The organism is Pseudoalteromonas sp. MSK9-3 (genome assembly GCF_003590335.1).
In the GTDB taxonomy this organism is placed as follows: Bacteria; Pseudomonadota; Gammaproteobacteria; order Enterobacterales; family Alteromonadaceae; genus Pseudoalteromonas.
The window spans coordinates 57,672-115,342 of sequence record NZ_MIET01000035.1; the positions used below are offsets into that span (position 1 = coordinate 57,672).

At 41.0% G+C, this 57,671-nt stretch carries 44 protein-coding genes (2 of these 44 cut by a window edge); 26 read left to right on the top strand and 18 right to left on the bottom strand.

The genetic code is table 11. The annotated features are described in order from the left end of the window. Together BGP78_RS16905 and udk are read right to left on the bottom strand one after the other, a co-directional pair. Positions 1 to 488 carry the 5' portion of a NupC/NupG family nucleoside CNT transporter gene (locus BGP78_RS16905; protein WP_119862480.1) on the bottom strand. The gene continues 736 nt to the left of window position 1, outside the view, so 488 of the gene's 1,224 nt are visible here — the first part of the coding sequence; the start codon lies at positions 486 to 488; the stop codon falls past the left edge of the window. 16 nt (positions 489 to 504) lie between these two features. After that, on the bottom strand, positions 505 to 1,134 hold the full coding sequence (udk, locus tag BGP78_RS16910) for a uridine kinase (RefSeq protein ID WP_119862481.1): 630 nt from the start codon (positions 1,132 to 1,134) through the stop codon (positions 505 to 507). 304 nt (positions 1,135 to 1,438) lie between these two features. Here udk and BGP78_RS16915 point away from each other — a divergent pair, with 304 nt between their 5' ends. The 6 genes from BGP78_RS16915 (at position 1,439) to BGP78_RS16940 (ending at position 6,445) form a co-directional block, all read left to right on the top strand. After that, on the top strand, positions 1,439 to 2,653 hold the full coding sequence (locus tag BGP78_RS16915; RefSeq protein ID WP_119862482.1) for a phosphopentomutase: 1,215 nt from the start codon (positions 1,439 to 1,441) through the stop codon (positions 2,651 to 2,653). A 15-nt stretch (positions 2,654 to 2,668) separates the two neighbouring features. Further along, complete coding sequence (deoD, locus tag BGP78_RS16920) at positions 2,669 to 3,370, top strand: purine-nucleoside phosphorylase (RefSeq protein ID WP_010365727.1); 702 nt, start codon at positions 2,669 to 2,671, stop codon at positions 3,368 to 3,370. 431 nt (positions 3,371 to 3,801) lie between these two features. Beyond that, positions 3,802 to 4,785: a hypothetical protein gene (locus tag BGP78_RS16925; protein ID WP_119862483.1), complete on the top strand. Its 984-nt coding sequence runs from the start codon at positions 3,802 to 3,804 to the stop codon at positions 4,783 to 4,785. A gap of 57 nt (positions 4,786 to 4,842) precedes the next feature. Beyond that, complete coding sequence (locus BGP78_RS16930; RefSeq protein WP_119862484.1) at positions 4,843 to 5,583, top strand: ferredoxin--NADP reductase; 741 nt, start codon at positions 4,843 to 4,845, stop codon at positions 5,581 to 5,583. Positions 5,584 to 5,643: 60 nt separating this feature from the next. Next, positions 5,644 to 6,102, top strand: coding sequence for a nuclear transport factor 2 family protein (locus BGP78_RS16935; RefSeq protein ID WP_119862485.1), 459 nt, complete (start codon positions 5,644 to 5,646; stop codon positions 6,100 to 6,102). A 19-nt stretch (positions 6,103 to 6,121) separates the two neighbouring features. Further along, positions 6,122 to 6,445: a hypothetical protein gene (locus BGP78_RS16940; RefSeq protein ID WP_171044425.1), complete on the top strand. Its 324-nt coding sequence runs from the start codon at positions 6,122 to 6,124 to the stop codon at positions 6,443 to 6,445. A 126-nt stretch (positions 6,446 to 6,571) separates the two neighbouring features. On the opposite strand, the gene BGP78_RS16945 is transcribed toward BGP78_RS16940, so the two are convergent. Then, on the bottom strand, positions 6,572 to 7,435 hold the full coding sequence (locus BGP78_RS16945) for a TPR end-of-group domain-containing protein (RefSeq protein ID WP_119862487.1): 864 nt from the start codon (positions 7,433 to 7,435) through the stop codon (positions 6,572 to 6,574). Between the two features lie 146 nt (positions 7,436 to 7,581). On the opposite strand from BGP78_RS16945, the gene BGP78_RS16950 reads away from it, so the two are divergent. Next, positions 7,582 to 8,301 carry an ABC transporter substrate-binding protein gene (locus BGP78_RS16950; RefSeq protein WP_119862542.1) on the top strand — a complete coding sequence of 240 codons (720 nt, stop codon included), beginning with the start codon at positions 7,582 to 7,584 and terminating at the stop codon, positions 8,299 to 8,301. 70 nt (positions 8,302 to 8,371) lie between these two features. On the opposite strand, the gene BGP78_RS16955 is transcribed toward BGP78_RS16950, so the two are convergent. The 3 genes from BGP78_RS16955 to BGP78_RS16965 all read right to left on the bottom strand — a co-directional run bounded on the left by BGP78_RS16955 (position 8,372) and on the right by BGP78_RS16965 (position 11,390). Next, a complete protein-coding gene (locus BGP78_RS16955; RefSeq protein ID WP_119862488.1) occupies positions 8,372 to 9,280 on the bottom strand; it encodes a histone deacetylase in 909 nt (302 codons plus the stop codon). A 668-nt stretch (positions 9,281 to 9,948) separates the two neighbouring features. After that, a complete protein-coding gene (locus BGP78_RS16960) occupies positions 9,949 to 10,617 on the bottom strand; it encodes a cupin domain-containing protein (protein WP_119862489.1) in 669 nt (222 codons plus the stop codon). A gap of 8 nt (positions 10,618 to 10,625) precedes the next feature. Next, the gene (locus BGP78_RS16965) at positions 10,626 to 11,390 is read right to left on the bottom strand and encodes an SDR family NAD(P)-dependent oxidoreductase (protein ID WP_119862490.1); all 765 of its coding nucleotides are present in this window, start codon (positions 11,388 to 11,390) and stop codon (positions 10,626 to 10,628) included. 119 nt (positions 11,391 to 11,509) lie between these two features. On the opposite strand from BGP78_RS16965, the gene BGP78_RS16970 reads away from it, so the two are divergent. Both BGP78_RS16970 and BGP78_RS16975 read left to right on the top strand, forming a co-directional pair. Then, positions 11,510 to 11,851, top strand: coding sequence for a helix-turn-helix domain-containing protein (locus BGP78_RS16970; protein WP_119862491.1), 342 nt, complete (start codon positions 11,510 to 11,512; stop codon positions 11,849 to 11,851). Positions 11,852 to 12,037: 186 nt separating this feature from the next. Next, positions 12,038 to 13,990, top strand: coding sequence for an alpha-amylase family protein (locus BGP78_RS16975; RefSeq protein WP_182912313.1), 1,953 nt, complete (start codon positions 12,038 to 12,040; stop codon positions 13,988 to 13,990). Positions 13,991 to 14,044: 54 nt separating this feature from the next. Here BGP78_RS16975 and BGP78_RS16980 read toward each other — a convergent pair whose 3' ends face one another. Then, a complete protein-coding gene (locus BGP78_RS16980) occupies positions 14,045 to 15,058 on the bottom strand; it encodes a tetratricopeptide repeat protein (protein WP_182912309.1) in 1,014 nt (337 codons plus the stop codon). A gap of 155 nt (positions 15,059 to 15,213) precedes the next feature. Between BGP78_RS16980 and BGP78_RS16985 the strand changes: the two genes are divergently transcribed. From BGP78_RS16985 to BGP78_RS17000, 4 genes are all read left to right on the top strand, one after another. Then, the gene (locus BGP78_RS16985) at positions 15,214 to 15,801 is read left to right on the top strand and encodes a GNAT family N-acetyltransferase (RefSeq protein ID WP_119862494.1); all 588 of its coding nucleotides are present in this window, start codon (positions 15,214 to 15,216) and stop codon (positions 15,799 to 15,801) included. Positions 15,802 to 15,932: 131 nt separating this feature from the next. Beyond that, on the top strand, positions 15,933 to 16,952 hold the full coding sequence (locus tag BGP78_RS16990) for a S41 family peptidase (RefSeq protein WP_119862495.1): 1,020 nt from the start codon (positions 15,933 to 15,935) through the stop codon (positions 16,950 to 16,952). Between the two features lie 51 nt (positions 16,953 to 17,003). Then, the gene (locus BGP78_RS16995; RefSeq protein ID WP_259386359.1) at positions 17,004 to 17,591 is read left to right on the top strand and encodes a LysE family translocator; all 588 of its coding nucleotides are present in this window, start codon (positions 17,004 to 17,006) and stop codon (positions 17,589 to 17,591) included. Between the two features lie 133 nt (positions 17,592 to 17,724). Beyond that, entirely contained in the window at positions 17,725 to 17,976 is a 252-nt protein-coding gene (locus BGP78_RS17000; protein WP_119862497.1) for a DUF2999 family protein, read from the top strand. 355 nt (positions 17,977 to 18,331) lie between these two features. Here BGP78_RS17000 and BGP78_RS17005 read toward each other — a convergent pair whose 3' ends face one another. The 3 genes from BGP78_RS17005 to BGP78_RS17015 all read right to left on the bottom strand — a co-directional run bounded on the left by BGP78_RS17005 (position 18,332) and on the right by BGP78_RS17015 (position 30,201). Further along, the gene (locus BGP78_RS17005) at positions 18,332 to 19,657 is read right to left on the bottom strand and encodes an IS4 family transposase (RefSeq protein WP_119862498.1); all 1,326 of its coding nucleotides are present in this window, start codon (positions 19,655 to 19,657) and stop codon (positions 18,332 to 18,334) included. A gap of 145 nt (positions 19,658 to 19,802) precedes the next feature. Then, on the bottom strand, positions 19,803 to 28,634 hold the full coding sequence (locus BGP78_RS17010; RefSeq protein WP_182912310.1) for a tandem-95 repeat protein: 8,832 nt from the start codon (positions 28,632 to 28,634) through the stop codon (positions 19,803 to 19,805). A 205-nt stretch (positions 28,635 to 28,839) separates the two neighbouring features. Next, positions 28,840 to 30,201: a hypothetical protein gene (locus tag BGP78_RS17015; RefSeq protein WP_119862500.1), complete on the bottom strand. Its 1,362-nt coding sequence runs from the start codon at positions 30,199 to 30,201 to the stop codon at positions 28,840 to 28,842. 290 nt (positions 30,202 to 30,491) lie between these two features. On the opposite strand from BGP78_RS17015, the gene BGP78_RS17020 reads away from it, so the two are divergent. The 4 genes from BGP78_RS17020 (at position 30,492) to BGP78_RS17035 (ending at position 34,595) form a co-directional block, all read left to right on the top strand. Next, positions 30,492 to 31,148: a GNAT family N-acetyltransferase gene (locus tag BGP78_RS17020; RefSeq protein ID WP_119862501.1), complete on the top strand. Its 657-nt coding sequence runs from the start codon at positions 30,492 to 30,494 to the stop codon at positions 31,146 to 31,148. 106 nt (positions 31,149 to 31,254) lie between these two features. Then, positions 31,255 to 32,103, top strand: coding sequence for a DUF417 family protein (locus BGP78_RS17025; protein WP_119862502.1), 849 nt, complete (start codon positions 31,255 to 31,257; stop codon positions 32,101 to 32,103). 237 nt (positions 32,104 to 32,340) lie between these two features. Continuing rightward, positions 32,341 to 33,768, top strand: coding sequence for a sodium:alanine symporter family protein (locus BGP78_RS17030; protein ID WP_119862503.1), 1,428 nt, complete (start codon positions 32,341 to 32,343; stop codon positions 33,766 to 33,768). Positions 33,769 to 33,923: 155 nt separating this feature from the next. Next, positions 33,924 to 34,595 (top strand): type 1 glutamine amidotransferase domain-containing protein, encoded by a 672-nt coding sequence (locus tag BGP78_RS17035; protein ID WP_119862543.1) that lies wholly within the window; start codon positions 33,924 to 33,926, stop codon positions 34,593 to 34,595. A 69-nt stretch (positions 34,596 to 34,664) separates the two neighbouring features. Here BGP78_RS17035 and BGP78_RS17040 read toward each other — a convergent pair whose 3' ends face one another. Beyond that, positions 34,665 to 35,078, bottom strand: coding sequence for a VOC family protein (locus BGP78_RS17040; RefSeq protein ID WP_119862504.1), 414 nt, complete (start codon positions 35,076 to 35,078; stop codon positions 34,665 to 34,667). A 598-nt stretch (positions 35,079 to 35,676) separates the two neighbouring features. Here BGP78_RS17040 and BGP78_RS17045 point away from each other — a divergent pair. Beyond that, entirely contained in the window at positions 35,677 to 36,348 is a 672-nt protein-coding gene (locus BGP78_RS17045) for a glutathione S-transferase family protein (protein WP_119862505.1), read from the top strand. Between the two features lie 96 nt (positions 36,349 to 36,444). Further along, the gene (gene ltaE, locus BGP78_RS17050; protein ID WP_119862506.1) at positions 36,445 to 37,458 is read left to right on the top strand and encodes a low-specificity L-threonine aldolase; all 1,014 of its coding nucleotides are present in this window, start codon (positions 36,445 to 36,447) and stop codon (positions 37,456 to 37,458) included. Between the two features lie 98 nt (positions 37,459 to 37,556). On the opposite strand, the gene BGP78_RS17055 is transcribed toward ltaE, so the two are convergent. Both BGP78_RS17055 and BGP78_RS17060 read right to left on the bottom strand, forming a co-directional pair. Then, positions 37,557 to 39,761, bottom strand: coding sequence for an immune inhibitor A domain-containing protein (locus tag BGP78_RS17055; RefSeq protein WP_147386087.1), 2,205 nt, complete (start codon positions 39,759 to 39,761; stop codon positions 37,557 to 37,559). Positions 39,762 to 40,019: 258 nt separating this feature from the next. Further along, entirely contained in the window at positions 40,020 to 40,496 is a 477-nt protein-coding gene (locus tag BGP78_RS17060) for a nuclear transport factor 2 family protein (RefSeq protein WP_119862508.1), read from the bottom strand. Between the two features lie 239 nt (positions 40,497 to 40,735). Here BGP78_RS17060 and BGP78_RS17065 point away from each other — a divergent pair, with 239 nt between their 5' ends. The 4 genes from BGP78_RS17065 to BGP78_RS17085 all read left to right on the top strand — a co-directional run bounded on the left by BGP78_RS17065 (position 40,736) and on the right by BGP78_RS17085 (position 47,372). Further along, positions 40,736 to 42,907 (top strand): S9 family peptidase, encoded by a 2,172-nt coding sequence (locus BGP78_RS17065; RefSeq protein WP_119862509.1) that lies wholly within the window; start codon positions 40,736 to 40,738, stop codon positions 42,905 to 42,907. A gap of 352 nt (positions 42,908 to 43,259) precedes the next feature. Then, positions 43,260 to 43,775, top strand: coding sequence for a hypothetical protein (locus BGP78_RS17070; RefSeq protein WP_119862510.1), 516 nt, complete (start codon positions 43,260 to 43,262; stop codon positions 43,773 to 43,775). Positions 43,776 to 43,901: 126 nt separating this feature from the next. Then, entirely contained in the window at positions 43,902 to 45,092 is a 1,191-nt protein-coding gene (locus BGP78_RS17075) for an alkaline phosphatase family protein (protein ID WP_119862511.1), read from the top strand. Between the two features lie 699 nt (positions 45,093 to 45,791). Continuing rightward, complete coding sequence (locus BGP78_RS17085) at positions 45,792 to 47,372, top strand: sensor domain-containing diguanylate cyclase (protein ID WP_119862513.1); 1,581 nt, start codon at positions 45,792 to 45,794, stop codon at positions 47,370 to 47,372. Between the two features lie 45 nt (positions 47,373 to 47,417). Here BGP78_RS17085 and BGP78_RS17090 read toward each other — a convergent pair whose 3' ends face one another. Continuing rightward, on the bottom strand, positions 47,418 to 47,831 hold the full coding sequence (locus tag BGP78_RS17090; protein WP_119862514.1) for a hypothetical protein: 414 nt from the start codon (positions 47,829 to 47,831) through the stop codon (positions 47,418 to 47,420). Between the two features lie 230 nt (positions 47,832 to 48,061). Between BGP78_RS17090 and BGP78_RS17095 the strand changes: the two genes are divergently transcribed. Then, positions 48,062 to 49,471 carry a YfcC family protein gene (locus BGP78_RS17095; RefSeq protein ID WP_119862515.1) on the top strand — a complete coding sequence of 470 codons (1,410 nt, stop codon included), beginning with the start codon at positions 48,062 to 48,064 and terminating at the stop codon, positions 49,469 to 49,471. Between the two features lie 320 nt (positions 49,472 to 49,791). Next, on the top strand, positions 49,792 to 52,344 hold the full coding sequence (locus tag BGP78_RS17100; protein ID WP_119862516.1) for a bifunctional diguanylate cyclase/phosphodiesterase: 2,553 nt from the start codon (positions 49,792 to 49,794) through the stop codon (positions 52,342 to 52,344). Here BGP78_RS17100 and BGP78_RS17105 read toward each other — a convergent pair. The 3 genes from BGP78_RS17105 to hemH all read right to left on the bottom strand — a co-directional run bounded on the left by BGP78_RS17105 (position 52,328) and on the right by hemH (position 55,273). Further along, a complete protein-coding gene (locus BGP78_RS17105) occupies positions 52,328 to 52,969 on the bottom strand; it encodes a response regulator transcription factor (protein ID WP_119862517.1) in 642 nt (213 codons plus the stop codon). The genes BGP78_RS17100 and BGP78_RS17105 overlap by 17 nt on opposite strands. Beyond that, positions 52,938 to 54,056: a sensor histidine kinase gene (locus tag BGP78_RS17110; RefSeq protein ID WP_119862518.1), complete on the bottom strand. Its 1,119-nt coding sequence runs from the start codon at positions 54,054 to 54,056 to the stop codon at positions 52,938 to 52,940. The genes BGP78_RS17105 and BGP78_RS17110 overlap by 32 nt, the downstream gene beginning before the upstream one ends. Positions 54,057 to 54,253: 197 nt before the next feature. Then, the gene (gene hemH, locus BGP78_RS17115) at positions 54,254 to 55,273 is read right to left on the bottom strand and encodes a ferrochelatase (protein ID WP_119862519.1); all 1,020 of its coding nucleotides are present in this window, start codon (positions 55,271 to 55,273) and stop codon (positions 54,254 to 54,256) included. A gap of 337 nt (positions 55,274 to 55,610) precedes the next feature. Here hemH and BGP78_RS17120 point away from each other — a divergent pair, with 337 nt between their 5' ends. After that, positions 55,611 to 57,161 (top strand): PAS domain-containing methyl-accepting chemotaxis protein, encoded by a 1,551-nt coding sequence (locus BGP78_RS17120; RefSeq protein ID WP_119862520.1) that lies wholly within the window; start codon positions 55,611 to 55,613, stop codon positions 57,159 to 57,161. Here the strand turns inward: BGP78_RS17120 and BGP78_RS17125 are convergent. Continuing rightward, positions 57,158 to 57,671, bottom strand: the 3' portion of a protein-coding gene (locus BGP78_RS17125; protein ID WP_119862521.1) for an HD domain-containing phosphohydrolase. 809 nt of this gene lie beyond the right edge of the window; 514 of the gene's 1,323 nt are visible here — the last part of the coding sequence; the start codon falls outside the window, past its right edge — the gene reads right to left on this strand; the stop codon is at positions 57,158 to 57,160. The two genes, BGP78_RS17120 and BGP78_RS17125, sit on opposite strands and share 4 nt — an antisense overlap.

Below are 57,671 nucleotides of genomic sequence, written 5' to 3' on the forward strand. Positions count from 1 at the left end.
GTCATTGTAGGTATGAAAGGCTTTACAATCAGTGGCGCTTCAGTTTGTCCAACGAAAATGTTAGCAGTTGCTGATAACGACTCCGGACGCGATGTTTTCAGCAGCTTTTGCATCCCACCACCGAGTATTTTAATCATCCACTCCATGATGCCAATGTGATACAACACAGCGACTAAAGCAGAGAAGAAAACAATCACGGGCAATACTTGCACGGCAAATATAAAACCAAGCGCTTCTTTATCGGCTAAAGAGCCAAATAAAAAACCAATACCATCGTTAGCGTAACCAATGACAGCCGATACACCAGAAGATATACTGGCCAACACGTTTTTGCCTGCTTCTACAAACAGGATAAAGCCACCAATCAGTACTTGCATCGCAAAAGCAATACTGACTGTTCTTTTATTTATAGCACTTCGGTCAGTTGAAAAACCGTATGCTACGCTTAGCAGCATAAACATGCCGACCAAGCTCATTATTGTTGTCATGCCAGAAAGTCCCGTTTTATTCTTGCAGTAAATATTTTATTTTACTTTTAATTATATCAATCGCAACGCGATTCATACCGCCACGGGTCACTACCAAGTCAGCATTGTGCTTTGACGGCTCAATAAACTGATAAAACATAGGTCTTACCGTAGCTTGGTATTGTTCAACCACTGACGGTAAGCTTCTACCGCGCTGCTCGATATCTCGTTGCATTCGGCGCAGTAAACAGATATCTAATGGTGTGTCTATAAACACCTTGATATCGAATTCTTCACTAAGTGCTGAATCGCTAAGTAGCAATATACCTTCAATAATTAATATTTTTGCCGGTATTACTGTACGCGTTTCGCTGCTACGTGTGTGTTGAGCATAGTCATAAGTAGGGACTTCAATGGTTTTCCCTTGCCTTAACTGCTCTAAATGCTGTCGTAGTAAATCATGTTCAAACGCATCCGGATGGTCATAATTTGTTTGCGTTCTATGTTCAAACGGAAGATGCGATTGATCTTTATAATATGCATCTTCTTCTATAATGGCGATAGCACCTGTTTCAAGCTCATTTACTAGCTCATTATAAATTGTTTGTGTAAAGAGAGATTTGCCAGAAGCAGAGGCTCCAGCAATAGCTATAATTGTTCGTGTCACTAAAGTTCACACCCAGCTGTCGTTAACGTTGGAAGATCACAATAGCAAAAAAGACACGATTAATCTCTTTTGCTTCGCTTAGGTTGCAAATTTAGCGACTTTGACGCTGACAAAACAGGACTTTTGTCCTGTGAGACAAAACAAGATTTTTCACGTGGCGGGTGAATTTTGTTATGCTTTTATTACAGCGGACTTATGTCCTGTAAATTATTGCAGTGCAACAATAAAGTAGCAATCTCTGAGAGCGTGACAGGACTAATGACGCATAAAAGAAAACTCAGATAGTTTATTAAAGAGGTGATTTATGGCAAGAGCAATCATACTAATGGCAGATAGCCTCGGCGTGGGTGCTGCACCGGATGCAGAAAAGTTTGGCGATGTAGGTTCCAATACACTTGCTCACCTTTTAGAAGCGTATAAAGCAGACACAGGTAATGCACTTCCTATACCTAATTTGACGAAGCTAGGTTTAGTCGACGCATGTGAATCAGCAGGTAAAAAAGCCTGTCAGGTTGCAGAGCGCCAACCACCAGAAGCCGCTTGGGGTTATGCCAAAGAGCTTTCTAGTGGTAAAGACACTCCTTCGGGTCACTGGGAGATGGCAGGTGTGCCTGTTTTATTTGATTGGGGCTATTTTCCAAACACGACACCGTGTTTCCCCCAAGCGTTTATCGATGAACTATGTAAGCGAGCAGGTATCCCAGGCATATTGGGAAATTGCTACGCGTCAGGTACGACTATTTTAGAGCAACTGGGTGAAGAGCATGTAAAAACAGGCATGCCAATTTGTTACACCTCAGTTGACAGCGTTTTTCAAATAGCCGCTCATGAGCAATCGTTTGGCCTTGACAAGCTTTATCAAGTATGTGACATCGCACGGGCACTGCTTGATGAAATGAATATAGGACGAGTAATTGCGCGGCCGTTTATAGGCACTTCGAGTGCCGACTTTATTCGAACGGGTAATCGTAGAGATTACTCTGTATTACCTCCAGCACCAACGTTGCTAGATAAGTTGGCTGAAGACGGTGGTGAGGTGATAAGTATTGGTAAAATAGCCGATATTTATGCGCATCAAGGCATTACACAAAAGCATAAAGCACCAGGACTGATGAATTTATTAGATAAAACATCAGAGGTGATGGATGAAGCACCAGATCATAGTTTGATCTTTACGAACTTAGTCGATTTCGACGAGAAGTTTGGCCATCGACGTAAACCCGTTGGTTATGCTGAGGCACTTAAGCAGTTTGATGACTATTTGCCAACTATACTAGGTAAGCTAGGTGCGAATGATTTACTGATCATTACCGCTGATCATGGTTGTGATCCGACAGCGCCAGGTACTGATCATACGCGAGAGTACGTGCCAGTATTGGCATATACACCGGGTATGAAAAATACTCCCTTGGGAGAAAGACAAAGTTTTGCAGACATAGGTCAAACCCTTGCCCAGTGGTTTAATTTATCTGCGCTTGAGTATGGTGAAGGTTTTATTTCTTCACTTAACAAAGCATAAAGAAGGAAATAGGTGATGAGCACTCCTCATATTAACGCAAACAGTGGTGATTTTGCTGAAACGGTATTAATGCCTGGTGATCCACTACGCGCTAAATACATTGCAGAGCATTTTTTAGAAGATGCACGTCAGGTAACTGGTGTACGTAACATGTTTGGTTTTACAGGTACATATAATGGTAAACCTGTGAGCATCATGGGCTCTGGTATGGGGATCCCATCAATGTCTATTTATGCTCGTGAACTGATTGTGAGCTATGGCGTTAAGAACCTGATCCGTATCGGTACTTGTGGTGGTATTAGTCAAGATATCAAAATACGTGATGTCATCTTTGCACAAGGTGCAAGCACAGATTCGAATGTTAATCGTGCACGTGTACGTGGCTATGATTTTGCAGCGATTGCTGATTTTGGGTTACTTGAAAACGGTATCAATTCAGCACGTAAACTTGGTATTGAAGCAAAAGTAGGTAACGTATTTACGACTGATACGTTTTATCAAGCGGATGATACGTTTTATAAAGAATTAGATAAGCTTGGCATTATGGCTGTTGATATGGAAACCGCTGGCATGTACGGCGTAGCTGCTGAATATGGTGCTAAAGCCATGGCTTTGTTTACTGTTAGCGACCATGTTATTACAGGTGAAGCAACGCCTGCTGAAGAACGTCAAAGCACCTTTAATGAAATGGTCAAAATTGCATTAGAATCAATTTAAAGAATTATGTTTACTGAAGTGATTCAGTAAACAAACCAGTTCCTTGGTAACGTAATCGCAGAGTTTTGGAGACACGCCTAAAACAAAGCGAATCACACCCAAAAAACCGCACCTAGTGCGGTTTTTTTTTACTTTCACAGAGCGATAAATCTCATGAATGACATGATTTGCCGTTGAATTTGTAATAATTTATATAAACATTTGACGTTATAAAGATAGCAGTGACAATTGGGTGTTCGCTTTAAACCGATTATTGGTATTTTTAAGTCAGCCCAGTGGGTTTTGTGCTTATCAACTAGTATCGGCAGCATATTTGAACACTGGAGTTATCATGTATTTCAGCCGTACGCTACGTCACCTCGTTACTTTATTCATTTTCTGTTCATTCGTGTCTATTATTGTCTTATCACTAAAAGTTTAGAGTGGTAGGCATGTCGGTATCTTTTTTACTGTTATCTTCTTGGTTAATGTTGCCTATATCAATTACAGAGTTAAGTAATTTCAAAGGGTTATCGGTAAATAAGCCGAAGCAAGCGTTAGTTGAATACCCAATCTTAGTTAATCGTTACCAAAACGACACGACAAAACAAGTGGCGATGTTGCATTTTCATGCGCTGTCTGCGGCTACAAGAGCCCGAGATTGGCCTGCTTTTTTGAACATTCTCGATGAAATTTTTTCTGAGAAATTAAAAGTATATTTTGATGAAGAAAGGTTACAGATCCTATCTAAAATTGGGGTTGCTTATCGATTAAACGGCCAACTCGAACAGGCAAAAAAACATTACCAATGTGCTTTTGAGTTTGCGGATAATAATATTGAGCTTGCACAGTTAAAAGTGAATCAGGCGATTGTTTTTCGCTTGCTAGAGCAGCCAGCGTTGGCTTTCCAACTATTAGAAAGTGTAGATATAGACAAGTTGTCTGAGCGAGTTAAAGCTGGTTATTGGGTGGTGCGTGGCAATATTAAGCAATCTATTGGACATTTTGAAGAAGCACTTGAAAGCTTTGAACGAGCCCATAGGCTGTATTTAAATGTAGATAATAGAAGTGCTGAAGCGGGCGTCACAGGCAATATATTAAGCACAGCATTGGCTGCTAATAAGCTAGAGGTGTTTAGTCAGTATCGAGCTGACTTTAATTCTAAAGCCAGTGAATACTATCCACAATTATCAGATTATTTAGAATGGTTAGATATTATTGCTTATTCATATAAAGCTCAAAGCCTTAGCACAGCAAACCATGCGTGGCTTAAAAAACATGTAGACATTTTTGTCGAGCGAGGTTTTGGGGATTCTATTTATGCACACTTACAACGTGTGGGAGCGGCACAATTGTACCCTGCTGGTAAAACGATGAAATTTAGCGCTTACAAATTGCCAGAAAAGCTTGGCTCACCTTGGTGTGGACAGCTTTGACTTTATACGCATTTCTGCCATGGTTAAAAGTATCATAATAAAGATGCGAGTAGCATTATGGCACAATGGGTTTCGGGTAAAATTGTAGAGTTTAATTGGTGGACACCAAGCCTTTTTAGCATCAAGGTAGCAGCGGATATAAAACCATTTGTGGCAGGGCAATTTACAAAATTGGCACTGAACATTGATGGTAAGCGTGTTGCTAGAGCTTATTCTTTTGTTAACGCGCCACAAGACCCTTTGCTTGAATTTTACTTAATAGAAGTCCCTGATGGGCGATTATCGTCGCATTTAGCCACGTTAGATGTGGGAGATAGTGTTGATATAGAAGCTGATGCGCATGGTTTTTTTACACTAAATGAAGTGCCTAAGGCGGATGTATTATGGATGCTCAGTACAGGCACTGCAATAGGGCCCTTTCTGTCGATGTTAGCAGAAGGAAAAGTATGGGAGCAGTTCAAGCGTGTTATTTTGGTACATGGAGTCAGGCATAATACCGACTTAACGTATCAGGATAGTATTCATGCCACGGCCGCACTGTTCAAACAGTTTACTTATATACCGCTCGTAACAAGAGAACACCCCGAACATGGATTACGAGGCCGTGTTACTGACTTAATTGACTCAGGGGCATTACAAGCACATTGTAAAATGAACCAATTCCCTGATAATAGTCATTTTATGATTTGCGGTAACCCGCAAATGGTAAAAGACACAACGCAGCTTTTATTAGCACAAGGTTTTACTCGACACAGAAGAGCAGAACCTGGCCATATAACCGTCGAACAGTACTGGTGAGCTTTAAAATTAACGATATGTCTGTTATGTTAACGTGAATTTGTACCCTACTTGGTTATCATGAAATATATTATTCTTCTTTTTGTTATTCTTACGTCTTTTTTATGCAGTGCAAACCCCGCGTTAGAAAATGCCGTTAACCCAACCGATGTGGTGACGACGGAACAAGAACGACTGGCGTCACAAGTTGTTGATGAGTTGATCTTGGCCTACAATAACAGAGATATTGAAGCGTTTCTTTCATTGTACGCTGAGGATGTTGAGTTTTATATGTATCCACAGACGTTGATGTTTACTGGCAAAAAGAAGTTGATTGAACGCTATGGACTAATGTTTAAGAAAACAAAATGTTTAAAGTCAACGTCATTAAAGCGCATTACACATGGGAATATTGTTATTGATCATGAATCGTCGCAGGTGTGCTTTAAGGATAAAAATACTGTTGATAAATATTCTGAGTTTGTAACAAGTTACCAGATTGATGGTGGAAAAATACGTAAAGTTGTATTTTTCAGATAACTTTTAAAAGATTAGGCACATTTTTATGAGTCAAGATAAGAGATTACACTTGTTGTATCGAGTTGAACCTGGATGCTTAGGGCCAACCGGTATTGACTTTGTTGAGGGCTTTTGCGAATTTGCTCAAAAGAAAATAAAAGCGCCTGTTTATGCTCAGTTTGGTTTTGTGCCTCGATACGATAAGGCGTTACCTGAAAGAGAGTATACCATTGGTAATAAAAACCTCTCAGATACACAAGTCATCGCGTTTTTAGATAAGTTTGATAAAGAAAAGAGTGATTTTGAAGATCAGATCGACGAATTGCTTTCACATGCGATCGACGCGTATTTAAACCGACTTTAAATATGTGACTGAAAGACGGCAATACCAAATGTGTATTGCCTCAGTTTATTTGAAATACACTCCCGCTTGCTCGGTTAAAATGACATACATATAGGGATCAATAGTATCAATGCATGTTACTTTAGATCATGTACTCAAATTCTTAAAGTTGTCGTTGTCGTGCAAACTTGTGAAAGCTGCTTCATTTAATAATTCGTTTTTCAGATGAGGAGCATACTCAAGTGCCATGCGGATGTCAGCGAGTGCATCAGTATGCTGATGGAGCATAGCGAATGCACAAGCCCTTTGCCAAAATGCGTACCCATAGTCATTATCTAATTCAATCGCCTGATTACAAAGCTGAATAGCAATACCTGTTTGACCTAGTTCCAAGAGCGCGTCTGCTTTATAGGCGATGGCTTCTACTTCATCTGGTTTACGTTTGAGTATTTCATCATATATCTCTATTTTAGAGTTCATATCACTTTCAAGATTTGCGCGCATCCATAGCGAATGGACTTCGTTGGTTATAGTGATTTTTTTATGGTTATTTAATATTTCTTCTGAACGTTCTTTTAGTTTAGATTCAAGTACTTGCAAACGCTGTTCGTATTCATCGGTAATATCGCCTACACGACGATTTACAATATCTTCTACTTTACTTTTTATGTCTCTAAGAGAGTTCCATCCTACTAGCATTAAAATAGACGCTGTGGCAGTGATAATAAACAGAATATTGTTAACAGTATCAGTGGTGTAAGTGAGTGCACGGTCGGCCGCATCGAGCTGAGTATGCGTGATTTGTTTAGTGACATCTTCACGTAATTGTTGCTGATCTTGACGGACCGCTTTGAGTTCATCCAGTATATAGCGTTCAATGAGTGGTTGATAAAGTGGGCTTTTAACATGCTCAACAGCGTGGGTGGCTGAGGTATTAGGATCTGTTGGCTGCTGTGCTAAAGCGCTATAACTAAATAATAAAAGAGTAATAAAAAGGAGTGTGTATTTCATAATGACCAAGATCTAAAAACGCAATGAATGCATGGTGCATCAGTTATCGATAAAATGCAAAGGACATTGCAGAACGATGTTTTGATTTTGCTTTAATGCGCATTAAAGCTCATAATTCAGAGTACGTGAGTACAGGTGTAGGGTTAATGCGAGTAATCGTCTTTATTGGGCTTTGTTGTTTTTATGCTAATGCCGAGGAACCACAGTTGCAAGTGGTTACTGAAGAGTGGGTGCCTTATAATTTTACTAATAATAAAGGTGAAATTGATGGCCGGGCAACAAAAAAAGTGCGTGAAATATTGGCCGATGCCAGCATCAGTTACGATATTCAAAGCTACCCATGGGCAAGATCCATGAAACTGGCACAAACTGATCCTAACACCATGATATATTCTATATACCGCACGCCTGAACGCGAAAAGCTATTTCAATGGGCCTGCCCGTTATTACAGCCCGTCAAAGAGTACTTATTTAAATTAAAAACCAGAAAAGACATTAATTTAACGACTTTAGATGATGCTAAGCAATATTTGGTGTCCGTGGTGCGAGGTAGTGTATCAAATGAATTTTTAATAAAAAATGGCTTTGAAAATGGCACTAATATTGATATCACCGCAGACCCCAGTTCTAGCCCGAGAAAGCTGTTAGCAGGTTATACAGATTTGATAATGACCACAGAGTATACCGCTTTTGAAAGTTTGAAAGCACTTAACGTTGCATTCGATAAGATTGAGATTGCACTAGAAGTTACTAATACCAATGACAATAAAGCGTGTGTCGCTTTTAGTCATACTACAGATAAAGCGTTAGTTGATAAAGTGAGAGCGGCGTTGAAGCGACATAACTTACGCCATATTGGACCTTAATGACGCATCTAGCTGTGCGCTTATATATGGCGTTAGAGTGAGTACAGTGATGTTAGCGCAAATGATTTATTCATATAAGCGCCGCTTGCTCAACAATAATGGCATGCCTTTGAGCCAGCCTTTTATGGTCTCGGTCATAGCCACCACCAATCACGGTTGCAACGGGAACCCCTGCACTTTGACAGGTATTAAGTACTAAAGCATCACGCTTTTCAATACCTTGCCAAGTAATATCAAGCTTACCGAGCCCATCGTGTTCCCATACATCTACGCCAGCATCATAGAGCACTAGATCTGGGTTAAGATCGGCAATGAGTCCCTCTAAGGTATTTTTTACGATGTCTAAATATCGCGTGTCGGATAGATTGTTTGCCAATCCAATATCTAAATCACTGTCGTGCTTACGAAAAGGAAAGTTCTTTTCACAGTGCACTGAACAGGTGAAAACATAGGGATCATGCTTTAACATTGCCGCAGTGCCATCGCCTTGATGTACGTCTAAATCGAAGATTAGGACATTATTGACGTGCTTATTTTTCACGAGCGTGGTTGCAGTAAAAGCGAGATCATTCACCATGCAAAAGCCAGATCCAAAATCATAATGTGCGTGATGTGTCCCTCCTGCTAAATGGCATGCTATGCCATGCTCTAATGCCAGTTCTGCTGTTTTTAAAGTACCCAGCGGCGCGGTGAAAGTTCTTGCCATGAGCGCTTCTGACCAAGGTAAGCCAATTCTACGCATTACTTTATCAGACAGCTGATTGTGCCAAAGATCCCATAGGTAGGATTCACAGTGAACTAATTCTAAGTCGCTAGGTGTCCCCAGTTCAGGCTGATATAGGTTATTTGTGATCAGACCCTGTTGTTGTACATAGTGATATAAGTTAGCAAATTTACTCATAACAAAGCGGTGTTTTGGGTCGAAACTAAATGAGTAGTTTGGATGATAAACGAGTGGTAAATTTGGATTTATAGTCATGATTTATGTATTAAAGGCCGTTAATTTTATTTTAATCAGTACTAATCGGATTAGCAGATTGATCATGGATTTAGATTAAATAATAGATGGCAGGTTACAGTGTGCGATCTTAGCTATATAACCTCAGCTCTGGATAAGCGAATTTGCCCAATAAAGCTATTTTTCACACTCTCGGTGTTGCTTTCATTTGTAATAGCCCGCTATTGCTGCATAAAAGCGCCTTGATATTGAGTAAAATATCATCATTGGATTGTAGTTAAGTTTGTTTTCAAAACATTTTCTATTCCAAAACCTTTATCCAAACCTGAGGTTATATAGTAACTTTTTTTGATGTGGTGTACGAGGCTACAATAAGGCATGCCCCTATAATTTTTTTACGGCATAGATATATAGACAATGGGGAACATCATAGCTGGGAGTTGATCTGAGTAATGATCAGTCGAAGAACAAGATAGTCAGTGATAAATTTATCTATTAAGTTGGCCTTCTCACTGCGCTAACGTGACAGCGCAGTGAGGGGCGCGTCGTTCAAGATGGGTACTTATATAGTACTCATTAAGAAAATATAACGTAAAAAACTGCAAGGCAATGGCGCTAAATTAAGCGATTAACTCAGGCAAGCGCTACTGAGGTAAGCACTATTCAGGTAAGTACTATTCAGGTAAGTACTATTCAGGTAAATGCCCTGTTTTTACCAAAATGATGGTGTTTTCATCTACAAAAGGGTGATGTGTACTTAAGTGTGGGTTGCGTAACCATGTGCCTTGTGGATAGTGACCATATTCATCTTTAAATACACCACTTAACACCAAAATTTCTTCACCACCATAATGGCGATGTGGCACGAAAGCTTCTCCTTTTGGCCACTTAACTAATGCCGTGTGCTCCGTGCCAAAAGAATGCAATGGCATAACGCGCAGACCCCCTTGCCCTGCTAACCACTGCGCGCTGTGGGTGTTAATGCGCACAGACTGTGAGTCTGACCTTGAGAATTGATTGAGCTTAACAAAAAGTGTACAGCCAGTATCGCTAAAAGGGGTATGTTTGCTGCCCGGCGGATTTCGAATATAACTGCCAGCAGGGTAGTCACCCTGTTCATCAGAAAAGATGCCGTCTAGTACAAAAATCTCTTCCCCAAGAGGGTGAGTGTGCTCAGAGAACGCTGATCCAGGTGCATATCGAACAATGCTGGTTGCATGACCAGACTCTGCACCTTCCCTTGCTAGTGGTTTTCGCTCAACGCCAGTGAGTGGGCTGGGCAACCAAGGCTGAGCAGGTGTATCAATTTGTACTCGTTGTGCAAAGTCGACATTTAATTTTTGTATTGTTGAAGTCATGCTGTCACCTAGTTTCTGCCAGCCATTACACCACCATCCACATTGAGTATAGTCCCTGTTACCCAACTGCTTTGTTCACTGAGCAAGTAAATAATGCTATTTGCAACATCGTTTGATGTACCAATACGGCCCAATGGGTGAAATTGGTCAAAGCTTGCCAGTGCACCATCCACTTCTTTTGGGTCAATAAAGTGGTTATAAATTGGAGTATTAACAACCGCAGGCGCGACCGCATTCACTCGAATGTTATGTTCGGCGAGTTCCATCGCCAAATGTTGTGTTAAAGCGTGTAACCCTGCTTTTGCCATTGAGTAGGCTGAAGATGGTGTGGCTTTTATTGCTTGATGAGCCCACATGGATCCGATGTTAACAATTGCTCCTTGTTGCGCTATTTTCATACGTTTAACTGCTGCTTGCGTTATGAAAAATAAACTTTTATTGAGTGCCATGTATTTTTCATAATCGTCGAAAGAGTGCTCAGTAAAGGGCATGGGGCTAAAATAGCCTGCGGCGTTCACCAGATAAGATATTGCCTCTGTTTTTGAAGTTATATAATCTTCAATACGTTGCCTGTCAGTGTCTTTGTAGAGGTCAGCCTGTATTCCTTGTACCAATGAGGAGTCTAACTGGGTAATGGCATTATTTAGTTTTACGGGATCTTTACCAATTATGACGACGGGTACGTTATATTCAATGAGTTGCTTAGCAGTAGCAAGGCCAATACCACTGCTTCCACCAACGACCATAGCGTATCCTGAATGAGAAAGTAACATAATAACTCCTGATTAATTAAACGCGACAACCGCGCTGCTTCGACGATAGAATACGGTTTAGTCCGAGTTATAAACAGTAAGCACAATTTGGTTAGGTAGGTACCTAGTGGTATATATTTATGATAAATAAAGATAAAAAAATTGAACGAATTATTGGCCCCGCACAATCAGCCCGAATGGTCGAGACCATTGTGGGCTGTAAATGGTCTTTGACGGTCTATCAATTACTGGCACAAGGGGTTAATCGCCCGGGAGAAATGGTGAGAGTCACTGAGGGGTTATCTACCAAAGTATTGAATCAGTGCCTAAAGCGTAATATTGAATTTGGCTTGTTAGAAAAGTTGAGTTACCCAGAGATCCCGCCTCGTGTTGAATACACCATTACCGAACTCGGATATAAGTTGTTGTCGATACTTGACTCGTTAACTCAGTTACAAGAAGAAATTAATAAATCAAAATAGTGTATATATCCTATTGCATACGTATTCAATAGGATATAAATAATTCATGCTCTACATTGTTATCGGTTTGTAAATAAACATTCGACAACAAAAGAGCCAATTATGACAACATTACTCAGAACACGATTACCTCAGAATATTCGATCAAGGGCGGCAAAGTATCTCTTTGTTAGTGGTGCAACACTAATGAATCTTTCGGGTGCTGTCGCAGCCCAACCGACAACATTTGTGCATTTATTTGAATGGTCTTGGCCTGACATAGCCCATGAGTGCGAGGCATTTTTAGGACCCAATGGATACGCCGCGGTACAGGTTTCACCGCCCAATGAACATATTGTGGGCGATACCTGGTGGACGCGCTATCAACCAGTCAGTTATCAACTACAAAGCCGTGGAGGAAATGAACAGCAATTTAAAGACATGGTACAGCGTTGTAAACAGGCGGGTGTTGATATTTATGTTGATGCGGTGATCAATCACATGGCAGCAGGAAGCGGGCAGGGCTTTGCAGGGTCAACGTTTTCTTATAAGCATTTCCCTATGTACAGTGAGCAAGACTTTCATAGCACCTGTGCAATTAACGGATCAGACTACGGCAATAATGCATGGCGCGTACAGCATTGTGAATTAGTGGGGTTAGCCGACCTTGATACGGATTCAACGTATGTACAATCTCAACTGTCAGGGTATTTAAATCGTTTAGTTGATACGGGAGTAGCTGGGTTTAGGCTAGATGCGAGTAAGCATATGCCGGCATCTGATATTGCCTCTGTCTTAGCGAATGTAACAGGGACTCCTTTGGTATTTCAAGAAGTTATTGACCAAGGCTTTGAAGCCGTCGGCGCGAGTGAGTACTTCAACAATGGTTTGGTAACTGAGTTCAAATATACCACAAAGCTTGGAGAGACGTTTAAAAGTGGCAAGTTGGCATGGCTAAGTAATTTTGGTGAGCCATGGGGCTTGATGCCAAGCGATAAAGCAGTGGTGTTTATCGATAATCACGATAATCAAAGAGGACATGGAGGGGCGGGCAATGTCGTAACGTATGCAGATGGCCGGCTGTATGACTTAGCCAATGTATTTATGCTTACTTTTCCATATGGCTATCCGAAAGTGATGTCGAGTTTTGAGTTTAATGGTGATACTGATGCGGGGGCACCTAATGTCCCAGTTCATCATAACGGCCAACTGAATTGTACTGCACAGCTATGGCAATGCGAGCATCGAAACCCCTATATTGCAGGAGCTGTGGCGTTTAGGAATAACACCGTGGGTGCTTGGCGGGTAAATCATTGGTGGGATAATGGTGCTAACCAAATTGCTTTTTCTCGCGGGAGTGAAGGCTTTGTCGTGATTAATCGAGAAAGCGATACGTTACGAGCAGTTTTGCAAACAGGCCTTGAGCCAGGTATTTATTGTGATACGTTAACGGGCAAACTCAGTGATGATAAGTCTATTTGCACAGGGGAGCAATTACGAGTAGGTGACAATGGTTTCGCTGAGGTTGCCGTGGCGCCTATGAGTGCACTGGTTGTTCATCATCAGACTAAATTAGAACAGGATCAAACTCCTACTACTAAGCAGCGGACTGTCATATTTATTCAAGCAAACACGTCATCAGGGCAAGATCTGTTTATTCGAGGGGGTATCGATCATAATTATGGGCGTGAGCTGGGCAGAGAGTGTGACGTCGACCCTTTTGCTTGCGCGCTGAGGATGACACACAATAACCTTAATAATCCTACGACGAAAAACTGGAAAGCAGGGGATAGTCATTTAGATTGGAGCGGTGTTCAGGCTGAACAGGGGGCTGGTGCACAAGGAACTCCTCTTGATTGGACGACAAATGACTGGCCACGCAGTTGGAGTGCTGAGCGTACAGTCGCCAAAGACGGTTTTGGTGTTAGCCCTTTAAATACGTTTGGCGCGCATTATTGGATGTTAGATGTACAACTAGACTGTGAGCAAGCTGTAAATGGCTGGTTTGAGGTAAAAGCATTCATAAAAAATGGTCAAGGGTGGGAAAATGACATCACACAAGCTCAAGCGCCTTACCCGAGTAATAATCATTTTGCACGATGCGGTAAGATAAATATATTTGAGTTTGGAAAAAATTCAGCACAGTACGAAAGCTTTTAAAATTGTGCACCATCGGCATAACGAATTTGTTATGCCGATCCAGGCTATAAAAAGCTATTTGGGTTCATTTTGGCATAATTGGATGAGTAAAGCGTCCGGCACTATTTTGGTCGGGTGTGCGTACATGTTTTGTTGCATAAAGGGGCGGACATGTCGAGTGACCCAGGGTATATCAATAATTTTCACATATTTTTTTAGTGACTCTTCTAAGCCATATGAGTAGAGAAATGTACTTCTTTCTAACGCGTAAGCAACGCGATTAAATTGAACTTGGCTTGGTAACATCTTGGCTTGAACGACTGATTCCATGATTACATAGTGGTAAAAATAGTGATAGTTTTCGACTTTTAGGTCGAAGATGTTTTGTTTTACAGAGTTATGATAACGCCAAAATTGTTGATATTTACCTTGTAAAATAAGGCTATCTAATAAATTTAGTCCTGACCTAACAGCGTTTTCTGAGGTACCTTTTAAACTGTCATCTCTAAATAGTTTAATAAATTGCCGTTGCGCGAGTTGGTAGTTACCAGCATCTAAATTGAGCGTTGCTTTTTTTTGTTGTATGCGGCGTTTGGCTTTCTCGTCGGTGGCAAGGTGCTGTGCTTGTTTTAGTGAATTAGCCGCGTCATCATATAACCCTAATTTACGCTGCGACGAATACATGTTTAGCAGCAATCTAACACGTTCTTTTTGATTGTCAGCGGCATAGCTCATGGCACATTGATAAGCCGAAATCGCTTTTTCATACACTTCATTCTTTCTGTATAAAATGCCTAAGCCATTCAAGACGTTAGCTTGGCGTGTATTCGATACCTTATCCCAGCGTTTATCAATGAGTAATAACCCTGACGCTACCGCTGTTATGGGATCATTAATTTTGACTGAGGTACTAAATATGTTGGTATGTAATTCAAAAGCCCCTGCACTGACGGGCAGGTGTTTATATTTTTGAAATTGCTTTGCAGTAAAGTGCGGATCACTGGCTGCGAGCTTATTAAACTCTTTGGGATTAGGGAACTCTGCAGCGGAGGTCAAAACAGCTATAAAATACAACGATGATATGAGCAACGCTAAACACTCCCAATAAAACTTGATTTTATTTTATTGTGCATTAGTAAATAAACACCCCAATTATGTTTTTATTAAACATATCTTAAAAAGGTAGTGGGCACTTTGGTAGTATGCAGTATGATTTTTGCAACATTATGAATAGAGTATAGATTATGTGGATAAAAAACCAAGCATTGGATGGTAAGTACGTCAGATTAGAGCCTCTCGTGATGCAACATGTTAGTGCCTTACAAGAAGCTGCAAAAGATGGTGAATATTGGCGGCTTTGGTACGCCAGTGTCCCAAAGCCTGATGATATTTCAGACTATGTGGCAAAGGCAATAGAGCAAGCTAAACAGGGCGAGGTCGCTTATGCGGTGATTGACAAACGCACGGATACCGTCGTGGGAACCACCCGTTACTATAATGTTGACGGACCTAACAAGCGGGCAGCGATTGGGTACACTTGGTATGCAAATTCAGTGCGCCGTAGCCCCATCAATACAGAATCTAAACTATTGTTGCTAAGCAACTTATTTGAAAGTTGCGATGCTGTTGCGGTTGAGTTCAATACCCATTTCTTTAATCAAACTTCAAGAGCTGCCATAGAGCGTTTAGGCGCGAAATTAGATGGTATATTGCGAGCGCATAAAATTATGAAAGATGGCTCTTTACGAGACACAGCGGTGTATTCAATCATTGCCAGTGAGTGGCCTGCGGTTCGAAATAACCTTGAATTTAAGCTGTATGAACGGGCGTAATATAAACACGTATTCAAGTTAGGGTCTTCGAAAATGTATTTAAACAGGTCATTTATTGAATACAAATAGGGAACTTACTGACATAGACAAAGTCTATTCTAAAAGTTAAGGACTAACAGATTGAGGATTGAATGAAAGCAGGTCTATTATCTCTTGTTTTACTATCATTTTTATTAGCAACACCTGCGCGCGCAAACGAAGTTGAAAAGCAGCAATTGCTGCGCAAATTAAAGCAACAGATCACCCAATTGTATGTGATGCAAAATAGCATCCCTAAAATTATTGACGGCTTGTCTCAGTTTGAAAACTCTCAAGCGTTCAAACAAGCAAAAGATGTATCAGCGCTATTGCCTGTATTAAATGAAACATTGGCTGAATTCGACAAGCATCTTAGTGTTTCAAAGAGTGAATCTCAGTCGGGTAAACACAGTAGAACAGCGAAGCCTTACGAGTCTTGGTTTACCAAGCTTGAACGTAAAAACTTTGGATTCAATCACGTTGAAATATTACCTGGAAATGTAGGAATATTGGCTTTTTGGGGCTTTTCTAATGTGACAGAGCAGAGTAAACAAAAAGTACAAGCGCTTATGACACTGTTAGACGGTGTTGATAGTTTGATCATTGACTTACGAGAGAACGGTGGCGGTGATGCGGCGATGGTTCAGCTTATTAGTAGTTACTTTTTAGATAAACCGACTCATTTAAATAGTTTTTACTCGCGCGATACCGGCAAAACAAGCGAGTACTGGACGGTGCCAATTGAAGGTGAAAAGCACGCTACATTACCGATTTATATTCTAACCAGTAATGCGACATTTTCTGCCGCTGAGGAGTTTACATACAACTTTAAGCATTTACAAAGAGCCACCATTATAGGCGAAAAAACCAAAGGGGGAGCGAACCCCTGGCGTTTTGTAAATCTTACTGACACTTTACGCGTTGCTATGCCGGTATCTATGGCCATCAACCCCGTCACTGAGACTAATTGGGAAGGGGTCGGTGTTAAGCCTCATCATAATATTTCCGCGGATAGCGCTTTATCGTATGCACATCAAATGGCATTGCAAGAGCTAGCAAAAACTAAAAGCAATGTTCATGAATTACATGATATAAACTCTGCGTTAAGTGATGTGCAAGCTGTACTTAAATAAAGGTGAATTATCTTTCCATTTGAGGTGTTTTTAGCATTTACAGTGGCTTGTATGGTACTTGTTTGCTCTCCTGGGCCTGATAATTTACTGGCTATCGGCAGAGGTCTGAGCCAAGGGAAGCGTGCAGCCTTGGTGTCTGGTTCTGCATCGGGGACTGGTATTTTGTTTCATGTATTGGCAGCGACGCTCGGGCTAACGGTTTTATTGCAAACTTCAACGCTTGCATTTTACATCGTTAAAACAATCGGTGCTGCGTATTTGATCTGGCTTGGGGTTAAGGTGCTACGCAGTAAAGGGTTGTTCACGCTTAACCCTGTTGCTCGCCAACCATTGAGCGCTATATTTTTAACTGGGTTTTTATCAGCAGCGCTTAACCCTAAACCTGGGTTATTTGTTTTGGCATTTATCCCACAGTTTGTTAACCCTGAGCTAGGTTCAGTTACCACTCAAATGGTTGGTTATGGGGTATGGTTTGCTTTTTTGACTGCACTTGGGTTTACGTTTATGGGACTTTTTGCATCTCGGTTAAGTTGCTGCTGGTTACACGCAAAGCCCCGTTTTGTGCTTAAGCTAAATATTGGCGCTGGATTGACCTTTATTTCATCGGGTTTGGCTGTGGCGTTGATGCCACAAAAGTGACTCTTTGTGTATTGGCTCTTGAATTAGCGGCATTTATCACTATTTATAGCTTACGATACAGCGAGTAACTTAGGAACTTGCAAAATTAGTGATAAGCTTTGGCTTATATCCTCATTTTATAAAAGGTAGTTTAATGAACCCAATTCTTGCGATTTTAAAAGAACACAATATCAGTGATACTCAGATAAGCGAGCTATTTCAAACGCTAACTGAAAACCCTTTAATGGCTATGGGTGTCGTGTCACAGCTAGGGATCCCACAAGACAAATTGCAACAACTTATGGGCCTAGTCATGCAAAACCCTGCACTTATTAAAGAGGCTGTGGAAGAGCTCGGCTTAGACTTTTCAAAAGTAGAAGAAGCAAAAGCCAAGCTAAAGCAATAAATCCTGCCTTAAAAGCTGTGAGTCATTGTCAGTTAAATGACTTTGACTTATAGCTGTCTATTATCTCTATTTTAGATTTCTTGTTTCAGCCAAATGACCAGCTAGCCGCAGTAAATCCACCGTTAAGTGTTGCAGCATGATATTGAGCACCCTCATATTGTTTACAGGTGATAACGAAATTTAACCATTAGACAAGATACATTCCTCTGGATACCGCTTTGACCGTTTCTTGCGATGACATAGTGTGCAGGGTTAAATAGAAGTATTGCCGCTTAAAGTGCTAAGCATAAGTACACTGGGTGTATCACTAGAGCCTCACTGAGTATAAAAAAGCCAGCAAGTTGCTTAATGCCAGTCAGTTAACAACTGACTGGCATTTTTTATTGGGATATTTACTGGGTTTTGGTTTAATGCACCTCGGATACGAGCGTTCCCGCTTTATCGGTAATATGTGATGTTCGACTTGAGCTTGTAATTGCTCAATTGACTTGGGGATCCGTCCAGCATTCTCTATAAACATCGTTTGAATTAAGTTAATAATACTTATTGCACACGTCGTAAAGCTAAGGTGTTTCGCATATATCCCTGGCTTTGTCTGCGCCATTTTCACCATCTGATATCTGAGCAAGTTATAGCTAAGTAATACGCCCCACAGCTCTTGCATTATCATGTCTGGTTTTTTGCTACGTAGCGTAAAGTGGCTATTTAACAAGGTTTGCTTCATCTCTCTATAGCCAAGTTCGATTTCCCACCTATCACTGTATAAGTCTATTATTTCAGCTTTAGGGAAACGCATCTGGTCGGTCAGTGAAGTGAGAATATTCACCTCTTTCCCCTTAATCATTTTTGTGACAAGTCTCACTTCAATATCATTGGGTAAGTCAGCAAACTTCTTTCTCGCTTGTGCTGTCGTTTTTAGCTTGATGAGTTTGTCTTGACGACCTAACGAGCGAACGACTTCATACTGAGTTCCTTTTCTCATAGGTTGGAGCCAGTGACGATTTTTCCCTGCATGATGCCAGCGATTGAGTAAGCCTAGAGAATAAAAGCCTCTATCAAATAACGTCAGTGAATTATCGGGGGTTACATCGATTAGGTCTTCAGCAAGTACCATCTCACTTGAACGACAGCTATCAAAGGCACTTCCCATTAATAAATGGCTGGTGAGCTCCATTAAGCAAACCATACGTACTTGAGGGTAAGCTGTATCGCCGTGTTGATTCTTCCATGTAGAGAACGCCTGATGATTTTCAGTTGTATCAGGTGTACGCCAAATGACACCATCAACGCCTAATAGTGATAAACCACACCATGTTGGGTGGTTGGCATCAGCATTCCACATTTTCTGACTTTGTTGGAAAACCTCTTTAACGGCATCCGCACCAAGGCGCTGCCTCGCTTGCACAACCGCACTTGGTGCAACGAGTTCTCTTTTTCCGGGTAACGCTAAGCCGAGTTTACTGACGATGCTCCACAGCGGGTCTTCACGGTAAAGCGACATACAAATAACCGTCCAAACCGCCATTTCAACAGGAAGTCTCCTGCGTCTTATCGTAGCGACACCCGCAGTTTCAGCGCATTGCTTGATGAAATCTGGGCATAGGAAATCACTCAGTTGACCTAAGCCTTCTGAGTTAGGGGCATAGCCATTGGCAAGAGAAAGTGCTGTCGTTAATTGCAAAAGAAAAGACTCCTGAATAAATTCAGAAGCCTTTATAAACTAACCAGTAGATCGGTCAATGGATCATCAAATATTTCTTATCTGATCGGCATTAAGCAAGTTGCTGGCTTTTTAAATGACGTTTTTGTCATGACTTATTTAATGTTTAAACTTTATATTTGTAGCGTCTAGTAACGCCTCCTAGAATAAGAATTAACATGAATAAGCCAAATGTACCGGATGATTTTTTAGCTGGTGTCGGGGTTGGTGTTGGCGTCACAGCGTTAGAGCTATCTAGTGTAACTGTTACGGCAACTTGACCCACATCACTCGCGCCATCACTGTCAGAGATTGTATATTGAATTGTGGCAATACCAGAGAAACCAACATCTGGCGTATAGCGTAAGGTGTTGTTACCAGTAATGCTCACACTTCCCTCATCAACCGTCGCTTCGATGATGTTTAGCACATCGCCATCACTGTCTTGGTCATTAGAGAGCACGTCAATGTCGAGCGTTTGCGTATCAAGTGTAGCTGCTGCATCATTTACCGCTTGTGGCGCTGTATTGGCCGTAATGGTAATAGCAGCATGACCACTTGCTGACCCACCTTGTGTATCGGCAACCATGTAAGTTAACTGTGCAGTGCCAGATAAATTCTCTGGAGCTGTGAAGTACACAAGGCCACCCTCAAGCTCTGTGGTACCGATGTCAGACGTCGCGTTCACAACAGACAGAGTATCTCCGTCAGCATCTGTGTCATTGTGTAATACATTAAGTTGTATACGATTACCTGCTTTAACTGTGAAGGTGTCGTCTATCGTTACAGGTAGAGTATTTCCGTTTAACACAATGGCCATACCACTTGGGTCTACAACTGTTTTGTTAGCAATACCATCATCATCGTTAGGGCCGCCATCAACGATTTGCAGCTTAATACACCAGTCTCCCGCATTAAGTCCATCACGCCATTGACTGCTATTTGCTGCTGGACAATAACCAGACTCGCCCTGCGCTGACATTACTGTGTTTCCGCCACCTAGTGAGAAGTTAACCCATTCGCCATTTTTGTACTTACGATAAACAGCATTTAAAGGTACCTGCTCATACTGAGGCAATACGATAGTAAAGGTATCTCCAGCATTCATTAACCCTGAGGCAATAAAGTCATAAAGACCGCCCACGTTTTGCGCTGTATCGTCACTTGGTAATTCAGAGCTTAGCAATTGCGCGCCACCTGAACTATTTTGTGCCACAGACGTGCCTTTACGTAACGATGTACCTGCTTGAGCTTCAATCAAATGACCTGTCGAGTTACCTGCACTACCTTGTAACACGTTAGGTTGTGAAATTGCATCTTGATAGTCAGGGATCCCGTCACCATCAGAGTCGGCATAGCCTTCTTCATTGTCGGGGATCAAATCACCATCGCTGTCTTGTGATGTTAATGCTGCCAGTTGTGCAATAACCTCAATATAGACTTCTTGAGACGCAGTAAGTGCTGGGGTTGCATTATCGGTCACGCTAGCAGTAATACTATAAATGCCCGCGGGTAACTGAGCTGGCGAGAAGGTAAATTCTGTATCTGTTGCACTGGTATTGCTTATGCGCGGATCTGCACTTGTCCATGACACTTGCAATTGATCATTACTGTTCGCATCAGACACAGTAGCTAAGAGTGAAACCTCACCTTGGTCAGCCGCGACGAGCGTGCGGTTTTCACCTTGTTGCGTGATTGTGGTGGTGATCTGCGGGGCGATATTGCCTTCTTCTATAGATATTGTGGCTATATTGCTTGATGTATCAACATTCACTTCATTGCTAAGTGTAATAATGATTGCCTCGCTTTCTTCTTGCTGAGCGTCTTGGAACACCTCGAATGTGATCGAGCCAGACCGGCCTGAGGTAATAATGACCTCACCACTTTCTAAAGTGTGATCTGCGGCAATCGCAGAGCCAGATACTGTATACGGTATGGTTACCGGATAGCTAGGTGCATCACCATTTAGCTGAACAGTGACGGTGTTACTGCTACCTTCACTGACAGTAAAACCTTGATCTATCGATATTAGTGGGTTCACCGTTACCGTATGAGATGCCATAGCCGTGCGTTCTTGGCTGTCTTGGGTTTGCCAATAAACAAGGTGGTTGCCTGGCGCAAATATACGGGTGTTGTCGACCAGTGATACAGCAAGCGTATTGCCTTGACTGTCGGTCGCGGTAGCTACGCCGAGTTCAACTTTTGTGAATAAGCCTGTTGCATTCACAGAAATATCAGCCGGTGCGGTGATTTCTGGCAGGCCTGTTTGCAGTGAGGTAATACTTAACACGGCATGTGATGCACTGCGTGCTTGCTCAGGATCTGCAATTACATAGTCAATCGTCACCGTGGTAGAAGCTAGGGTTGGTGCTTGATATACCAGTTGATTGTTTTCAACCGTCACGCTACCAATAGATGCTTGTGCACCAACAATGGTAAGTGGTTGCTCATCGAGGTCAGTATCGTTACTTAACACATCAAGTACGTAGCGATTGGCATCGTTGCCGTCAAATGTGAATGTATCAGGGTTTGCCTGTGGCATATCGTTCACAGAGACAACATTAATTGCAATACGGGTTTCAGAGGATTGCTCAGTACCATCATCAACGATGTAGGTAAGTGCATCGGCTCCGTGGTAGTTGGTATTAGGTGTATATGTGAGGATATTGCCTTGCACAGACGCAGTACCAGCGTTTGGTTGAGTAACAATTTCTATACTTAACGTATCACCATCGATATCGTTAATCGTGGGGATAAAGCTCGTTGTCCCATCTTCTTGTACAGATATGGTTTGTGCTTGTGCGCGTGGCGGTGTATTGGTAAAACTCACCTCAATGGCAAAGGCTGGCAAAGAAGCGGTTAGCTCTTGGTCACTGACTGTAATAACTATGTTGTTACTAATACCTACATCGCCGCGAGCAGGGGTTCCTGATAAAGTACCTGTTGTGCTGTCAAAATTAGCCCATGTCGGTTTATTGGCTATTGTGTAGCTGAACTGGGTGCTATCAATATCGGTTACACTTGGTGTAAAGGTATAAGTATTGCCCTGACGTACAGTGGTCGCAGGTGTACCTGCGATATTTGGCGCATCATTGACGTTATTCACTTGAATATCCGCAACAGCCGTTTGTGATGTGAGCGAACCATCATTTGCTTGATAACCAAAACTATCTGTACCAGTAAAGTCATCATTTGGCGTGTAGTTTACTTGTCCACCGGACAATGTTGCAGTGCCATTGCTTGGTTGATTGGTAATAATAAAGCTGACGTTGTCACCATCAATATCACTGCCATTTAGCGTCATGGATACTGAAGTTTCTTCCTCTGTTGTTGCTGACACATTTTGTGCATTGGGTGCATCATTTACTGCCGTGACTGTGATTGCTACTTGTGCCGTTTCCGAGTCTAATTCTCCGTCATTGGCGATAAATGCAATACTGTCAGTACCATTAAAGTTTGCTGTTGGTGTATATGACCAAACCACACCGCTTACTGGTGTGAGTACCCCATTACTAGGCGGTGTGCTAATTTTGTAAGTTAGCGCCGACTTTTCAATGTCTGTTCCTGTTAGTGTAATGTCGATACGACCGTCTTCGGCCACTGTCGTTGCACTTGGTGTTGCGACTGGGGCATCATTCACTGCTTCAACTGTTACCAACACCTCTGCTTTATTTGAAATGGCGCCAGCGATATCTTTTACTGTATAAGTAAAACTGTCAGTGCCTGAGAAGTTTTCATTGGGTGTGTAGGTCGCGGTCCCGGCCTCAGATATGCTCACTGTACCATATTCAGCTACATCGACCAGCGTGACACTGTCGGCATCTAACTTATCATTTGCATCTACGTCAGTATCATTGCCTAAAATGTTAATTTCAAATGACCCGTCCTCTTGAACTGTTGCAGTGTTGTTTTCAGCCATGGGTGCGTCATTAACTGGTTTAATAGTCACATTCACGGTAGCTGGTACTGATGCTAATGCTTCACTGTCTGTTAGTACATAGGTAAAGGCCAGTTCTCCAACGGCATCTCTAGCGGGTGCTATATATAGCTGCCCATCGGCATTAACGGTAACACTAGCAAGGTCAAACACGCCTTCCCCTTTGCCTTGGTCTTCAAGGGTAATGTTTGCCCCGTTAAAACCTTGGTCTTCAACATCAGAGTCATTATGTAATATGTCTAACGTCAATGAGGTATCTTCATCGGTTTGTGCACTATCATTTTCAACAATTGGTCGGTCATTAATTGCACCAATATTGATGCTCATTGTCGCTTCGTTAGACACTTCCCCGTTGCTGTCGGCAATGGTGTACTTAAAGGTGTCGGTCGCTACCACATTAAGATCAGGTATGTAAGTTAATGTGCCATCAGCTTGATTTCGGGTCACTAAACCATGTATCGGCTCAGAGGTAAGTTTAATGTCACCTGTTGGATTAGTGTCTTCGATGTCGCTTGCTTGGTTGCGAATATCATCTATCGAGATGACTAAGTCTGTATCTTCATCCGTCATTTTAGAGATGTTGACTGCTTTTGGTGCATCGTTCACAGCGGAAACTGCAATATTGACCGTGGCAGGTTCAGAGGTTAATGGGGTTGAATCAGACACTGTGTAAGTAAATGAATCAGGGCCATTAGCGTGTTCATTTGGCGTGTAGGTGGCAATACCATTGGTGATAGACACTGAGCCAAATTTAGGCTCTGTAACAAGTATGGCAGAAGCCGCGACAAGCTTTTGTTCTGCATCAGTATCATTGCCAATGAGTGAAAATGTAACTGGCGTATCTTCTTGCGTGCTCGCCTCATCATTTTTTGCTATGGGCGCATCATCAACAGGGTTAATCGTGAGTGTCACGGTTTCAATTGTGGACGGGTGGTTTGTACTATCTTTTACAAAGTAAGTGAAAGTATCTTTTATTGTTTCTGAACCATCGTGTTGGTATGTGAAGGCGCCATTACTTTTCAACAGCAATGTGCCGTGCTCTACATTATCCATTAAGTGAGCAGTTAATATATCACCAGAATCAATATCATCATCTGTCGCAGTACTGAGCAGCCCATGTTTTTCTTCAATAGCGAGTATTTCTTCTTCATTTAATGTAAAACTGAATGTTTTAGCTGAGGGGAAGTCAGGGCTGTTTGTTATTTTTATACTAAATGGCGCTAAGCTCACTGAAGGGCTATCTGCTATATTGTCATTGACACTGATGATGATGTTTTCGGTGAGTCCAACGTGTTGATCTAATGGTGTGCCTGTAATGGCTCCGTTTGAGGTGTCAAAGTCAGCCCACTCAGGTTTATTGATGATTGAAAACGTATGATCGTCTCCAACATCTGGGTCAGTTAATGTTGGGAGAAAGTGGTACATATTGTCTTCTGTGACTTCTGTCGTTGGAGTACCAGTAAGCGTTGGAGCATCGTTGACGTTTGTTACCTCTATAGCAAAAGCAGGCAGTGTTGCTTTTTCACCAGCTTTATCGAGCACACTGATAATAATATTTGCAGTGCTACCAACATGCTCATTGAGTGGGGTGCCACTTAATGTGCCTGACTCAGTATTAAAGGTCGCCCATTCAGGCGCAGATTGAATAGCAAATGTGTGTGAGTCATCGACATCAATATCGCTAAGTGTGGGTGTAAAAGTATATGGACTATCTTGAGCCACACTTGACGGCGGAGTACCTGTTAACTGTGGTGCGTCATTGATGTTTGATACTGCAATACTAAAGGTTGGTAAAGTCGCTTTTTCACCGGCTTTATCTGTCACACTCATGATAATATTTTCAGTACTACCTACATGCTTGTTTGTTGGTGTGCCGCTAAGCAAGCCTGATGCGGTATTAAAGGTTGCCCACACTGGTGAGTTTTCAATAGAAAAAGTGTGTGAGTCATCCAAATCTACATCAGTAAGTGACGGTGTGAAGCTATATAGCACATCTTCATTGACTGAGGCGGCTGGCGTACCTGCTAATGCGGGAGCATCATTGACGTTAATAACTTCTATTGAAAATGGAGTTAGCGCAGTATACCCAGTGCCGTCAAACACCTTAATTGCAATATTTGTGTATGTATTTACATCATCATTGCTCGGTGTTCCTGCTAGCTGACCTGTTGAGGCATTAAAGCTTAGCCAAGAAGGCATGTTATTAATCGTGAAGCTTAAGACATCGTTATCAACATCGCTGGCTGTAGGCGTAAAGTCATACAGTTGATCTTGTTTTACATTGGTTGCTGGTGAGCCAGAAATTAATGGTAAATCTTGAACATTGGCAACGTTGATATTAACGGTGGCTGGTGTTGACCATGAAGTTTGGTCAAATGCCGCGTAGGTAAAGCTATCAGCACCTGAGAAGTTCAAGTTGCCAGTATAAGTTACCACATCATTAATAATTGTCAGGTTACCACTTTTTGGCACAGAAATAATTTTGTAAGTTAAAGGAGATTGCTCAATGTCGCTTGCTGTTAACGTTATGGCTATTGGTTGCTCTTCAATAGCCTCGACTTTTTTAGAGTCTGCGCTTGGTACGTCATTTACTGCCTCAATGAGTACATTGACGGTGGCGGGTTGTGAGGTATTACCACCACTATCAGTGACCATATAGGTAAATGAAAACGCGCCACTAGCATTAGGTGTTGGGTTAACCGAGAGGTTGCCCGCAGGAGTGACGGTTACATTCGCAAGCGGATATATGCCAGTGCCTTGGCCTTGATCTTCAAGGGTGATGTTTTCGGCTGTAAACGTTTCATCTTCAATATCAGAGTCGTTTTCTAAAATATTGAGTTCTTTAATCGCATCTTCAAGTGTGGTTAACGTATCGTTTTGGGCAATGGGTGTATCATTAACGGCCTCGATATCGAATGTGATAATGCCGGGCTCGGATACGGCACCAAAGTTATCTGTTACTGTGAATGAAAGTGTATCAATACCGGTTTCATTGGCTCTTGGCGTGTAAACAATAGACTCATCTTGTAAGTTAAAGCTCATAGCGCCTTTTGTCGGCGAACTGATAATACTAATAGCACCTGCGGGTACACCGTCTTCTGCGTCGGAGGTCAAAGTACGTAATGGAACTGACGTCGATATACCATCCTCGAGTAACTTAGTTGTATGTGGGGCAATAATGGGAAAATCGTTATTGAAGTTGACATCTATATTTACTGAGCCGAGAATCTTCTTGCCACTTGGGGGAGGGCTGATAGAATATTGAAAATGGTCTTTACCATAAAAGTTTGGCTTAGGTGTATATAGTACTTTGCCATTTTCAATAACTACGACACCGTTTTCGGGCTGGAATTCAATTTCTAGTGAATCTCTAATGAGGTTTGTATCTGTATTTTCATCATTTTTAAGCACATCTATAATTGTCGGTACGTCTTCTTCAAGAAATACATCATCTGACATGGTCACTACATTATCACTGTCTTTAAAAGCGTTTATTGTTGCTGTGAATATGGGTGAGGACTTAGATTCGCTTATAAAAGCAAATTGAAAAGATGCGGTAGTTTGAACATTAGAACCGTAGTAGGAATAGTTAAATGAACCGTCAGATTGCAAAGTCAGCAGAGAGTCAAGAGAGTCGACTACTTGATTGAAGTAGACAATCTTAAACTTGTGTCTTTCATCTTCACTTATATCAAAAAAATCATAAAGGTTACCCTCTTCATATGGGGTGGCTATAAAAGTAAGCGCTTTTGATTGGTTGAGGTGTAGCTGGTTTGGACTGTTTTCGTGAACGTATAGTCCTTCAACAGGTGTTTTATAAGTACTATAACCATCTGTTGCTGAAACTGTGAATTTAGGTACTGTGCCGCTAAATGAAGGTGGTGGGGTGCCTGTTATTCTGCCTGTATCTGAGTTGATGGTAAACCATAAGGGGGCATCTATAAGGCGATATGTAAAGTCAGTCTCATAGGAGGTGCCTGTATTAGTGATGTCGATATTAAAAGGTAGCCCACTATAACTTGATGTGGGCAAAATAGACGTTGAAAAAAATCGATTAATGTTTTTTATCGTGATATTAAAAGGCTCTAATGAGTATGTTTTTTTACCATTGGTCATGGAAATAGTGATAGGCTCAGTTGTGCCAATATCATTCTTCGTAGGGTGTCCCATCAATTGGCCTGTATTGGTATCAAAGGACGCCCATGAAGGCTTATTTCTTATATAGTATTTATAGGTATATTGATCATGGTTACGATGTATCACTTTTGGCAAAAAGGCGTATGAGTTATGTAGATAAATTACAGTGGAAGGCTCTCCTGCAAAATAAGGGTCTTCACCCACGCTAATTGTCACTTCAGTTGATTCTTTGGGATTTTCATACCAATCTAAAGTGGTAATACTAACTATATATTCACCTGAAGAGATATCGTGACTATTAATAAGTTCTAGTTGGTTGTTTGCTGTAATTCTAAATAGGTCATTATTAAAGATACCTGGCGTTAATGTATGCTTTAAGCTATCTGAATCAATCGTTAAAAATGTTGAAGAACCTATTGGTATATAGTTGCTACTTAGCCGTAATGGTTGAGGTTCACTGTGATCAATAGGGCTAGGAGGAATAAAGGATATGTTTTCCCAGCCAGTTCCATGCCATTTAGCCGTAAATGTTTGTTTTGGAGATTGACTAGAAAGGTTATTTGTAAAAGTGTATGTTTCACCAGCGTGAAGCTTCTCGGGGATATCTCCATCGATGTTAAATTGATTTACTAGATCTCCGGTGATTCGGTGATATGAGATATATGAAATAGGGTCATTTAGTTCTGCTGAGTGACAGCTAAGCCCAGAACCTGGGGTATATGTTGTTTCTTCGACGCGTTCACATTCGAGCGCTTGGACTTGAAAGCACCCAAATAGTAATGAGAAAAAGATAGGGGGGTTCTTGAGTATACGAGGTTGTACACATTTTTTGGTAGTTATAAGAGTAAATAGAGCTGCTATCCACCCTCGTCGTTTTATAGTCATAATAGTCCTTTCTATTACTTCACTGTGTACTGGGTGATTAAAGCAGTACTCCATGGTGTTAAATCAAAAATGGTGAGTGCAATGCACTAAATTCGTTACACTTTTTATTATTTAGTCGCAAAAAGGCATAACAACTTTAATGAAGTAAGTTGCCATGCCAAGCAGGCTTTGTAAGCGTTCGTTCGCTTAATAGGTTTTAGCGTTACTAATTCGCTGTAATGTTTAAAAAGGCTGACTGTGCGAGTAAGTCTCTTATTTCATTGCTGGATAGCGGTTCGGTTCTGAGCCTTTGTAGCGTGGCAAAATCACCGTTAAATTGGTGAGCGGCGAGTGTTACGCTCAGTGACGGGTTACTGAGTTGTGCGGTACTTTCATTAAGGTAGTTACCAAATGATAAATCGGCAGCAATGTTTGCTTGGGTTTTGCCCCTGATAGCCCAGCTGACATTGCCATTAAACTGGTCTTGCCACCTTAGGGTAACCGTGACTTCATTTATTCTTTGATCAGCATTACCAAAGTCATATGTTACAGATTGTGAGGCGTCATTAAATGAGTTACCAAATTCAGTAAATGCTGCGGCCAGCTCATAAGAGCCTTGAATGTGGGAAAGTGTGTTATAGGAGCCAGTATCATCAATTGTATTAGTGACAAATGATGCAATCGTCACAGATATGCCCGCTTGAGATGAGGTTTGCTCTAAATATGAGGTAATGTAACTCTGTTCAACAATATCCGGGAAAATATACAGTGGCGTATCGGAGAATCGTGCGTATCGAGATTGCTCTCGTGATAAAAGCTCTGAAGTGCTGGCTGATATAATAACGTATTCGTTAGTTTGAGCGTGTTGCGCTGTATTTACTGCGACCCCAGCTGTAGGGAAGTCGGCATCGGTTAAGACAATATTCTTGGGATCAGTGAGTGAAAACAGCCCGCCGCGCACATCTCCAGTATTTTCATTTTTAATAAATAAAAGCTTTTCTTGGAGAGCGTTGGCACATAGCGCTAAGGTGCTCGGGTTGTTTGCTAAAACGACATTGTCAGAAAACCCCGTGACGGTGTAACCCGGATTTGTGACTGCCAGTTCACTAAAATCAAAATTCACAGCGTTACAGCTACAGCTTTGATAACCTTTGAAGGTCACAGTGCCCAATGCTAGGTCACTCGAAATATCGTCCACATTATTGATAGTAATGATTTCAGTTTGCTTTTGGTTACGGTTATCTTTTTGCGTCGCAATGATTGAGATATAGTGAGTGTTGTCAGGTACATCATGTTGAAACTGACCGTCTTGCTTAATTATTGGCGCTTCGATCGCCAGGCCTTGTCGGTCATGAAAAATTAAGCTACTTGCGATAGGCGCAATACCGCAGTCATTTTCAATAACAGAAGTAAAACTGATGTCGTATTCAGAAACAGGCGTGGGTGGCGGTGTAACTGTGTTGGTTGGTGGGGGCGTGCCAGCCGATGTATCCGTGGTGGTTACATTATCATTACTACTTGATGAACCGCCACAGGCAGTTAATAAACAGGCAGTACTTATTGCACACACAAGTGGGAGCACTTTCATTTCATATCCTTTGAAAAAGTTAAATTCCATTATAACGGCACAGATTGTACCCCAAATGTCCTATTTCATTCAATAGTAGTAAGGTGTTGTCTTAAGTGAATTAATACATGTTTATCTAATGATTTTACGTGAGGTGAAAATGAAAAAATGCATTTATGCATTTATCTTGTTGCGGGAATTCTTCATTAGTTAACCAAAGATTGAAGCTAAAACTGCATTGATGAGGCTGAGTCCATAGTCCTTCCACATTTGGGCTTTATGATGATTAAAAATCACCAGAGTAATTCGCTATGACACAGCATACATTCGACGTATTGACAGGCAATGAAATTACCGAGGCAATTGATGAAATTGCACGGCTAAGGATCGACATCTTTGCAGAATACCCGTATTTGTATGATGGGTGTGTGAGTTATGAGGTTGAGTACCTTCGTAAGTTTGCGAGCACTAAGCAAAGTTTTATGGTGGTCATGAAAGATAAAGACGAGATTGTTGGGGCACTCACTGGGCTGCCATTAGCTCATGAACAACCCGCTGTACGTCGTCCATTTACTACTAGTATGTACCCTTTGAATTCTACATTTTATTTTAGTGAAGTATTAATGTACCCAGCATATCGAGGCAATGGGTATGCAAGTAAACTGTTTAAATTGGCTGAGCAGTATGTTGGTCAGTTATGCACTTATACGTATATTGCGCTTGCGACTGTTGTACGCGAAGCAAATCATTTAAAAAGGCCTAGCGCGTATCGCCCTCTTGATGGTATGTGGCAACATTTTGGGTATAAACCGTTAGCAAACCATATTTGTATCATGGATTGGCAGGAGCATGGGGACGATAATGAAACAGCTAAGCCTTTAATGTTTTGGATAAAGTCACTAAGCAATATCTGTCAAAGCTGGTCGCAACGTTCAACCCCTTTGAACAGCATGACTGCGCTTGGTTAGATATTAAGTTAATAACTGTCTCAGTATTTTTAAATGTGCGCTTTAATTGAATGATTATTGTCATTCTCTCGGTCTAGTGGTTATTAATTAGATACTGAGATAAAAAATGACGCAAAATCACTCCAATCATATAATTCAAAGCTCCCTCTTGATCAGTTTTTTACTGTTGGGATTGTCATTTTTCTTGGGAGGCAATGCCAATAGCATTTCAAATACATTCAGTTTTTATTTGATCACTGAGTGGGTAGATACCCCGCTACTGGGGATCTTGGCTGGTATGGCCTTTTTAGGGGCTGGGCTCCTAGTAATGCTCGCCGCGCGAGAACCTGCATTCAATGATGTGTTATTGATCACACTGCTACTCATTGCAGTTATGCCACTTTTAACATTAATGAGTGACACTCGCTGGATGACACAGTTAGGTGGCTTTCCTATTATTGGTTCTGGGCAAGGCATCATCAAATATGCCGCATTAATACCATTAGCCATTTATTTGAGTCGATACAATACTTTAAGTCTTCGTCAGCATGCTCTACTTAATTTTATACCTGTCGCGTTGGTTTTGTACTGGATTGGCGGTATGAAATTCTTTGAGTTCGAAGCCAATGGTATTGTCTCTTTGGTTGATACTTCGCCGTTTATGTCATGGCTGTATGTGGTGTTCTCAGTGCAGGGCGCATCCAATGCAATTGGGGTTTATGATATTTTATTTGCGAGTCTATTAGGATTTGCGATATGGAAAAAAATGCCACGTCTTGGTTTGATTGCAGTCGTAGGTGCTGGCGCTGTTTTTGGTATGACGCAAACCTTTTTGTTTACGGCAAATAATGCGTTTAGTGCTGACACCATTATTACTTCGCTTGGGCAGTTTGTGATCAAAGATTTATGGTTCTTTGGTAACCTTGCTGTGATTGTTCACTATGGCGCTAATATTGGCAGCAAGTCTACTGAGTAATTGTTATTACTGTTATACGATCATCAACTAAACACATTATGTTTTTGTGTTTATCTGCCATGTTCATACTGTTTAGAACATGGCACCTTCACATTACTTCACTGATAAAGCTTACAATAGTCACTCATCCCTTTACCTAAGGTTGTACTGTATATAACCAATAATTTTGTTATGGTGGTGTAAATAAAGCAGTAAATTGCGCTTAATGCTGACACATGCATTTATAAGGGGTGAAGGATGTTTGAAGAGTTGGTGGGGACTATTAATGCGTTGCTATGGGGCCGTGGTCAGTTACTTATCTATATTTTACTGTTTGCTGGAATATGGTTTTCATACAAATTAAATGCCATCCAAATACGTCACTTTTCGCATATGTTTACTTTATTAAAGAGCAGCAGCAAAGCAGAAAAAGATCAAGTAAGCTCGTTTCAAGCACTGTGTACTGGTCTTTCTGCCCGGGTTGGTACCGGTAACTTAGCAGGTGTAGCTGTTGCTATCTCGTTGGGTGGCAGTGGTGCAATTTTTTGGATGTGGGTGATTGCCATACTGGGTATGGCCACAGGGTTTGCAGAAAGTGTTTTAGGGCAAGTATATAAAATAAAAAACAACCAAGGGGAATTTAGAGGCGGTCCCGCTTATTATATCCAACTTGGCCTTAATAAACCTTGGTTGGCAGTGACGTTTGCGGTCTGTTTATTCTTAGGTTATGGGTTTAGTTTCAGTGCCATGCAAACCAATACCATAACCGATGCACTGCGTTTTGCCTTTGATATACCTGAACTTTACTCAGGTATTGTGATCACTTTATTAGCAGGCTCAATCATTTTAGGGGGGTTGAAGTCTATAGCGCGATTTGCAGAACGAGTAGTGCCAGTTATGGGGATCTTATTTGTGTCTGTGGCTGTCGTGATCACGTTAATGAATTTAAGCGCTGTGCCAGCGATGATCAAAGAGATTTTATTGTCTGCATTTGGCTTACAAGAAGCCGGCGCTGGTGCCATGGGCGCAGCAATTAAAAACGGCATACAGCGTGGTTTATATTCAAATGAAGCGGGTGCGGGCAGTGTACCCCATGCATCAGGCAGCGCAAGCCCAGTTCCTAACCACCCAGTTACCCAAGGGTATATTCAAATGCTTGGGGTGTTCTTAGATACCATTGTATTATGTAGCTGCACGGCAGTGATCATTTTACTGGCTGACATCAATATCTCGGGTGAAATGGAAGGCATACGATTGACACAAACGGCTATGACTGCCCATCTTGCAGCTGGTGGAGTGTATTTTGTGGCAGCGGCAATCACGTTATTTGCATTTACGTCGGTGGTTGCTAATTTTGCCTACGCTGAGAGTAATTTACACCTATTTAAGCTTGATAATAAAGTTGGGAGAGGGCTTTATACCGCTTTGTATTTACTCATGATGTTATGGGGAGCAACCGCAACACTAAAAGAAGTATGGAGCCTAGCAGATATGGCATTAGGCTTGATGACCTTGGTGAATATTTTTGCGATTGTACAACTCACACCAACGGTGATTGCCCTCAACAAAGATTATCACGCGCAAAGAGCAAAGGGGATGGAACCGACATTCGATGACTCTGTGACTCGAGTTCAAGGTCAATGTACAGCAGGTGTTTGGTCAAATAACAGGTGTTTGGTCAAATAAGTAATGCTATTCGTTTAATCACTGATTGTGTAATGCGTAAAGTGAATTGATTGTTGCTGTATGGCAAAAGTGCTTTGCATTTTTACTATATTATTGAATACATATTTTCGACTACACTTGCTAACACAAACAGCAACACAAACTTCGAGAGAGTAATGAAAAAAGTAATCATATTTGTAACAAATCACGCAACACTTGGCAGTACCGATCAAGCAAATGGTACGTATGCCCCCGAGCTTACCCATGTTGTAAATGTGCTCAATGGTGCGGGTATTGATTATGATATAGCGTCAATACTGGGTGGAAAAGCGCCTTTATATGGCACTGAGCCTGATGGTGATGAAGTGAATCAATCAGTGCTAGGTCACTCTGGCTTTGTGAGTAAAGTGGAAAACACACTACTTGCGGCTTCCGTTAATATTGATGACTACGATGCTGTTTTTTATCCAGGTGGTTTTGGGCTTTTAAATGATTTATTCGAAGATACCACGGTTGCGGCTTTGAGTGCTCAGCATTACGAGCATGGCGGGGTGATTGCTGCGGTATGTCATGGTCCTGCTGGGCTGTTACCGATTAAATTGAGTAATGGCGAATTACTATTATCGTCAGTATCAGTTACTGGGTTTACGCGAGAAGAAGAGGTAGACTTTGGTACCATTAATGACATTCCTTTCTTACTTGAAGATGCATTGGCTCGAAAAGCTGTGCAATACAGCAAAAAGCAGCCATGGCAATCATTTGTTGTTGAAGACAAGCGAGTGATAACGGGTCAAAACCCCGCAAGTGCTCATGCTGTTGGCGAAGCTTTAGTAAAGTCTCTATCTTAAATTACATCACCGAGATGCCCTGTATCAGTATGTAAACACTGAATTCTGGCATCTCTTCTTTTGAGTCTTTTAGTCACTGTTTCGCTCAGCAGGTAAATCGCTGCTGTATTCTATAAATTCGACTTCAAAGCCATCAGGGTCTATAAAGTATGCATTTTTTCGATATGGGTGAGTGTTACTGCCCATGTCGGCGTTAAACCCCGCGGCATTCATCCGATTTATGAGACTTGCTAAGTTGTTTACGACATAGCCGAAGTGCGCTAATCCTATTTGATAACCACTTAAGTCGCGTGCAGGGTCTGTACCGTGATCGCTTAATGCAATATATTGATTGTCGTCACCAAAATGCAACCAATTTCTCGCTCGACCATTCCAGCTGTCTGACCCTGAGCATCTGATTTTCCAATGAGGAAATGCGGCTTGGTAAAAAGTTAAAGCGCGGGGCAAGTGACTTACAACTAAATTAATATGCTCTAAATACATGATGTTTCCTTATTTCAGGTGTTTATTATTTTAAATAACCTCAGCTCTGGATAAGCGAATTTGCCCAATAAAGCTATTTTTCTCACTCTCGGCGTTGCTTTCATTTGTAATAGCCCGCTATTACTGCATAAAAGCGCCTTGATATTGAGCAAAATATCATCATTGGATTGTACGTAAGTTTGTTTTCAAAACATTTTCTATTCCAAAACCCTTATCCAAACCTGAGGTTAAATTGTCAAAAGCTCACGTATTTCCATTAAGCTAAATTGACTTTATAGGCCCACTCTAAAACCTTAGGTTAACTTGAGGTCAAGAGCGTACAGCATAAACATAAGTACACAGCTGAAATCGCACATTTTGAATTACGCGTGAATGTCGGTGGTTAGTGCTTGCTTATTGTAAGTACAATTTTGAGTGGTGATTCAATGTGGTAGTTGTGTAACAAACAAAATAACTATTAGCCAGCGGTATTAAATTTGCGTCGCAGTAATGACGATGTCGGTGACAGACTATGAATAAATTACGTGATTGATGTACTTGTATCATGATTGATGAAAAGATACATTGAGTCTTTGCATAACCAGAATAGGGACTCGGTATGCTGACAGTTCACCATTTAGAAAACTCTCAATCATTTAGGGTATTGTGGCTATTAGAAGAACTTGATGTGCCATACCATATTGAGCATTATGCCAGAAACAAAGAAACCTCTTTAGCCCCCGACAACTTTAAGAAGCTTCACCCTGCGGGCACATCGCCTTGTATTTCTGATGGTGAGCATACCTTGCCTGAAAGCAATGCTATTTTCGAGTATATACTTGATAAGTATGGTAATACAGAACTTAGAAGCCTTGATGTAGAGCAACATAGAGTCTCTTATTTATATTGGTTTCATAGTGCGCAAGGGAGCTTAATGCCTTTGCTCACCGAGTCGCTTATTTTTAAACGCATGATCAGTAAGTCTCCTGTATTTATCCGGCCAATCATTCGGGTGGTGGTAAGTAAGGTCCAAAGCAGTTATTTAAACCCCCGCTTAAATAAATTAATCTCTCATATTGAACAGACTCTAAAACACGCTCGGTGGTTTGCAGGAGATACCTTTACTGCGGCTGATATAGTGATGGGATATTGTATGGAGGTTGCTATTGCGAGAGTGAAGTTGGGCAATGACTACCCTAATATTCACCGCTTCGTTGCGGATATAAAGCGCCGTCCAGCGTATCAAAAAGCACTCGATAAGAATGGACCTTTTACGCCATTAGTTGATTAATAAAATGTGTAAAATGATTGAAAGTAGAGGAGATGAAACTCCCTAAATATGCCTTGATGGCTTTATCGAAGACCATAAAAAATAAGGAACGATAAAATGATAGATTTTCGCTCAGATACAGTAACAAGACCATGCACTCAGATGAAAAAGGCCATGTTCGAGGCGGAGCTGGGTGATGATGTGTATGGAGACGATCCAACGGTTAATGCCCTTGAGCAATATGCCAGTGAACGGCATGGTTTTGAAGGCGCACTTTTTACAAGCTCAGGTACGCAGGCCAATTTACTGGCATTGATGGCGCATTGTGAGCGGGGCGATGAATATTTATGTGGGCAAAATGCACATAATTATAAATATGAAGCGGGTGGTGCTGCAGTATTAGGGTCTGTTCAGCCACAACCGATTGAGAATGAAGCCGATGGTAGCCTATGTTTTACTAAATTGAAGTCAGCAATTAAAGCCGATGACTTTCATTTTGCGCGTACAAAATTGCTGAGCCTTGAGAATACCATTGGCGGTCAAGTACTCAGTCTGGAATACATGGCGCAAGCACAGCTGTTTTGTGAACAGAACCAGCTGATTTTACATTTAGATGGTGCCAGAGTTTACAATGCGGCCATGGCATTGGGCGTGGATGTTACGCAAATAAGTCAGTACTTTGACTCAATGACCGTGTGTTTGTCTAAAGGGTTAGGTGCGCCTATTGGATCATTATTACTGGGTGACAAAGCATTTATCGCTAAAGCGCGTCGGATCCGAAAAATGCTAGGCGGAGGCATGCGTCAAGCTGGTTTTCTCGCGGCAGCAGGGCAATATGCGCTCTTAAATAATGTTGAACGCTTAGCTGAAGACCATGACAATGCAACGTATTTAGCAAAGCAGCTAAACGAAGTGAAAGGCTTTAATACTAGCGCTTATCGTGTAAGTACGAATATTGTGTATGTAGATGTTGCGACCGATATTGACATAGAAACTATGACGACAGAGTTGATGAAAAATAAGATACTCATATCTTCAAGTTATGTTGGGATGAGGCTTGTTACTCATAAAGACATTTCTCAGGGAGATATTGACACGCTAATCTCAGTGCTGAAAAAACAGTTCAATTGAAAATGCAATGCTAGTCTTTATTTGAATCTGTATTTAGATAAAAACCCCAAGCTATTAATAGGTTGGGGTTTTTTACTAGTATTTAGTTCTATCGAAGTTTACCAAATTTTCGAGACTTTAATAGATGCGACAGACTTGTCTTCACTTTGTTCTAAGACATCAATAATAATACCTTTTGATGGCAGTTTTCGACCTGTAGCGGGTCGAAGGTAATTAGAGTAATCATCCCAATCGATGAAGCGAGGGTTATTGTTTATGAAAGGATCGCTAGCAGAAATACCGCGCGTGATACTTGACCAGTCAAAAGGTTCTTGTAGATCTAAACCAAAAGCGGCATCACGGATTTGCAGTGAAGAGCCCGCCATTTCACCTGTATTGAAAAATATAGGGTTTCTATCCGCATCAACGAGTCCTAACCAACCTTCACCTGGGTGATTTGCAACGTGGTTATCGCCTTGCGTTACAGTATTTAGCCCACCATCACTCTCTGGACGGAATGAGGTATCTACATACCACACTAACATTCCTGGTGTATAGCTTGCGCCAAAACTGGCTTTTGCTAGAGACTCATCAACACCTGCATGCTGACGCCATTCTACTAAGTAGTAATGAGGATAACTAAAGTAACCATTCGATGCATCAAAGCCGTTAATGGTGAGTCCGTCGTTAGTTTGATTATCAGCATCGAAACTCACTATTTGACCAGAAGTTGCATTAACATCGATATCATCAAACATCATGCCTATAAAGCCAGTATTGAACGCCCAATATTGAATCGATACTGTGATCTCTTGACCTGCAAAGTAAGTTAAATCAAAGGCCGCGTTTTGTGTACCGTCAGAATTGCCAGTAAAACCTTCTCCGATGTAGTTTGAGAATCGACTTGAACTGTCGGTGATATTTCCTGAAACAATAGACTCTTGGCCCAAAGCATCAAATACTCGTACTTGAGCTAAAGAGTTATTCGCGTCTGAATCATAATCAGCACTAAATGTTAATTCAGCGGCTTCTTCTGATGTTAAGTCGACTTTAAATTCAAGTGTGTATATTGCTAGATTTGAGTCAGGAATTGGTGATGTGATAAAGCCTTTATTATCGCTAGGCGTAAGCTTTTGCACTGATTTGTCATCTAAATCGATTCGCACATAGTCATTGTTTTCACCACGAATAGATGCAGTATCAAGTTTTAGAACAGTACCTGATGGGGTGAGTTCACTCTCGTGCAAATCTGTTCCTACGAACCAGTTACCACCAAGAGAGGTTTGCAAATATTGTTTGGCAAAAGGGCTTAGTCCTGTTGGAGCTGTGCCAGAAATCTCACCGCCGTAAGAGCCGGACGACATAGCAGACCAGAAGCCAACTAAAGACCCCGGTGCTTTAACGATCTCACCAAGACCATCCTCTGAATACTGTGTGTCATATTCGTCTGGTAAGCCTAAGTCATGACCATATTCATGGGCTGAGACACCTGCTGCCCCATCAACTGGCTGAACTGTATAATCGTGGATCCTATAACCAGTATCACCAATTTCTTGAAAGCCGACCGATGAGCGATGAGACCAAATTGCATCTTCGCCAAGTGCGCCACCGCCAGCAGCTTGGTCGATTGATGAATGGTATACCATGATATGATCGATGATCCCATCAGGTTCTCTTAAATCGCCATCGCCGTCATAATCGTAACGATCTTCTTGGTCAAAATAACTTAGATCAATTGCAGGATCGTTAGCCGCATGGTTAATTGCTTCCAATACTAATTCACGCGTGTTTTGATCTTTTGAGCCTTGGCTTGGTGCACCATAATATGCTGCATTATTTTGAGCTGTATACCAACCAGCTACTTGACCTTCTACTTGATAAGAGCCGCCACTTTGGTCTAAAAAGTATTGCTTCATGCTGATCAAGTTTTGCTGACTTGGCCCTGAGTAGCCATTATCAGAAAACAGCATGTTCGCATAGTGCTCTGGTGAATAATCAGTATAGTAATTTCTTGTTAAATCGGGCGTTACTGCATTTACGGGGTAATCTGGGAAATCGATAAGTATAGCGAGTACTCTGTCCGTTGTTACAGGGCCATTCCAAGCTCTGCCTTTGGCTGTCGTAGGCTGTGATGCATCAAAGCCTTTATTACTTTGCTGGCCTCGAGCGTTATGCCATAACTTTTTAAGTGATTGATTTCTAGTTATTTCGGCAGAACCGCCATTTTTTTCTAGTTCTGGTTGTAAATTTGTAACTGCGTTGTTGGCAAATACTGAACTACAGGATAAAGCGATGGAAGTCGCTATTATTGTTTTTCTTAACATTGTTAACCCTAACGTTTTTATTGTGTTTTTTTGTTTGTGAAGTACATTCACTGTAAGAAATGTACCTTTAATAGGGTTTTTATGTCAATGATTTGTTTTATCTTCCATAGGCTAAATAAGTCTATATAGGTATGTTTTAGGAGCATGTCACTAAGTTAGTCTGGTAAACATGTTCTGATTTTAATTATTACGTAAAAAGCCATAGTATACGATGGCTTTATACAAATAAGCAGCCCAATACGTGTCAAAATGTCGATGTTAATTTAGAGTATCTATCCTATCAATGATTACATGTCTTTGTTTTATGTAACACCTATTTGAATCTACTACGAGTTCATCTTCATATCGACCATTGATAATCTGGGTTTGAGCGGCGTGCTTATGCTTGTCTTTGAGGTATAAAATAAAGTGTGATCGGTTCGTGAGTGTATTACGATTGTATCGTTGTACGTTCATACTGGTGATCATATGAATACTCTTTTTATTTATTAACGCTGTTGCTACGCGAGCAGCAATCACATCGTTTCCTTTTAACGCAATATTCAACTTTGGAACTGAAAAAGTTGCGTCTGGCGTAAATAGAGATTGATAGCTTTTTATGGGTCCCTTATCTCGATACTGAGGGTACTTCATAAGAGTTTCCTCACAGTTTGCAATGGCGCCTGTGTTATGTTGGTTTACTTGGCATCCAAGTAACATAAGAGTAAGAGGTAAGGCTATTAACACTTTGTACATTTTTATCCTTGATCATCTCGGTTAGTGGTGTCGTGAATATTGGTTCTTCTACTCAATCGTACATTAATTTAACAATGTAGAGTAAATATGAAGTCGTGTTAGTTTTAACTTAACACCTTATGCTGGTATACACCGTCGTTTCCGTCTATTTCATCGTGTTTCCGTTATTTACGAGCGACACCCTACTGAGTCTGAGCTATATTGCCAATTCATCTAATTAATAAAAAGAGCAAAGGAATATGAATAAATTATTTATTGCCTGCTTAGTGTCATCTAGTATTGCTGTTATTTTAACAGGTTGTGAAAACACGTCATCGAAAGCTCCTGGTATTGAAGATACTGTTGAGAAAGTCGCTATATCTCCCCCTATTGCAGAGAAAGTAGCACACGTAACAAAAATTCATGGTTATGAAATGCGTGATGATTATCATTGGTTACGTGATGATTCCCGCAGTGATGCAAAAGTTCTCGCGCATTTAACACAAGAAAATATATACAGTGACTCAATACTTAAGCCTACAGAGCAATTGCAAAGTACGTTATTTAATGAAATCAAAGGTCGAATGGTTAAAGATAATCGCTCGGTACCCGTTAAAGATGGCCAGTTTTATTATTTTACTGAAACTTTAGGTGAGCAAGAATACCCCTCTTTGTATAGAAGTACCCATGTTTCGGGAAGTAGCCCTACGCTACTATTTAATATGAATGATCATGCTAAAGAACATGATTATTACAATATTGCAGATTTCTCAGCAAGCCCGAATAATCGACTTTTAGCATATTCTGAAGATACGCTTAGCCGCCGCATTTATACTATTCGTATAAAAGATCTGTCTACTGGCAATAATTTGCAAACAGAGCTAGAAGGTGCACAAGGCGGTGTTGTTTGGGGGAACGATAACAAAACATTGTATTATGTGAAAAAAGATCCAGTGTCTTTGTTAGGTAACCAAGTTTTTAGGCATACTTTAGGTCAACCTCAAAGTAGCGATGAGTTGGTCTACGAAGAGAAAGATAACACTTATTATACTTATATTAGTAAGAGTAAAGATGGTAAATATATTTATATCCACCACTCTAGTACTGAGTCAAAGGGGGTTTCATTAATTGATGCTAATGACCGAATGTCTGTACCTGAACGTTTTATTACACGAGAAAAAGGCCTAGAGTACAGTGTCTCAAAGTTAAATGATTGGTTCTATATTTCAACCAACTTAAATGCGGTTAACTTCAAACTAATGAAAGTTCATGAAACGAAGTTTTCAGATAAAAATGATTGGCAAACAGTGGTTGAACATGATGTTCAAGAAAAGTTCGAACGCGTCGTATTATTTGATGCTCACTTGGTGTATCAGACGCGAAAAATGGGGCAGTCTTATATCACGATTAGAGATTTAACCGATGGCTATGAGCATCAGTTAAAGTTTAACGATCCCGCTTACTTGGTTAGATTAACGGGCAACCGTGAATTGGATAACACTGCTGTAAGGTTGAGTTACTCAAGTATGACGACGCCGATGACCACCTTTGAAGTAGACTTAAAAAACTATGGCAAAACGACGTTAAAAGAAACCCAGGTTCTAGGCGATTTTAATTCAGATAATTATGCCTCTGAACGCCTCTTTATCACTGCGAGAGATGGAGTTAAAGTTCCTGTGTCTTTGGTTTATAAAAAGTCGTTGTTTAAAAAGGATGGCTCAAACCCCCTTCTACAATACGCTTATGGGTCTTATGGATATACAAAGGATGCGAGCTTTTCAAATGCATCGCTGAGTTTACTCGACCGTGGTTTTGTCTACGCTATTGCACATATACGTGGCTCTCAAATGTTGGGCAGGCAATGGTATGAGGATGGTAAAAAATTAAATAAAAAGAACACCTTTAATGACTTTGTTGATGTAACTCGTGGGCTTGTTACACAAGGTTATGCGAATGCAAATAAAGTATACGCGCAAGGGGGAAGTGCAGGAGGCTTGCTCATGGGCGCCGTCGTAAACCAAGCACCAGAGCTTTACCATGGAGTACATGCAGCAGTCCCATTTGTTGATGTGATAAATACCATGCTGGATGAAACACTGCCACTGACAACCAATGAGTATGATGAGTGGGGTAACCCGAACGATAAAACTTATTTTGATTACATGCGTTCTTATTCACCTTATGATCAAGTGTCTAATCAAGATTATCCAAATATGTTGGTCACGACGGGGTTGCATGATTCTCAGGTACAATACTTTGAACCAGCAAAGTGGGTTGCGAAGCTAAGAGAAAAGAAAACTGATAACAATAAGCTGTTGTTTAAAGTTGATATGCAAGCAGGACATGGCGGTGCATCAGGACGTTATAAAAGTATCAAAGATAGAGCGCTACATTATGCTTTTTTTATTGAGTTAGCCAACGGCCGACTATAAGAAGTGTTCGGGTGGCACTAAGTTATTCTATTTTTTAGTGCCACTTGGTTTAGGCTAGGTTTACACTGAATTGACCCGTTTTCTGCGCATAATCTTGTATGATATGTCTCACATGATAGCTGAGGTTTTTTCTTTCTCCACTGAAATCGTATTCGCGACTTATAAAATTAGTCCTTTTGTCTATTTATTAATTATTTCATACTCTTTCTTACTGAATAAAATGGGTTGATAGTGAAGTGCAAGCCATGTTTCGGTATTCAGATAAATCTTACAGTGAATATTTAATTCTAACTACCCTGTTATGATAGAGTAATAACTTTAGCTACTACATAGATATGGATATCTCAATATTATGAAATGGATTTTAGCTTGTATTTTATGGGCTGGCACTGTGAGTTATGCTTACGCCTCAAATGCTCAATTTAGCAAGACCACTTGTGAAAAACTGGCGTTTAAGCGTGCAGTTTTAATGAGCCACATTACGCAAAAGAGTAGCCATAGTGTTGACTTTTCCTCTCAAGAACAACGTATTTTTGTGCTGTTACATCGACACTGTAAAAGTGATCAAGAAACGAATGAACACGCCCTGTCATTACCCGATGAGCAGCTCCTAAATGCCCCGTTAGATAACATGACTTATGCTGGTAAGTTATTCATGGATGATAAGAAGCAGATGGAATGGCAGAAGTTTTATGTCATTCCACAACAATGTCGTGAAAAAGGCTCTAATTTAAATAAATTTGTTTGGTGTAGCCACAATAAAAGCAAACAGAAAAAGCGGTTTGAGCTTATTTGGCAAAGTGGCGAGCAGGCAACGAATGAACAGTCAGGCTATTCACTTGTTGCAATGCAGGCGATAGCTCTGTAATTAAAGATATATAAATGGAATAACTAATTACCAACTGCTTATTTCATCGTAATTATTTCTTAATGTCATAGGTTTAGCGTAATAATGTTGTTTTATCTTTGATAATACAACATTTGGGAATATGGTATGTCTTATGTGGTAAAACGTCTGTTACTCGTTAGCCTTTTTTTCTCTGTTACAGCATTCGCTCAACAACAATCTGTCGTGCTTATTTCACTCGATGGGTTTCGCTGGGATTACATTGAAAAACATCGTGCAAAAGGACTGGCTAACATTGCAAAGCAAGGCGTTCGAGTAAATAAAATGTGGCCTGTTTATCCGAGTAAAACATTTCCCAACCATATTTCAATTATCACAGGCTTACAGCCTATAAATCATGGTGTTATTGATAATAAGTTTTGTGACAAAAAGCGAGACCAATGTTACAAAATGGGCAGCGGAAAAGACGATAGTACGTGGCTCAATGGTATTCCTCTTTGGAACTTAGCACAAATGCAGGGACTCAAATCGGCCGCTTATTTTTGGCCAGAATCGGATGCTAGGTTTAATGGTATGGTGCCTAACTATTATTATCACTATTCACAGCAAAGTGATTATCAAGCACGAATAGATCAAATCATTCAATGGCTTTCTCTTGATGCAACGCAGCGGCCTCATTTTGTGGCAGGATATTTTTCTTTAGTGGACTCTCTAGGGCATGATTTTGGCCCTGATAGTGCAGAAGTCTATGCTGGGGTGCAGGAAGTTGACATGTTAATCACTCAATTGCATAAGCGGCTATCTAAGCTACCTCACCCTGTAAACTTAATCGTGGTGTCTGATCATGGCATGTCTACCGTCGATAGTACGCAATCAATAAATATTGATGCACTTGCAATACCAGCAGGTTGGATTGTGAAGAATACCGGCCCACGGGTTTTAATTTATACTAAAGGTGCCAATGAAGCTGACGAAGCGGCCACTATTAAAAAACTAAATACTCAGGCCAAAGGTCGATTTGTCGTTGTGGATAAACAGACTCTAGTTGAGCGCAATTACTTTGGATCATCTCGGATCCCTGACATCATTTTAGAAACTTATGCGCCGCGTGTGTTCAGTCGTGGTAATCAATTAGCCTACCAAGGAACTCATGGGTACGCTAATACCGATGATATGGCCGCAACATTTGTCGCACATGGACCCGCATTTAAGTCAGGTATGAAAATTAATGAGATGAAAAACCTAGAAGTTTATCCGGTGATAAGCGAAATTTTGGGCTTAAAATTACTGAATAATGTAGATAGTGACGGAGAGATACTGCGTCAAGCGCTCAAGTAAAATTATTATTTTTTAGGCTTTCGTGGCATTACTCTAGATCCCAACGCGTACACAACATAGACTAAAATGAGCGAATTACCGAGGACGAGTAAGTCTTTTTCACTGACAAATATCCACAGTGCAGCAAGTAAAATAAATGCAATAGTGAAATGTGAGACGAGGGGATTGACCTTGGTTTTTTTCATTGATTGAGACGAACCCTTAATTAAATGTTTGACTTTGATGTCTATGATTATACATTGTGCACGTATATTAAGCGACCATTGAGTGTGGAGTAAGCTGTTTAATGACTAGGGGCTGTTGATCTTTGCTGTTCTATTTTTGTTCTCTTTGAGCGTGCTTTTATCGCGGCGCTTAATGTGTGGCCTAGTAATCTAAGCGAATATTAAGCAACAAAGAGAAAAGGACGCTCAAAAGAACCGTTAGGCAGCGCTTGATTGACTTTTCTACTATGTTATCGGCTGACTCACATGGAATAACCATGCTACGCAGCCTCTGCCTTGTATAAAAGCCAATCAAACTGCTGCAAAAATGAACCTGAAAGTTCAACAGCCCCTAGTGAACCAGTCACGGGTCGAGTCATCAATGACTACTTATACATTTATTGTCAGATTGATACAGAATAAAGAGAGAATGAAAAAGTGAGATATTATTTTAGACAATGGTAATACTCATGTATGTTTTTAACAAGGAATGAGAATGTTAGGCTGTTTTAACTCAACCAAACAAATTGATTTAAAAAGACTTATTTTTTTATTAGCTTTTTTTAGTATGGTGATAACCCTAGGTAATTCACTACATGCGACGTTTAGGGTTCAAAAGGCACTGTTAATTGAAGATACCCTTGAGGCCAATCGAGTATATGCAACAAAATTGGCAGAAATAACAGAGCTTTTTTTGAATTCAGTCGTTACTCAGCTAAGTTTCAGTGCCAATTATATAGGAACAGACTTTGATAGCACGGTTGCACACAATAACGAGCTACAGCGTTTAATAAAACAAACATCCAGTTTTAACTCTGCGGTGATAGTCAATGCTGCGGGTGAAGTGTTATCGACAGCCCCAAGCTCATTAAACCTCACAGGTTTTGTTGTAGAAAGTGCTCAGGCAAGGGCGCCGTTATTGCGTAAAGAACCGTATATTTCTACCCCTTTTATTTCCCCCGCTGGTAACCTCATTATTAGTGTATCTCACCCAATATTTAATGACGTGGGTAAATACCAAGGGTTCATTGCTGCAAGTATCTATTTACAAGGCGATAATATTCTTAACCGTTTACTAGGCAAGCATCATTACAGTGATGGCTCTTATCTGTATGTTGTCGACCAAAATAAGCAGCTTATTTATCATGTTGATGCTGAGCGTGTGGGCACAACGATCCAAAGTAATGAAGCTATTGAAGATGTCATTTCCGGTAAGTCTGGTGTAAGGGTATTACGCAACAGTCAAGGTACTGACATGCTGAGCGGGTATGCATCGGTGCCAATATCTGGGTGGGGCGTGGTAGCACAAAGGCCCCTTACCGTAACGCTGGCTCAACTCAATGATACAATTTTGAGCGTCCTGAAAAGTACGTTGCCTGTGACCATACTGACTTTATTGTTGATATTAGTGTTTGGCTCAAAAATAGCGAAACCACTATGGAAGTTAGCCATTGGTGTTAGAGCAATGGATCGATATGCACAGTCGAATGTTCAAAAAATTGATGCTTGGTATTTTGAAGCTGAGCATTTGAAGCAAGCGATTGTTTCGGGTACTGAATTGGTAGGGAAAACCATACAAGAATATGATTTAGACCGCCAGAAAGACCCATTGACTCAGTTACTCAATCGTCGAGGAATGTTAGCCAAACTAGAGTATTTTCAAAGCATAAAAAAGCCATACTCAGTGATTGCGTTAGACATCGACCACTTTAAGCGTATTAATGATAAGTTTGGCCATGATGTCGGTGACCAAGTGATCCGAACTTTAGCCGAGTTAATGCAAAGTAGTGCGAGAGAGCAGGATGTTATTTGCAGAACTGGAGGGGAAGAGTTTGCCATATTCTTGCCTAATGTTGACATTGGGCAAGCGGTATCTATTGCCGAAAGGTTGAGAGTTGATGTCTCAAACCATCTATTTCCACCAGTAGCCAAAGTGAATATATCACTCGGGGTTGCATATAGCTCACGTACTGAATGTAATTTTCATCAGGTCCTAAAAAATGCAGATAAAGCCCTTTATGATGCAAAGCGTGGTGGCAGAAATAGAACAGCAGTAACTGATTGTGAGGCTGCTTAATCTATGAGTTAGTGCTCAAAATTATTGAGCACTAAACTGACATGGTTAATTGGCGCAGCGAAAGCTGACATTTATCAAATAAGGTTTACCCAGTGAATGTTCGGCACTGGCCCCGGCCAAAGAAGCAATTGCGCCGGCATCGTCGACATAACCATCACCAAGTACCCACAGCCATGTCCCAGCATTTGAAATAATTTGAGCGGTAGATTGATCATTTAGGAAGGTTTGCTCATCTTGCTCACCCTGATATTTAACAGATTCATTGATAACATACATCGATTGCTTGTCTTGTTTACAAAAGTGTGTAGCTTGGTTGAGTGCTTCTTGTATGCCCTCACCGCGGTCAGACGCTTTAACAATAACATAGTGTTGGTTGTCTGAACTTGGACGAACATCATCGTGATGCGCGCATGCTCCTAATATCGAAATGACGCCTAATGCGAGTAAGATGTTTTTCATTGTTGCTCTCCCAGTTGTGTATAGGGTAATTATTCCGCGCAACGCTTAATTTCTCCAGTAAGAAACTGTTAAATTTTGCACGATGAAATGAAATAAAACTTACAATTTGGTTAGGTTTATCTGAATTGGCACACTCTTTTATCGACAGTAAGTGAAAGTAGCGGACAAAATCGGTATCATGTCGCGATTTAGGGGTCGCACAGTGCCCTGTGAATAATTTAGGAGTACATATGGGTCAAACGCTAAAAGTCCCTCATACCTTGATCTTGCTATTGGGTATGATGGTAATTGCTTTATTTGCTACATGGGTGGTGCCTCAAGGCTTTTTTGAAACACACTTATCAGATTCAGGGCGACAAATGGTCGTTGCTGGCACGTACCAAGTTATAGAAGAGAAGACATTTTTAACTCCTTGGGATTTACTAACAGCGATCCCCCGTGCATTTGCAGCGGCTCAAGATGTGATCTTTTTTGTGTTGATTGTAGGTGGTGTACTCGCAATAGCGCGTGCGACAGGCACAGTTGACGCATTGATAGGCAGGTTATTAGAGAAATATGGGTCCAAACCAGAAAAGCTTATTTTTATGGTGGTTTTCTGCTTTGCGATGGCATCGAGTAGTATTGGTACTGCAGGTGAATACATCCCATTTGTACTTATTCTAGTCGCTTTATGTAAGGCTATGAGACTAGATGCAATGACGGCGGTTGGCATGATTGTCGCGGGTTACGGTATTGGATATGGTGTGTCTGCATTTAATCCATTTACGGTACTTATTGCGCAGCAAATCGCTGAAATACCGGTTTATTCAGGTATTTGGTTGAGATTAGCTATTTTTGTGCCTTTTGTCTTAATTGGTTTTCACCATGTTTGGCAATACGCCCAAAAGGTAAAACAAGACCCTAGTTCTTCAATGATGATTGGCGTATCGTGCCCACTTGATGGTAAAGAGCAGCCGAGCTACCCAAAGCTAGAATCAAGACACCAGATGATATTAGGCAGTTTTTTGATCACGTTAACCATTGCTGTATGGGGAATTGCGACAAAAGGTTGGTACTTATATGAACTAGGCGGTGTGTTCATTGCTTGGGGCGCAGTCATTGCTATTTTGGGTAAACTATCGGCCGATGAAACTGCTGAACGTTTTATTGAGGGGGTATCGGACCTAGTGACGACGGCAATTCTTATTGGTGTTGCCCGTGGTATTGCACTTATCTTAGAAGATGGACAAATCTTACATACTTTAGTGCATAGCATGTCTATGCCACTGTCTTATGTGAGTGCCGAGATCTCAGCTGTAGGCATGTTGGTGATTCAAACATTGCTAAATACATTCATCCCGTCAGGGTCTGGTCAAGCTTACGTCACAATGCCGTTAATGGTACCACTGGGTGATTTAGTGGGGGTACCTCGTCAAGTTGCTGTACTTGCATATCAATTTGGTGATGGTTTTTCTAATATGATCATCCCAACTAATGCGGTTCTAATGGGGATCATAGGTATGGCGGGTGTACCTTATGCGCATTGGTTCCGTTTTTGTTTGCCATTATTATTAAAGTTAATGGCTGCCGCTTCTGTCGTATTGGTATTGGCAGTATATTTTGGTTATGGACTAGATGTTCAACCTGTTATAGCGCAATAACATCATAGAAAAATATAAGCCATTAGCAGCTAGATGTTTGCTGGTGGCTTTTATAATGCATTCAACATTATACCTGCCTGTATGAATGTATTTAACTCCTCCCAGTTCAGTTAATTGTACATAATCAGATCTAACCCTAATTTACATCCTAGCCCTTTAAATTAGGTTTTTTATTACAAAAAATAGCTCCGATATCTAACGGGCTTTCATTATATCTTAACTTTTATTGATCTACATTGACGTTAACGGTAGTTTAATAGACTAACATTCGAATTAAATTCACATAACTCTATATTAATATTAAAAGATGCGAATACGTTATGAACTTGTCTTTTAGCCAGTTTTATAGTTTGGGCAGTAGTTTAGCGAGATATCAATTCGCTTTGGGTATGGTATATCAACGATTTGGCCCTGAGCACTGCCTAATCGGTCAGTTTGTGGATGACGGTGCCAAAGTTGAAACTGCGCTGTATATGGTTGAAGGCAATCGCGTTGACAATATTGTTTATGATTTAGAAGGCACGCCTTGTAAAGATGCCAAAGATAGCGATTCAATTTGTGCTATTGGTGCAAATCTGCAAACACTATATGCCAGCGATGAGATGCTAAAAGTTCTTAGTATTGATAGTTACTTGGGGATCACGTTAAGGGCTCTTGATCATACACCTATTGGCGTTATGGTATGTATGTTTAAGCAGCCTAAGAACATCAATGATGCTGAGCAAATATGGTTTAAAGAGTTAAGCCACTTAGTGGGCGCTGAGCTAAACCATAATATAGAAGTCGCATCACGAGATCGGCTAGTGAAACAGCTCGCAAAGGGCGAACGGATCGCCAAACTCAGCTCATGGACTTGGCGCGTTGATGAAAACAGACATTGGTTTAGTGCTGAAATGGCTCGCTTAATTAAGTACACAGGTCAAAATATTTCAATCAGTGACTTTATGGAGAGTTTAGAACGGACAGACCAACATAAACTCCAAGGGTTATTAGATAAAGTCGCAGAGAATACATTAGACACTTTTGATATTAATGTTTCACATATAAAACGCTCAGAATTAAGAGGCTTATTTAGAATAATGGGTCGCGTAGAGTCTTCAGATACTGCTAAACCCAAACGAACCTTCAGTGCTACCGTACAAGATGTGTCGTATATATCCGCATTAAACAGACAACTAGAATTAACGAATGTGGTATTTGAGCACGCTACTGAAGCCATAATGATCACCGATGCCCATAATAAAATTATTATGGTAAATAGAGCTTTTGAACGACTTACTGGCTACACAGGACATGAACTGTTAGGCAGGGATCCTGTCGTGTTGTCTTCGGGTCAACAAGATAAGCAATTTTACAATCTGATGTGGCGTCAGCTTAATAAAGAAGGAATGTGGAAAGGTGAAATTTATAACCGGCGTAAAAATGGCCAAGTTTTTCCTGAAGAGTTGACGTTAAGTTTAGTCAAAGATGAAGAAGGTGCCGTGTGTAACTATGTGGCTATTTTCCGCGATATTACAGATTGGAAGCGCAATGAGGCACAGCTTACTTTTTATGCGGATCATGAACCTCTCACTGGATTACAAAATAGACGCAGTTTTTTAAAAGCGTTGGAAATGAAAGTTTCAGAATCGCGGTCTCAGCAACGCTTTTGTTCGTTACTGTTTATTGGTTTAGATCGCTTTAAAGAAGTGAACGACGCTTTTGGACCAGAGGCTGGCGATAAGGTCTTGCTGTCTGTGGCAAAAAGGTTGAAAAATGCTGTGCGTGCTCAAGATATTGTGAGTCGGTATGGGGGAGATGAATTTGCGATATTGTTGGACCATACGGATGGTGATAATAGTATGTTGGTCGCAGAGAAGCTCAGAGCTAAATTGGCTCAGCCCTATGTTTTTAACGACTTAACGATAGAAATTACCGCAAGTACAGGCGTTGCGGTTTTGCCGACAGAGCAGCAAATATCAGCGGCTAACTTATTGCGAAATGCGGCGCATGCGTTAGGCAGTGCTAAAAAGCACAGAGTCGGCAGTATAGCCCTTCACAACGCTGCAATTCAAAATGCCTATCTAAATAAAATTAAGCTAAGAGATAAACTGAAAGAGGCGCTCAAGGAGAAGTTGTTAGATGTACACTATCAGCCAATTGTGGATGCTAAAACAGGTAGAATTCGTAAGTTTGAAGCCTTGATCCGGTGGTTTGATGAAGAGTATGGCATGGTGTCTCCGGGTAACTTTATTCCCATAGCGGAAGAGTTTGGCTTAATCCATTATGTCGGGCAGTTCGTGCTAGAAAAAAGCTGTGATGACCTTTCCAAAATACATCAAGCGGGTTTTACGGATGTGTCTATTTCGATTAACCGTTCAGTCAATGAGTTTAAAAGTACAAATAATCAGATAGAGCTTATTAGTGCAGCAATAGAAAAAGCGAATTTACCGTATAATGCGATCACGATTGAAGTCACAGAGTCGATGGCAACGAATAAATATACGTGGCATGTGCTCAGTATATTGCGCTCAAAAGGCGTTAAAATTGCCTTAGATGATTTTTGTACTGGTTATTCATCTTTGAGTAATTTGATTGATAATCAGGTTGATTATGTAAAAATAGATAAGTCATTTGTTGATAGTTTAGTGGCAGACAAATCTAAACAGGCGATGATTAAATGCCTCGTAGATTTGAGTACCCAGTTAAATATTAGAGTGATTGCAGAAGGCGTAGAACAAAGTGTGCAGCTAAAAATGTTGCAACAGTATGGGTGTCACAACATTCAAGGTTATTACTATAGCCCAGCGAAGCCGATTAAAGAGTGTTTAAATATGCTGCATGGCAGCAAAGAAAAAAATATAAAACAATGTGCTGCTACTCAAGCAAGTTAAGCTTGATAGCTTTGAGTGTTGCTTGTGTTCTGTCACGCACATCGAGTTTGGCAAGTATATTTGAGACGTGATTACGCACTGTACCTTCCGCATTGAATATTTCCACAGAGATTTCTTTATTGGACAGTCCTTCTACGATCAAGCTTAGTACTTGACGTTCTTTGTGTGTTAGGTGTATCTGTGGTGCTTCTGGTTGTTGCCTATTTGCTTTTATAAGCTGTTGTGTGAGGGCACTTTGTAAAACGGTTTCCCCCTGACTCACTCTGGTGATTGCATCAACAAGCATTTCTAATGAAACGTCTTTTAGTAAATAACCACAGGCTCCCGCTTCCATCCCGCCGATCAAGAGTTCATCTTCGTTAAATGTGGTCAGAATGAGGCATTTTAAATCACTCCCATTGTGTTGAAGTGTGCGTAATACATCAAGCCCCGTACCATCAGGCATACGCATATCTAATAACACGACATCAGCATCAACGTCATTATTGGCAAGTGTAGCAAGAAAAGCATTACCACTATGGGACTCGCCTGTAACAGCAATTGACTCATTAAGTTGTAAAAGAGCCATCATCCCCTGTCGAACTAAGCATTGATCATCGACTAAATGTACTTTTATTTGATCCATAAGGCACTCTTATTGTTATATTAAACCCTGTCGTCATACTGTTTATATTGCACGTTCCCCCAAGTGCTTCCACACGTTCATGCATGCCAATTAGGCCATTTCCGAGCGTGAATTGTGTTTGCTTTTGGCCATTATCATACAAGTGTAAATTGAGTTGCTCTGGGTGTGTTGTTAACTCAATGGTAAAGTGCGTGGCTTTGGCATATTTTAATGTATTTGTGATCGCTTCTTGGCAACAACGTAAAATACAATGTGCAACGTTTAAATTGGTACAGGTAAATTGCGCTGGTATTTTGGTGAAAACCGTGATCCGAGGGGTCTTTTCGGCCAAGTTCTTTAAGGTACTGGCTAAGTCTAAATAGTCTGTGGAGCGCTTTTGACTGACGACATTTCGGGTTGTATTGAGCGCAACTTTGGCTTGTTCATAACAGCGGTTTATTTGTTGTTCATCTTGTGTTCGCCGTGCAATATCTAAATTAATGATCAGTGATGTTAAAGTATGGCCCACATCATCATGAAGCTCACGAGCTAACTTAAGTCGTTCATCATGGGCTGCGGCATTGGCAAGTAGAGTATGTGCAGTTTCGAGTTGTGTGTTGCTAAGGGCAAGTGCTTCTTTGGCTTTTTTTTCACTGAGCATTTTTTGGGTGAGCATTAATGCAAAACTGTGAAATGCAATAAAAGTAGCTGCGTTGACGATATCCCAACCGGCTTGCCATATCAAAAACTGTATTAGTAAATAAGTACTATGGATGAAAATAATGTATCCAATGCAGAATAGGGCTGGCGTATGAAAAGCGAAAATAGAAGTCATCATGACACTGTAAATAAGATACAAGTAACTATTTGAGATCATCATTAAGCTAACAATTAACCCAATTGTGATTGCAATAAATACGTGATTTAGTCGTGGATTTGTATTCGGAACATCATTGATGATGGTCACTATTGCTATGAGAAATAAGCCATGAAGCGTTACAATAATAGGCAATTGCGGAGTTTCTAATACTCCAAGCGTGCTAGGCAGTGCCACCGCAAGCCAAGTAAGCAACACAGTCGTAAGGGATGATTTCTGTACTCTAATCATAATGTTTTTGTTTGATTATAACGACTTGGGTACAGGATGGCTAGGCAATATAGTGAACATACATTGCAGCACTTATGCATTAATTAAACTGAAAAACGCCGAGATAAATGAAAGAGCTATGAGGTAATTTACTATTTCAGAGGGCGTGTTGCTAAAGTGAGTAACACATAGCGCGCCATTAGACGCGCTATTCGTGTTTAAAGCAATGTTTTTACCACGTCATAAAGGGCGTCGATGTGGTCGTCTCTTTCATTCAATGCGGGAATATAACGATAGTGTTCGCCGCCGGCATGCTCAAAAATCTCGCGATTTTCTTCTTCTAATTCCTCTAGGGTTTCTAAGCAATCCGCACTAAAGGCTGGGCTTACAATTGCTATATTTTTAATGCCTTGTTTGGGGAAGTCCGTCAATGTTGCATCTGTATAAGGTTTTAACCACTCCGCTTTACCGAAGCGACTTTGAAAGGTGGTTATGACTAGATCTTTATCAATCCCAAGTTCTTTTACGACCAAATTGGTTGTTTGGTGACATAAACAATGGTAGGGGTCGCCGTTGGTCAGAAATTGCTTTGGCATACCATGATATGAAAATACGATTTTTTCAGGTGTGCCATGCTTTTTTAAATCTTCAGCAATAGAGGCTGCGAGTGCTGAGATATATTTTGGCGTTTTATGATAGCCATTAATGAAATGCAGCTCAGGGACCCAGCGCCATTTTTTAAGTACGGTTGCGACGGCGTCAAATGTAGACCCTGTCGTTGGGCTTGAGTATTGCGGGTAGAGGGGCAACACAATGATACGAGTTAACCCTTTATCTCGTAATGCTTCTAGTCCGGACTCAATTGACGGATTTCCGTATCGCATTGCCATAACGACTTCGGTGTTTTCATATCCTTGAGATTTGATCAGTTGGGATAGCTTGCTAGCCTGCTGCTTTGTGATGTGGACTAACGGTGAGCCATTGTCTGTCCAAATTGACTCATAAGCTTTTGCTGATTTTTTTGGGCGTACACGAAGAATTATGCCGTGGAGTATCATTAACCATATTAATCGTGGGATCTCTACAATACGAGGATCAGATAAAAACTCAGCCAAATAGACTCGGAGTGCTTTTGCTGTAGGCGCGTCAGGGCTGCCTAAATTAGTGACCAAGATCCCTGTTTTTTGATTGAATCGTTGGTCGTGCGGGTTATCTGTTATGGCCGAGAAACGGGACACGCAAAGCTCCTTAAAGCATACTTATAATGCAGATTTGAGAGTGTAGTAGATCATTGTGGTGAATCACCTGATCTATTTCTAATTTTACAAGATTATTAGTACGTACGTCACTGAAAAGTGGATCTATTCTAATGAATAATATAAAACTTCAATATATTATTCATTCTTTCGTCTTATTTTCGAAACATTTTATCTTTTCACCCTTGCATGCCAGCCATGATACACGTAATTTCTCGACTCTTTTTCGTATTTCAAATCATATTTTTAGTGCTGCTGCGTCGTCACAATAATGAATTAAAAGATACGTTGTTATTGTTTTTAGTCTTAAAGGGGATTTATGCGTCTGAATCAACCCGTAACAAATACAGAGCAAACTTTTGATAGGCATACCAAGCTCATATCAGTCACTGATTTACAAGGAAATATTGTTGATTGTAATGAAGCATTTGTGTCAGTCAGTGGTTTTACGCGCGAAGAATTAATTGGTCAACCTCATAATCTTGTTAGGCACCCGGATATGCCTGCACTTGCTTTTGAAACAATGTGGAAGCAGCTCAAAGCAGGTAAAGCGTGGATGGGGTTGGTGAAAAATAGATGTAAAAATGGTGACTTTTATTGGGTTGATGCGTATGTCACCCCCGTCACCGACAATGGCAGAGTAATTGGCTATGAATCTGTGCGTACCTTGCCAGAACGAGCCATGGTAGAGCGCGCCCAAGCATTATACTCGTCAATTCACTCGGGTAAACAAGCAACTTATAAACTACCAAAGTTACGGGCAATTTGGCCGATATTTATGGTGTTATCTTCCCTTCTGCTATGGTTGTATTTATCACAAGGTGGCGCATTCATTTGGCTTGTTATTAATTGCTTGGGGTTAAGTGGTTATAACTTGTGGCGTGATAATGAGCAGTTATCTCGCTTAGAAGACTCGTTATCACATAGCTTTTGCGATGAGGTTGCAGCACAAGTTTACACCACTTGGGAAGGTAAAATGGCGCAGATCCAAGTGCGACTATTAAGTGAGAAAGCGCATTTAGATACGGTTATTACGCGAATTGAAAATTCTGCAAAAGAAGTGGCTCGTGGTGCTGATAGTTCACTGATTGGCGCAAGTGAGTCTTATACAAAGCTGCAACAGCAACAGCTTGAAACAGAGCAAGTTGCGACGGCAATGAATGAGATGAGCACCACAATCAATGATGTGTCGAGTCATGTTCAGTCAACGGCGAATGAAGCGTTAAGTTCTTTGCAGTTAGCTAATGAAAGTGCTGAAGTAGGTAAAGCAACAAAACAGGCCATTTTAGAATTAGGAGATACAGTGGGCCTGATCCGAGATTCGGTGTTAGGGGTGTCTAAGCAAACTGCTCGTATCGCAGATGTTGCGCAAATCATCAATCAAATTGCCGAACAAACGAATTTGTTAGCTTTAAATGCGGCGATAGAAGCTGCTCGTGCTGGGGAGCAGGGGAGAGGGTTTGCGGTTGTTGCTGATGAGGTGAGGCATTTGGCGCAACGAACGCAGCAATCGACGCAGGAAATCCACACCATCATTCATGAATTAACGCAAAGTACCCAACATTCTGTTGAAATTGCTCACCGTGGGCAAAGCGAATCACAATTTGGTATTGAGCAGCTAGAAAAAAGTACCCTCATGTTAGAAAAAATTAATGGGGCAATTGAAAACATTAATGATATGTCGATGCAAATAGCCACCTCTGTAGAAGAGCAGGCTGCTGTTTCTGATGATATTAATCAACAAGTAGTGAATATAGCATCATTGGCAAATACCAGTTTAGATAGTGCCGACAACGTTAAAACTGTAAGCCAAAACTTAACCGTGGTTGCCAATGATATGTATGAATTGGTCGTTCGTTTTAAACGTTAGCCATCTTTTATCATTATTCTAAAAGGGGTCGGCTTTTGAGTTTCAAGTTGTTGTAACTTGGCGATGGATTTTTCGTTAAATTCATGACCCTTTGGCAACAGCATGATCCCTTTATGGCTATGAATCGCAAGGCCAAGAACCATACCTGGTTTAAGCTGTTTAGAAGTAAGTATGTCCATCGAACGTACATTATCTGATTGTACGTTTGCTTTATCTTTAAGGGTGGCTTCGAATGCTTTTACCACTTTAGGGTGGTAAAAGTTACCACTGTACATTTTTATCAGCTCTAATGCGTCAGCAAGCTTTTGCTCTTCGGGTTTTTGGCTGGATTCTATATTTTGCCAATAGTCTCGTGCAACGGACAAAATATGTGCACAAATGGGGATGTCATTGCCTTTAAGTCCTTTTGGAATGCCGTTACCGTTGTATTTTTCAAACTGATGATATATAGCTTCAGCCACTTCACTAAGGTGTTGCGCAGGCATTAGCATGAGCTGTGCTGTGGCTGGG

Coding starts and splice junctions, on each gene's coding strand:
- BGP78_RS17040 (WP_119862504.1), bottom strand. CDS start 35,078: ATGTATTTAGAGCATATTAATTTAGTTGTAAGTCACTTGCCCCGCGCT.
- BGP78_RS17090 (WP_119862514.1), bottom strand. CDS start 47,831: ATGAAAAACATCTTACTCGCATTAGGCGTCATTTCGATATTAGGAGCA.
- ltaE (WP_119862506.1), top strand. CDS start 36,445: ATGATAGATTTTCGCTCAGATACAGTAACAAGACCATGCACTCAGATG.
- BGP78_RS17015 (WP_119862500.1), bottom strand. CDS start 30,201: ATGAAAGTGCTCCCACTTGTGTGTGCAATAAGTACTGCCTGTTTATTA.
- BGP78_RS17065 (WP_119862509.1), top strand. CDS start 40,736: ATGAATAAATTATTTATTGCCTGCTTAGTGTCATCTAGTATTGCTGTT.
- BGP78_RS17020 (WP_119862501.1), top strand. CDS start 30,492: ATGACACAGCATACATTCGACGTATTGACAGGCAATGAAATTACCGAG.
- BGP78_RS17085 (WP_119862513.1), top strand. CDS start 45,792: ATGTTAGGCTGTTTTAACTCAACCAAACAAATTGATTTAAAAAGACTT.
- BGP78_RS16990 (WP_119862495.1), top strand. CDS start 15,933: ATGAAAGCAGGTCTATTATCTCTTGTTTTACTATCATTTTTATTAGCA.
- BGP78_RS17120 (WP_119862520.1), top strand. CDS start 55,611: ATGCGTCTGAATCAACCCGTAACAAATACAGAGCAAACTTTTGATAGG.
- BGP78_RS16965 (WP_119862490.1), bottom strand. CDS start 11,390: ATGTTACTTTCTCATTCAGGATACGCTATGGTCGTTGGTGGAAGCAGT.
- BGP78_RS17095 (WP_119862515.1), top strand. CDS start 48,062: ATGGGTCAAACGCTAAAAGTCCCTCATACCTTGATCTTGCTATTGGGT.
- BGP78_RS17100 (WP_119862516.1), top strand. CDS start 49,792: ATGAACTTGTCTTTTAGCCAGTTTTATAGTTTGGGCAGTAGTTTAGCG.
- BGP78_RS16985 (WP_119862494.1), top strand. CDS start 15,214: ATGTGGATAAAAAACCAAGCATTGGATGGTAAGTACGTCAGATTAGAG.
- BGP78_RS17060 (WP_119862508.1), bottom strand. CDS start 40,496: ATGTACAAAGTGTTAATAGCCTTACCTCTTACTCTTATGTTACTTGGA.
- BGP78_RS16995 (WP_259386359.1), top strand. CDS start 17,004: ATGGTACTTGTTTGCTCTCCTGGGCCTGATAATTTACTGGCTATCGGC.
- BGP78_RS16950 (WP_119862542.1), top strand. CDS start 7,582: ATGCGAGTAATCGTCTTTATTGGGCTTTGTTGTTTTTATGCTAATGCC.
- BGP78_RS16930 (WP_119862484.1), top strand. CDS start 4,843: ATGGCACAATGGGTTTCGGGTAAAATTGTAGAGTTTAATTGGTGGACA.
- BGP78_RS17075 (WP_119862511.1), top strand. CDS start 43,902: ATGTCTTATGTGGTAAAACGTCTGTTACTCGTTAGCCTTTTTTTCTCT.
- BGP78_RS16935 (WP_119862485.1), top strand. CDS start 5,644: ATGAAATATATTATTCTTCTTTTTGTTATTCTTACGTCTTTTTTATGC.
- BGP78_RS16975 (WP_182912313.1), top strand. CDS start 12,038: ATGAATCTTTCGGGTGCTGTCGCAGCCCAACCGACAACATTTGTGCAT.
- BGP78_RS17045 (WP_119862505.1), top strand. CDS start 35,677: ATGCTGACAGTTCACCATTTAGAAAACTCTCAATCATTTAGGGTATTG.
- BGP78_RS16925 (WP_119862483.1), top strand. CDS start 3,802: ATGTCGGTATCTTTTTTACTGTTATCTTCTTGGTTAATGTTGCCTATA.
- BGP78_RS17035 (WP_119862543.1), top strand. CDS start 33,924: ATGAAAAAAGTAATCATATTTGTAACAAATCACGCAACACTTGGCAGT.
- BGP78_RS17110 (WP_119862518.1), bottom strand. CDS start 54,056: ATGATTAGAGTACAGAAATCATCCCTTACGACTGTGTTGCTTACTTGG.
- BGP78_RS16955 (WP_119862488.1), bottom strand. CDS start 9,280: ATGACTATAAATCCAAATTTACCACTCGTTTATCATCCAAACTACTCA.
- BGP78_RS17105 (WP_119862517.1), bottom strand. CDS start 52,969: ATGGATCAAATAAAAGTACATTTAGTCGATGATCAATGCTTAGTTCGA.
- BGP78_RS17030 (WP_119862503.1), top strand. CDS start 32,341: ATGTTTGAAGAGTTGGTGGGGACTATTAATGCGTTGCTATGGGGCCGT.
- BGP78_RS17000 (WP_119862497.1), top strand. CDS start 17,725: ATGAACCCAATTCTTGCGATTTTAAAAGAACACAATATCAGTGATACT.
- BGP78_RS16945 (WP_119862487.1), bottom strand. CDS start 7,435: ATGAAATACACACTCCTTTTTATTACTCTTTTATTATTTAGTTATAGC.
- BGP78_RS16970 (WP_119862491.1), top strand. CDS start 11,510: ATGATAAATAAAGATAAAAAAATTGAACGAATTATTGGCCCCGCACAA.
- BGP78_RS16915 (WP_119862482.1), top strand. CDS start 1,439: ATGGCAAGAGCAATCATACTAATGGCAGATAGCCTCGGCGTGGGTGCT.
- BGP78_RS17010 (WP_182912310.1), bottom strand. CDS start 28,634: ATGACTATAAAACGACGAGGGTGGATAGCAGCTCTATTTACTCTTATA.
- BGP78_RS16960 (WP_119862489.1), bottom strand. CDS start 10,617: ATGACTTCAACAATACAAAAATTAAATGTCGACTTTGCACAACGAGTA.
- BGP78_RS17055 (WP_147386087.1), bottom strand. CDS start 39,761: ATGTTAAGAAAAACAATAATAGCGACTTCCATCGCTTTATCCTGTAGT.
- BGP78_RS17070 (WP_119862510.1), top strand. CDS start 43,260: ATGAAATGGATTTTAGCTTGTATTTTATGGGCTGGCACTGTGAGTTAT.
- deoD (WP_010365727.1), top strand. CDS start 2,669: ATGAGCACTCCTCATATTAACGCAAACAGTGGTGATTTTGCTGAAACG.
- BGP78_RS17025 (WP_119862502.1), top strand. CDS start 31,255: ATGACGCAAAATCACTCCAATCATATAATTCAAAGCTCCCTCTTGATC.